Raw genomic sequence first — 55,731 nt, 5'->3', positions numbered from 1 at the left:
CGTGCGCGACGGGGACGCGTACGTCCTGGACGGCACCAAGATGTTCATCACCAACGGCACCTGGGCCGATGTGGTGCTGCTCTTCGCCCGCACCGGCGGCGAGCCCGGCCACCGCGGAGTCTCCGCCTTCCTCGTCCCCACCGGCACCCCGGGCCTGACCCGCCGCGAGATCCACGGCAAACTCGGCCTGCGCGGCCAGGCCACCGCCGAACTCGTCCTCGACGGAGTCCGCGTGCCCGCCTCCGCGATGCTGGGCCCGCAGGGCAAGGGCTTCTCGGTCGCCATGTCCGCCCTCGCCAAGGGCCGGATGTCGGTCGCCGCCGGCTGCGTCGGCATCGCACAGGCAGCCCTGGATGCGGCGCTCTCGTACGCTGCCCAGCGCGAGCAGTTCGGCAAGCCGATAGCCCACCACCAGCTGGTCCAGGAGCTCATTGCCGACATCTCGGTCGACGTGGACGCCGCCCGGCTGCTGACCTGGCGGGTCGCCGACCTGATCGACCGCGGGCAGCCCTTCGCCACCGAGTCCTCCACTGCCAAGCTCTTCGCCTCCGAGGCCGCCGTGCGCGCCGCGAGCAACGCCCTCCAGGTGCACGGCGGGTACGGCTACATCGACGAGTACCCGGCGGGCAAGCTGCTGCGCGATGCCCGCGTGATGACCTTGTACGAGGGCACCAGTCAGATCCAGAAGCTGCTCATCGGCCGCGCCCGCACCGGGGTTTCGGCCTTCTGAGACAGGCTGAGTACCCGCATGAGTATGTGTGCGGATGTGCTCCGCGGCGGTCCGCCCGATGCTCGAACCATGAACGAGACACCGGTCAAGCAGCAGAGCACGGGGGCGTACTACGGCCAGGCCGTCGCCTCCTTCGGCATCGCCATCGGCGCCGTGGCCGTGGGGATCTACAACCTGGAGGTGGACGGCTGGGTCCGGGCCTTTCTCGGCATCGCGGTCCTCTACCTCACCACCTCGGCCTTCACCCTCGCCAAGGTCGTCCGCGACCGCCAGGAGGTCACCCAGATCGTCAGCCGGGTGGATCAGGCCCGGATGGAGAAGATCATGGCTGAGTACGACCCCTTCGCGCCGAAGTAGCCGGGTCGACGGGTGCGCGTGTCGGGCGCGCCCGTCGCGCGCCTCGCGCCCGACAGTGCTAAGCGCTTGCTCACCTTCCGGTAGGGTGTTCACTTCCACACGGTGAAGGGTGAGTGAGCGATGGGCAGCGCGGAGGATACGGTCGACGGCTACCGGCCGTGGTCCGAGGTCACCCCCGACGCCGCGCGGCGGCTGCTCGTCGCGGCCGTGGAAGCGTTCGCCGAGCGTGGGTACCACGCCACCACCACACGTGACATCGCGGGCCGTGCCGGTATGAGCCCGGCCGCGCTGTACATCCACTACAAGACCAAGGAAGAGCTGCTCCACCGGATCAGCCGGATCGGCCACGACAAGGCGCTGGAGATCCTGACCACCGCCGCCGACGGCCCCGGCCGCCCCGCCGACCGGCTCGACGCCGCCGTGCGGTCCTTCGTGCGGTGGCACGCGGCGCACCACACCACCGCGCGCGTGGTCCAGTACGAGCTCGACGCCCTCGCGCCGGAGCACCGCTCCGAGATCGTGGCGCTGCGCCGGCTGAGCGATGCCGCCGTGCGCCGCATCCTCGCCGACGGGGTGGCCTCGGGGGAGTTCGACGTCCCCGACGTGCCGGGTACCACGCTCGCCGTACTGTCGCTGTGCATCGACGTGGCCCGCTGGTTCAGCGTCGCCGGGCAGCGCACGCCCGACGAGGTCGGCGGACTCTACGCCGACCTCGTGCTCCGCATGGTGGCCGCGCGGCCGACCCCCGCGCCGTAGCCCGTAGGGGCTTCAGAAGTAGTAACGCGACACCGACTCCGCCACGCACACCGGCTTGTCGCCGCCCTCCCGCTCGACCGTGACCACGGCCGTGACCTGTACGCCGCCGCCCGCCTCCGTGACCTCCGTGATCACCGCGGTGGCGCGCAGCCGTGAACCGACCGGGACCGGCGCCGGGAAACGCACCTTGTCCGTCCCGTAGTTGAGGCCCATCCGCATGCCCTCGACCCGCATGATCTGCGGTACCAGGCTGGGCAGCAGGGACAGCGTCAGATAGCCGTGCGCGATGGTGGAGCCGAAGGGTCCGCCCGCCGCGCGCTCCGGGTCCACATGGATCCACTGGTGATCGCCGGTGGCGTCGGCGAAGAGGTCGATCCGCTTCTGGTCCACCTCCAGCCACTCGCTGGGGCCGAGCGGTTCGCCGATCCCGGCGTGCAGCTCCTCGGCGGACGTGAAGACCTTCGGCTCGGCCATGCCCTGTTCCTGTCTCTCGCGGACGACTGACGGACGAATAAGCGCTTGCTCAGCATGCTGGGGCCCGCATGCGTATGTCAACGGACCTCCGACTACGCTCGACCGGGTGCCGCAGATTCCCGAGAAAATTCACGAACTCACCGTCGGCCAGCTGTCCGCCCGCAGCGGTGCGGCCGTCTCCGCGCTCCACTTCTACGAGGCCAAGGGCCTGATCAGCAGCCGCCGCACCTCCGGCAATCAGCGCCGCTACACCCGCGACGCCCTGCGCCGGGTGGCCTTCGTCCGCGCCGCCCAGCGCGTGGGCATCCCGCTCGCCAGCATCCGTGAGGCGCTGGCCCAACTGCCCGAGGAGCGCACCCCCAACCGCGAGGACTGGGCCCGCCTCTCCGAGGCCTGGCGCGCCGAACTCGACGAGCGCATCACCCGGCTCGGCCGCCTGCGCGACCACCTGACGGACTGCATCGGCTGCGGCTGCCTCTCGATGGAGACCTGCGCGCTGTCCAACCCGGACGACGTCTTCGGCGAGCGCCTCACCGGCTCGCGGCTGTAGCCGCCGTCCGCGCCACCAGGCCCCGGGCCGCCGCCACCAGTTCGGCGTTCGACCGCGCCGGTCGCCCGTCCGGCAGCCGCGTCACATCGCCCACGCCGGTGCGCGCGCCCGTGCCGCACCGAGCGGCCAGCCGCAGCACCGGCCAGGCGGCCGCGTCCCGCCCGTGGAGCAGCACCGGCACCGGCGGCAGCCCGCGCAGCCCCGCCACCAGGGCCGGATCGGCCGCAGCGAGCTCGGCCGAGAGCCGGACCCGCCCGGGCTCGCGCACCGGCCACGCCAGGAACCGGGCCAGCGGATCCGGCCCGGCCGCACCGCCCAACGCCACCACCGCGTCCACGGCGACGCCCCGCGCGAGCAGGGCGTCGGCCAGCTCGGCGGCTCCCGGCTGCCCGAAGTCCACCGCGGCCCGGTCCGGCAGCACCGTCCACGAGGCCACCCGCTCCAGCCGCCCCGCCGGATCGGGCTCGGCCGCGATGCTCGCCGACACCGAGAGTGCTACGCCGACCCCCGTGCGCCGCAGCACTTCCAGCACCGGCCCGACCACCCGCGGCGAGAGGCTTTCCCGCCCGCACGGGGTGCGCGGGTGCACCAGTACCTCCCCGGCTCCGGCGGCGACAGCGGCCAGGGCCGAATCCGCCAGCGCCTGCGGCGACAGCGGGACGGCCGGGCCGTCGGCGGCGCTCCGCGAGCCGTTCACCGACACCGACACCGACACGGACGTGGACGTGGACGTGGATTTCGACGCCTGGGCCCTCATGCGGCTCCCGCCGTCGGGACGTCCGCCAGGGCCGGTCTGGGCACCACGATCCCGCAGCCCGCACACACCGGCCCGTCCCAGGCCAGCGCACCCGCCCAGGGGCCGACCGGGGCCACCGCCGGCCAGTGCAGTTCGATGTCCCCGCAGACCGGGCACGCCGTCCCCGGCTCCGACTCCAGCGCCCGCACGAGCCTGCGCAGCACCTCGCCCAGCGTCCCCTCCGGGCGCACCCCCGGATCCGCGCACCGCACCACCGCGTCCCCGCTCCCTCCCCACGCCCACTCCGGGCGGCGCAGGCCGTGGTGCTTCTCGCGCCGGCGCCGTTCCGCGAACTGCCGTTCGTACTCGAGCCAGACCGCCCGCGCGTCCTCCAGCTCCTCCAGTGCGGCGACCAGCCGCAGCGGATCGGCTCCCCGGTCCTCGGGGGCGATCCCGTGCCGGTCGCACAGGTGCCACCACGTGGCCCGGTGCCCGTACGGCGCGAACCGCTCGAGGCAGCGGCGCAGCGAGTGGCGCCGCAAAGCCCGGTCATTGCGCGCGTCGCGCACCTGGTAGGCCAGACTCCGGAATCCCGCCATCACACCATCACCTCCGCCGATGTGCCCAACATGCCCGGTCGGAGGCGGGCGCATGCGGGGGCGGTCGAGGCGTGCGGGTGGCACATGGCCAGAAGTCAGCGCCCCATGCGCCCCGCGGACACCACCACCCGTGCCAGTTCCTCGTGGCAGATGTCGCTGTGCGCCCCCGACGGGGCACCGCCGCGCCGCACCACGGAGCCCGCGTCCACACTGACGCAACCGGTCGCCGGCACCCCCTGGCGCAGGACGGTGTCGAGGCTCAGCCGGGGCGCGCCCGGGACCGCCTGGACCCCGTCGTGACCGATGGCGCCCCACCGCTCGTCGAAACCCAGCAGTCCGGCCGAATCCCCTGCCATCCGGGAGGCCAGCGGGTAGAAGACCTTGAGGGCCGAGTCGTGCGGGGAATGGCAGGCGACCACCGGCCCGTCGACCCGGCGCTGGAGGCCGCGCAGGGAGCCGCCGCTGTTCTTGTCGTGCGGCAGCCGGTCGGCGAATGCGTAGTGGGAGAAGGCCCCCTGGAGCAGGGTCACGGACTTCACGTACCGGGCCCGGTCCGGCACCGCGCGCAGCGAGAAGGACACCACCCGCGCCCCGAAGCTGTGCCCGATGAGGTGGAACCGCAGCGCCGGGCGGGCGGCCGCCAGTTCCGTCAGCACCGGGCCGAGTCCGCGCTCGCCCACCACCCCCGCCCGCTTCTTCATCTTGTAGTAGGCCGCCTGCCGCAGCAGCTCCTTGGCCCCGCCCCACAGGCCGCGCAGCCCGCCGCCGATGCTGAGGCCCGGACCGCCGGTGTCCACCGGGGCCGGTGCGCCCGCCCGGATCAGGGCGACGGACAGGGCCCGGCACACCTCCAGCACATCGTCCGTGAAGATCGCCGGCACCGACGGGGCGATCACGGCCGGGACCGCGTCCACCCCCGCCAACTCGCGCACGAGGGCGCCGAACTCGATGAAGGCGGCCGCCGAGTCGGGCCGCTCCTCCAGCAGTTCCGCCACCCGGTCCAACTCGGACCGCCGATCGGGCCAGAACTCCCCGAGCGCCCGGCGGGTGATCGGGTCAAGCGCCGTACCGGGGCCGGGGCCGGGTGCCGTGAGTACGCCGGGTGCGTCGAAGTCGGGTATCGGCTCGTCGGAGAACCGCATCGCGGGCCAGACGACACCCACGTACCCCAGGCGCACCCCTGACCCCACCAGCCCCGGGAAGGGGGCGAAGAACCGGTCGTAGAGCCGCGTCGCCGTGGACCGGTCGCTGTTCCAGCCGTGCGCGAAGACGAGTATGTCCGTGGCCTCCATCCGGGCCACCGTCCCCTGCGTGGCCCGGTCGACGTCCCCTTCGGAGTCGAAGGTCAGCTCCGCGTACGGCCCGACCTCGATCCCGGCCCCGATCCCGGCCCCGAGCCGCATCCCGCCGCCGATGTCCGCCATGACGTCCCCCTCCACGCCGTGCCTCCGGTGCAGTCAGCATCCTGCGGCGGCGCCCGTGCGGCCAGCCCCCTGACGCGGTCGGCTCACGGGTAGAGCAGGTACTGCTCGCGCACCACCCCGAAGCGCGCCAGTCCAGCCGCCCAGTCGCCTACCACCTCGTCCACGTCCGCGCCCGCGTCCACGAGCGTCCGCACCCGGTCCGAGCCGGTCAGCCGGTCGATCCAGTGGTCCGCGCGCCAGCCGAAGCCGCTCCAGACCCGCCGCGCCGTGATCAGCAGCCCGATCCCGGTCCGTACCGGGTCGAAGGCCGCCCGGTCGTGCACGATCAGCCGGACCCCGCCGCACACCTTCCCCACGTGCTTGGAGAAGCTCGGTGTGAAGTACGCCTCCCGGAACCACACCCCGGGCAGCCCCAGTCCGTTCGCCGCCTCCGCCCACCGCCGGTCGATGCCCTCGGCCCCCAGCACTTCGAAGGGCGTGGTGGTCCCGCGCCCCTCGGACAGGTTCGTCCCCTCGAACAGGCAGGTACCGGCGTACGTGAGGGCCGTGTCCGGAGTCGGCATGTTCGGGCTCGGCGGCATCCACGGCAGCCCCGTCTCCCCGAAGAACGACTCGCGCCGCCACCCGGACAGGGGCACCGTCCGCAGCCGGACCGGCTTGTCCGCCAGGAACTCGCCGTTGAAGAGCCGGGCCAGTTCGGCCGCCGTCATCCCGTGCGCGAGCGCGATCGGCTCCCGGCCGACGAAGCTCGCGTACGGCCGCTCCAGTACGGGCCCCGCGGCCCGTCGGCCGCCCACCGGATTGGGCCGGTCCAGCACCACCACCGCCTTGCCGGCGAGCGCGGCCGCGCGCATGCAGTCGTAGAGGGTCCAGATGTAGGTGTAGAAGCGGGCCCCGACGTCCTGGATGTCGAAGACGACGGTGTCGATCCCGGCCGCCGTGAAGACGTCGGCGAGCTGCTGTCCGCTCCGGCCGTACGTGTCGTACACCGGCAGCCCGGTCGCCGGGTCCCGGGACGCCCCCTCGGACCCGCCCGCCTGCGCCGTCCCGCGGAACCCGTGCTCGGGTCCGAACACCGCGACCAGGTCGACCCGTTCGTCCGAGTGCAGTACGTCGACCAGGTGCCGCGCGTCCGCCGTGATCCCGGTGGGGTTGGTGACCACTGCGACCTTCTCCCCGGCCAGTGCCGCGTACCCGTCCGCGGCCAGCCGCTCGAAACCGGTACGCACCCGGCCGGCCGCTCCGGGGGCTTCACGGGCCCCGAGGGCCTCACGGGTCCCGGTGGCCCCGGCGCTCCCCGACGCCCCCAGGGCGCCCCCCGACCCGATGGCCCCCGCCAGCCCCAGCACCCCGCGTCGCGACAGCGTCATCCGGCCACGCTACGAGCCGCGCCCCTTTCCTCCGGACATACCGACTGGTTAGTCTGCCCACCATCCGGCATCCGGCCGCACGAGAGGTGGACCGCGTGAGCGCGTACCAGGACCAGCGAGTCGTCGTCACCGGCGCGGGCGGCGGCATCGGCGCCGCCCTCGCGCACCGCTTCGCGGCCGAGGGCGCCACGGTGGTGGTCAACGACCTCGACCCGGCCAAGGCCGCCGCCGTCGCGGGGAGCATCGGCGTGCGGGCGATCCCGGTGCCGGGCGACGCCTCGGCCGTCGTGGCCGAGGCCCGCGAGGCCCTCGGCGGGACGGTCGACGTCTACTGCGCCAACGCCGGGCTCGCCTCGGGCGGCGACGCCTTCGCCGACGAGGCCGTCTGGGAGGCGGCCTGGGACACCAACGTCATGGCTCACGTGCGCGCCGCCAGGCTGCTGCTGCCGGACTGGCTGGAGCGGGGGAGCGGCCGCTTCGTGTCCACGGTCTCGGCCGCCGGGCTGCTGACCATGATCGGAGCGGCCCCGTACAGTGTCACCAAGCACGGTGCGCTCGCCTTCGCCGAATGGCTCTCGCTGACCTACCGCCACCGCGGCGTCGAGGTCCACGCCATCTGCCCGCAAGGGGTGCGCACCGACATGCTGACCGCCGCGGGCTCGGCGGGCGAACTCGTTCTCGCGCCGACCGCGATCGAGCCGGAAGCGGTCGCGGACGCGCTGTTCGACGGTATGGAGAAGGGCCGATTCTTGATCCTGCCGCACCCCGAGGTCGCCGACTTCTACGCCGCCCGCGCCACCGAGCCGGACCGCTGGCTGAGCGGCATGAACCACCTCCAGCGGAAGTGGGAGACCCGGTGACCCGCTCCCGGGCCACCGGGATCGCGCAGGCCGCGCAGGCCGCGCAGGCCGCGCAGGCCGCGCAGGCCGCCCCGGCTTCCCGGTACGCCGCGAAGCCCTGGCTCGGGCGGCTCACCGAGACCCAGCGGGCGCCCGTCGACCCGGCGCCCACTGTGCTGCACGCCTTCCGGGAGGCCGTCGCCCGGGCCCCCGAGTGCACCGCGCTGGCCTACTTCGACGGCCGGATCGGCTACGCGGAGGCCGACGCACTCTCCGACTCCGTCGCCGCCCACCTCGCGGAGCACGGCGTGCGCCGCGGGGACCGGGTCGCGGTCATGCTGCAGAACACCCCGCACTTTGTGCTCGCCGTCCTCGCCGCCTGGAAGGCCGGGGCCGTCGTCGTCCCGCTCAACCCCATGTACAAGTCAGGCGAAGTCGGGCACATCCTGCGCGACTCCGGGGCCGTCGCGCTGGTCTGCGAAGGCCGCGCCTGGACGGCGTACCTGCGCGAGGCCGCGCGGGACAGCGCCGTGCGGACCGTACTGACCGCGTCGGACCTGGACTTCCAGACGCGCGACGACCCGCGCGTCTTCGGCCCGGTGCCAGGACCGGCGCAGGTGCCAGGGCCAGGGCCGGTGACGGTGCCCCGGACGGTGCCGGACCCTGCCGCGGCCCCCGCCCGCCCGTTCGTGCCCGCCCAGGCGCAAGCGCCGGACGCGGTGCCCGGCCCGAGGCTCTCTGCCGGCCCGGCCACCGCCGAAGCCGCCGCTGCCGGCCCGGGCGCCGCCGACTTCGTCACCGTGGCCCGCAGCGGGCGATCCGCGCCGGACGGCCCGCACCTCACCGCCGCCGACACCGCCCTGATCAGCTACACCTCCGGGACCAGCGGCACCCCCAAGGGCGCGATGAACCAGCACGGCGCGCTCACGTACAACGCCGTCCGGCAGGTCACCTCCCACCCCCTTCCGGAGGGCGCCGGCTACTTCGCCCTCGCACCCCTCTTCCACATCACCGGCATGGTCTGCGAGCTCGCCGCCTGCTTCACCAACGCCGGCACCCTGGTCCTCGCCCACCGCTTCGACGCGGGCGCCGTCCTCGACGCCTTCCTCGAGCACCGCCCCGCCCACACCGTCGGCCCGGCCACCGCCTTCATGGCCCTCGCCGCCCACCCCGGGGTCACGCCCGACCACTTCGCCTCGTTCCAGGTGATCTCCTCCGGTGGCGCCCCGCTCCCGCCCGCCCTCGTCGAGCGCCTGCGCACGGCTTTCGGCTTCTACCTCCGCAACGGCTACGGGCTCACCGAGTGCACCGCCCCCTGCGCCAGCGTGCCCGTGCACCTCGAAGCTCCCGTCGACCTCGCCTCCGGCACCCTCTCCGTGGGTCTGCCCGGCGCCGACACGACCGTCCGCATCCTCGACGAGCGGGGCGCCGAGGTGCCCTTCGGGGAGACCGGCGAGATAGCAGTCCGCGGCCCCCAGGTGGTGCCCGGCTACTGGGGCCTGCCCGCCGACACGGCCAAGGCCTTCCCGGACGGCGAACTGCGCACCGGGGACGTCGGATTCATGGACCCGGACGGCTGGCTCTACGTCGTCGACCGCAAGAAGGACATGATCAACGCCTCCGGCTTCAAGGTCTGGCCGCGGGAGGTCGAGGACGTGCTGTACACCCATCCCGCCGTCCGTGAGGCCGCCGTGGTCGGCGTCCCGGACGCGTACCGCGGGGAGAGCGTGAAGGCGTATGTGAGCCTGCGTCCCGGTGCCTCGGTGAAGCCGGAGGAACTGTCCGCGTACTGCGCCGAGCGCATCGCCGCGTACAAATACCCGCGCCAGGTCGAGATCCTGCCTGTTCTTCCGAAGACGACCAGTGGCAAGATCCTGCGACGGGAACTGCGCGATCGCGGCTGAAAACATTCGGACGGTCGTACAGCTGGTCCTCGTGACCAGGCAGGAATCAGGAAGGGAAGGTCAGCGCCATGGCGGCCAGGACCACGGAACCAGCAGGCACGCACGAAGCCCCGGTACCGCAGCGGCTGCTGGCCGTCGCCACCCGGCTCTTCGCCGAGCGCGGCTACGACCGCACCTCGGTCCAGGAGATCGTCGAGGCGGCCGGCGTCACGAAGGGCGCGCTCTACCACTACTTCGGGTCCAAGGACGACCTGCTGCACGAGGTGTACGCGCGGATGCTGCGGCTCCAGCAGCAGCGCCTGGACGCGGTGGCCGACTCCGACGCGCCCGTCGAGGAGCGGTTGCGCGCCGCGGCCGCCGACGTGGTCGTCACCACCATCGAGAACCTCGACGACGCGATGATCTTCTTTCGGTCGATGCACCAGCTCAGCCCGGAGAAGTTCAAGCAGGTACGGGCGGAGCGGCGGCGCTACCACGAGCGCTTCCGGGCGCTGGTCGAGGAGGGTCAGCGTACGGGGGTGTTCTCCAGTGCCACCCCCGCGGACCTGGTGGTGGACTACCACTTCGGGTCCGTCCACCACCTGTCCACCTGGTACCGGGAGGACGGCCCGCTCACGCCGCAGCAGGTCGCCGACCACCTCGCCGACCTGCTGCTGCGCGCACTGCGTCCGTAGCCCGCCCACCGCCGGGCCCTGGGCGGTCCGCCGCCCCGGCAGTCCCTCCGGGAGCCGTCGGCGCCCGCCTCGGAGCCGACGAGCGCGGAGTCATGCGAACGGGGCCCTCCCGTCGTACGGATCCCCCCAGGTCCGTACGACGAGAGGGCCCCTCGGGACGCCTCGGGAGCCGACCGCTACGGGGCGACCTTCAGCAGCTTGTTCGCCGTGCCCGCCGACGGGTTGGTGATGGCACCGGAGGTGGCGGCCCCCGTCAGCCCCGCGGCCGTCTGCGCCGGAGTCGAGTCCGGGTGCGCGGCCAGGTAGAGCGCCGCAGCGCCCACCACGTGCGGGGTGGCCATGGACGTGCCGGAGATGGTCTTCGTCCCCGTGTCACTGTCGTTCCAGGAGGACGTGATGTCCGAGCCCGGCGCGTACAGGTCCACCACGGAGCCGAAGTTGGAGAACGAGGACTGCTCGTCGTCGATCGTGCTGGACGCCACCGTGATGGCCTCCGGAACCCGGGACGGCGAGCCCTGACCGGCGTCGGCCGACTCGTTGCCCGCTGCCACGGCGAAGGTGACGCCGGAGGCGATGGCCCGGCGCACCGCTTCGTCGAGGGCCTCGTCGGCGCCGCCGCCCAGGCTCATGTTGGCCACCGAGGGGCCCTTGTGGTTCTGCGTGACCCAGTCGATGCCGGCGACGACCTGCTCGGTGGTGCCCGAGCCGTTGTCGTCGAGCACCCGCACCGCGACGATCTTCGCCTTCTTGGCGACGCCGTGCTCGGTGCCCGCGATGGTGCCGGCCACGTGGGTGCCGTGGCCGTTGCCGTCGTCGGCGCTCTCGTCGTTGTCGATGGCGTCGAAGCCGGACGTGGCGCGGCCGCCGAAGTCCTTGTGGGTGGTGCGGACGCCGGTGTCGATGACGTAGGCCGTCACCCCCTCGCCGCCGCCGTCGGGGTAGTTGTACTTCTTGTCGCCCGCCTGGGCGGTCTGGTCGATCCGGTCCAGCCCCCATGACGGCGGGTTGGGCTGGGAGGCCTTGATGGTGAACTTCTTGTTCTGCACGACCTTGCCGACGGCCGGGTCCGCGGCCAGCCGCTTGGCCTCGGTCTCGCTCAGGCCGTCGGCCGAGAAGCCGTTGACCCCGGAGCCGTAGGAGCGCTTCAGCTCGCCGCCGTACTTGCGGGCGAGCTGTTCCTTGTTCGCGGATGCGTCGAGTATGACGACGTAGCTACCGCTGATCGCGCCGGGTGCGCCGAGGCCGTACACGGTGCCTTCGGCCGGTGCAGCAGCCCCCGCGAAGGGGGAGGCGAGCAGGGTCACCGCAGCAGCTGCGGCTGCTCCCGTGCCGACTGCCGCGTACCGGAATCCGCGCGAGCGCTTGTGAGTTGCCATCTGGAGGGTACTCCTCGTGTTGACGTTGGGGGCGTCAGACCTTCTGGAGAACCCTGTTCCGATTGACAGGCGCAAATCAAGAACACCTTGGGGTTGAGGGCTTATTCAACAAGGTTTCTTAAAGGGTCCCCCGCATCGCCTTCACCCCGCACATTGGTTCTCGCGAACTCCTGCACGATTCCCACACGTTCACGGTCGACCGGCCGCGTACCGCTTCAACTCCCGCCGCGCCAAAGACCGCTGGTGCACCTCGTCGGGCCCGTCGGCCAGCCGCAGGGTCCGCGCCGCCGCCCACAGCTCGGCCAGCGGGAAGTCCTGGCTCACTCCGCCCGCGCCGTGCAACTGCACCGCGTCGTCGAGGATCCGCACCACCGCGCGCGGGGTCGCGATCTTGATGGCCTGGATCTCGGTGTGCGCGCCCCGGTTCCCGACCGTGTCCATCAGCCAGGCCGTCTTGAGCACCAGCAGCCGCAGCTGCTCCACCGTGACCCGGGCATCGGCGATCCAGTTCTGTACGACGCCCTGGGCGGCCAGCGGCTTACCGAAGGCGGTACGTTCCACCGCGCGCCGGCACATCAGCTCGATGGCCCGCTCCGCCATCCCGATCAGCCGCATGCAGTGGTGGATGCGGCCCGGGCCGAGCCGGGCCTGGGCGATGGCGAAGCCGCCGCCCTCCTCGCCGATCAGGTTCGCCGCCGGGACCCGGGCCCCGTCGAAGACGACCTCGGCGTGGCCGCCGTGGTCGTGGTCCTCGTACCCGTACACCGTCATCGCGCGGCGCACCTCGACACCCGGGGTGTCGCGCGGCACCAGGATCATCGACTGCTGACGGCGCGGATCGGCACCCTCCGGGTCGGTCTTGCCCATCACGATGAAGATCTTGCAGTCCGGGTTCATCGCTCCCGAGATGAACCACTTGCGGCCGGTGACCACGTACGCGTCGCCGTCCGCCGAGCGCTCGATCCGCGTCTCGATGTTCGTGGCGTCCGAGGAGGCCACCTCGGGCTCGGTCATCGCGAACGCGGACCGGATCTCCCCGGCCAGCAGGGGCTCCAGCCACTGCTTCTTCTGCTCTTCGTTCCCGAACTGGGCGAGCAGCTCCATGTTTCCGGTGTCCGGGGCGGCGCAGTTGGTGGCCATCGGAGCCAGGTGCGGGCTGCGGCCGGTGATCTCGGCGAGCGGCGCGTACTGGAGGTTGGTCAGCCCCGCGCCCTGCTCGGCGCCGGGAAGGCTGTGCTGGTCCACGTAGAAGAGGTTCCACAGGCCCTGGCGGCGCGCCTCGGCCTTCAGTTCGCCGAAGACGGCCGGAGTGTCCCAGGGCGAGGCCAGCCGTGCGCGCTGCTCGGCGGCGACGGGCTCCGCCGGGTAGACGTACTCCTGCATGAACGCGAGCAGCCGCTCGCGGAGTTCCTCGGTCCGGGGGTCGAATGCGAAATCCATGGGTGAGTGCCTCAGCCTTCCTGGTGGTCCTGGTCCTGGTCCTGGTCCTGGCGGTCCTGGAGCGTGGTCAGTCCGTGCTCGATGAAGACCGGGACCAGCTCGCCGATCCGGTCGAAGCCCGCCCCGACGGTCTGCCCCAGCGTGTAGCGGTAGTGGATGCCCTCGAGGATCACGGCGAGCTTGAACCAGGCGAAGGCCGTGTACCAGGCGATCGCGCCGGTGTCCCGGCCGGAACGGGCGGCGTACCGCTCGACGAGCTCGGCCGGCGTCGGATGGCCCGGAGCCCCGCTCGTCGTGCTGACCGGCGATCCGCTCAGACCCAGGTCCGAGCTGTACATCACGAGCAGTCCGAGGTCGGTCAGCGGATCCCCGAGCGTGGACATCTCCCAGTCCAGCACCGCCCGGATCGTGTCGTCAGGCCCGCCGATCAGCACGTTGTCGAGCCGGAAGTCCCCGTGCACCACGGTCGGGGCGGGGGATTCGGGCAGCCTGCGGCCGAGCGCGCCGTGCAGCTCGTCGATCCCGGCGAGCTCCCGGCCCCGGGAGGCGGCGAGCTGCTTGGCCCAGCGCCGCAGCTGCCGGTCGAGGAAGCCCTCCGGCCGGCCGAAGTCGCCCAGGCCCACCGCCTCCGGGTCCACCGCGTGCAGGTCGACCAGGGTGTCCACCAGGCCCAGCACCGCCCGCCGGGTCCGCTCCGGGCCGAGCGCGGCGAGCTGCTCGGCCGTCCGGTAAGGCACCCCGTCCACGTACTCCATGACGTAGAACGGCGAGCCGAGCACGGACTCGTCCTCGCACAGCAGCACCGGCTCCGGCACCGGAACGGCCGTGCCGTGCAACGCCTCGATCACCCGGTGCTCGCGCCGCATGTCGTGCGCGGTGGCCAGTACGTGGCCCAGGGGCGGTCGGCGGACCACCCAGCGGGCGGTCCCGTCCGTGATCTCGTACGTGAGATTGGACCGGCCGCCCTCGATGAGCCGGCCGCGCAGCGTTCCGGAGACGAGTCCCGGCCGGGCCCGGTCGAGATGACCGCGCAGTCGCTCCAGATCCAGGCCGCGTGGGTCGGCCGGGGCTGAGGTCATGGTGCGCACCTCCGTGCGAGTCGACGAGGGGAAGAGCGGCGGTGCGTCGGAGCACCGTCGCGAGCCATCATGCCGACCAGTCGGTATGTCGTCCAGAGTGCGGGCGGAAAGAAGCCCTTCCGGAGCCCTTCCGGCGCCCCTGCGGAGCCCTTGGGGCCCTTCCGCCCGGCCGCCTCAGGCGTGGCAGAGGATCGGTGTCCCGCCGTTCATGACCGTCATGTCCGTCAGGACCGCCAGGATGTCCAGGGGCGCCCCCTCGGGCTTCCCGGCCAGTTCCGCGTACGCCCGGTGCACGTTGGCGACGAGCCGCTCGCTCTCGCGCCAGGCGGCGAACTCGCCGAGATCGGCCTGCTGGGCCACCTCCAGCGGGGACAGCCCCTTCGTCCGCCCCTCCCGGGCGAGCTCGGCCACGTACCGCAAGTAGCGCTCGGTGGCGTCGTAGGCCGAGGGGTCGGTCAGTGGCCCGTGGCCCGGCACGACGGTCTCCGCGTCCAGCGAGCGCAGCAGTTCCAGCGCCCGCAGCGAGCCGGCGAGGGAGCCCATCGCCAGGAACGGGGTGCCGCCGGCGAAGACCAGGTCGCCGGTGAACACCACCCGCTGCGCGGGCAGCCACACCACCGAGTCGCCGGTGGTGTGCGCGACACCCGGGTGGACGACCCGTACCTCGATCGTGCCGACGTGCAGGGTCGCCCGGTCGCTGTAGGTGAGGTCCGGCGGGACGATGTCGATCGCGCCGAAGTCCGTGGCGGGCCAGATCATCTCCAGCTGGTGCCCGGCGGCGAGCTGCTCGGACCGCGCGTTGTCGTGCCCGAGGATCAGCGCCTCGGGGACGAAGACGCCGTTGCCGTAGGTGTGGTCGCCGTGGTGGTGGGTGTTGACCACGGTGCGGGGGAGCGGCACCCCGGCCGCCACGACCGCGTCGCGCAGCGCCAGGGCCCGCCGCTCGGTGGCGGCGGTGTCGACGAGCAGGGTGCGGCCCCCGTCGCTCACGAACCCCGCGTTGTTGAGGCACCAGCCGCCGTCCGGCTGGACGTAGGCGTGCACCCCCTGCGCGGGCTGGACGAGGTAGGGCTCTTCGACGGACATCTGCGCTCTCCCCGGGTCGCTGTGACGAACGGTCAGCATCCTGCCAGCCGTCGCAGCGCCGGGGGAGGGTGGGTGCCGCTCCCGGCCGGACCCTCAGTCAGTGGTCGTCGTAGTGCCCGTCGTGCTCCGCGTGCCGGTGTCCGTCGTGCAGGTAGTCCACGTGGTCGCCGTGCCGGACCGACTCGTGTCCGCAGCCCGTGCCGTGCGCGTGCGCGTGGCCGTCGTGCGCCGTGTGCCCGCCGGGCTCGCACTCGTCCCAGTGGCCCGAGTGCTCCCGGTGGAGATGGCCGTCGTGGGCGTAGTCGACGTGGTCGCCGTGCGAGACCGCCTGGTGGCCGCAGTCCGCGCCGTGCGTGTGCTGGTGCGTGGGATGTTCGTGGTGCAGGGTCGTCATGGCGCCGAGGTTAGTGTGGATTGTCGGGTATCGCCCGTTGTGTCGCAGTGGCGCGGCGAAGCGCGATCATCACACCGGCGGAGCGCGCCGAGCGCGCCCACCGGCGGATCAGAGGATGACCGCCATCGCGAACACCGCCAGCGCCGCCGTGCACGCCACCGTCGCCAGCGCGGCCCGCGGTGCCAGTTGCCGCGGCCGGCCGGCCGCCAGCTCCCGGATCCGCCGGTGCGCCACCCACAGGAAGGCCAGCCAGATCAGCGCGATGACCGCCGCCCCGGTGACCTCCACCGGCGAGCCGGACCCGCGCAGGGCCTGGCGCAGCGCCAGCACCGCCACGACCGAGCAGGCCAGCGTCGTACGCCGCCACGCGAGCCGCGTCCGCTCGGGCTGCAGTCCGGCGTCCCGATCCGGGGCCGCGGCGCTCACTTCCCCGTCGTCCAGCCGAGCAGTACGACCACCACCATCGCCACCGCGACCAGCCCCACGCCCAGGCTCAGCAGCACCGGGAACCGCGACAGAGGCAGATCCTCGCCCCGCCGCATCGCCCGCTCGCACCGCACCCAGTGGTTCACCGCCCGCAGCGCGCAGGCGGCGCCCACCGCGAGCAGCGTGAGGGCCATTCCGACCCGCACCCCCCAGCGCAGGTCCGGAAGGAACTGGTCGACGGCGAATCCGCCGCCCACCAGGGCCAGCGAGGTCCGGATCCAGGCGAGGAAGGTCCGTTCGTTGGCCAGCGAGAACCGGTAGTCGGGGGTCTCGCCCTCGTCCCTCAGCCGCGAGGGTGCGAACCAGAGGCGCACGTCCTTGACGAAGTCGATCACCCGACAAACCTACTGGCGGAACTCCGGACGCGCGCGCAGCCGCCGGTACGCTTCCAGCCCGTCCGGCACCCAGGCCCACTCCCCGCCCTCCACCCGCAGCTCCAGTTCCTCCTGCGTGAGGTAGGTGTGCCAGTCGACCTCCGAGACCTGCGGGTTCACCGGCAGGTCGCAGCGCACCTCGTGCACGTACGACCACCAGGCCCCGCCCGGACCCTCGTACAGGAACTTGAACAGCGGCGTCGGCTGCGCCAGCCCCCGGACGCCCAGCTCCTCCTCGGCCTCGCGCAGCGCGGCCCCCGCGTAGCTCTCGCCGGCGCCCAGCACCCCGCCCACGAACATGTCGTAGTGCGAGGGGAACACCAGCTTCGAGGCGGTCCGCCGGTGCACGAAGACCCGCCCGCGCGCGTCCACGGCCCGCACGAACACGCAGCGGTGGATCAGCCCCCGCGCGTACACCTCGCCCCGCAGGGCCTGCCCGAGGACCCGGTCGTCCCGGTCCACCACGTCCAGTACTTCATCAGCGGCGCTCACACAGGTCATCCAACCACCGCTGTTGACTGGTTACCGCTCCGTAGCCAAGGATCTGCCCCACCATCGACGGAGGACGGGTAGCCGCATGACGTACGACGCAGACGTGATCGTGATCGGGGCCGGGCTCGCGGGGCTCGTGGCCACCGCCGAGCTCGTCGACGCGGGCCGCAAGGTCATCCTGCTCGACCAGGAGCCGGAGCAGTCGATCGGCGGCCAGGCGCACTGGTCCTTCGGCGGGCTGTTCTTCGTGGACTCGCCCGAGCAGCGCCGGATGCGGATCAAGGACAGTCACGAGCTCGCCCGCCAGGACTGGCGGGGCACCGCCGGATTCGACCGCGAGGAGGACGCCTGGCCGCGCCGCTGGGCCGAGGCCTACGTGGACTTCGCGGCCGGCGAGAAGCGCTCCTGGCTGCACGCGCAGGGCGTCCGCTTCTTCCCCGTCGTCGGCTGGGCCGAGCGCGGCGGCTACGACGCCAACGGCCACGGGAACTCCGTCCCCCGCTTCCACATCACCTGGGGCACCGGCCCCGGCCTGGTGGAGCCCTTCGAGCGGCGGGTGCGGGCCGGCGTGGCCCGCGGCCTGGTCCGGTTCGCGTTCCGCCACCGCGTCACCGGGCTCTCCGCCACGGCCGGCGCGCTGGACACCGTGACGGGCGAGATCCTGGAACCCTCCGACGCCGTACGGGGCTCCGCCAGCAGCCGCGAGGCCACCGGGACCTTCTCCCTGCGGGCCCAGGCCGTGATCGTCACCAGCGGCGGCATCGGCGGCAACCACGACCTCGTCCGCGCGCAGTGGCCCGACCGGCTCGGCACCCCGCCGCAGCGGATGCTGTCGGGGGTCCCGGCGCACGTGGACGGCCTGATGCTCGGCATCGCGGAGCGGGCGGGGGCCAGCCACATCAACAAGGACCGGATGTGGCACTACACCGAGGGCATCCAGAACTGGGATCCGATCTGGGCCGGGCACGGCATCCGCATCCTGCCCGGCCCCTCCCCGCTGTGGCTGGACGCGACGGGCAAGCGGCTGCCCGTGCCGCTCTTCCCGGGCTTCGACACCCTCGGCACCCTCGACCACATCATGAAGACCGGCCACGACCACACCTGGTTCGTGCTCAACGAACGCATCATCGGCAAGGAGTTCGCCCTCTCCGGCTCCGAGCAGAATCCGGACCTCACGGGCAAGTCGATCCGCGACGTCTTCACCCGCGCGCGCCAGGCGGTACCGGCCCCCGTCAGGGCCTTCATGGACAACGGTGCTGACTTCGTCGTCGAGCGCGACCTGTCGGCGCTGGTCCGCGGGATGAACGCGGTGACCAAGGAGGACCTCCTCGACGAGGCCACGGTCCGCGGCGAGATCGTGGCCCGCGACCGGGAGATCGCCAACCCCTTCACCAAGGACCTCCAGGTCACGGCCATCCACGGCGCCCGCAGGTACCTCGGTGACAAGCTGATCCGCACGGCCGCCCCGCACCGGATCCTCGACCCCAAGGCCGGGCCCCTGATCGCGGTACGGCTCTCGATCCTGACCCGCAAGTCCCTGGGCGGCCTGGAGACCGACCTCTCCTCCCGCGTCCTGGACGGCTCCGGCGAACCGCTGCCGGGCGTGTACGCGGCGGGCGAGGCGGCCGGGTTCGGCGGCGGCGGGGTGCACGGCTACCGGGCCCTGGAGGGCACCTTCCTCGGCGGGTGCATCTTCTCGGGCCGGGCGGCGGGCCGCGCCGCCGCGCGGGCCGTGGGCTGACGGAGCCGTCGGCCGGCGGGGCCGTGGATTGACGGGGCCGTCGGCCGGCCGGGTCGCGGCCCGGCGGGGCCCGCGTCCTCGTCGGGGCCCGCGTCCTCGACGGACCGTCAGGCCAGCCGTTCGGTGACCCGGAACCGCTCGGCGATGACGAGGGTGTCGTCGTCGACCGTGAACCCCGGGTCACCGATCACCCCGCGCACCGGATCGCTGTGCCAGAACCCCTCGTGTGCCGTACGCCATTCGGCCACCGACGCGTACCCCTCGCCCTCGTCGAGGGCGTGCTGCAGCCCGATGTCCCCGAGCCGCAGCACCTCCACGGCGGTCACCTCCACCACCGCCACCCCGCGCTCCGCGGAGTCGACCAGCAGCGACCGGGCGCCGGGCTCCGGCAGCGGCTCCCGCTCGGCCGCGTACTCCGCGAGCAGGCCGGTGGTGCTGGTCTTCGCCCCGCTCAGTACGGCCGCCACCAGCTGGTCGCGCAACGGCCCGGGGAAACCCAGCAGGTAGGGGGGAAGACCATCATGGGCAGTCATGCGGCCACCCTACGAGACGGCGCCGACACCTCCCGGAAGTAGCGCGTTCACCCAACTCGCACCATGGCTAAAGCAGTTGAAACCCGCCACGCAGTGGACTGGACCTTGACGCGGAGCTGGGCGTACCGCTTTGCTGTGCGTGATCACCGGCGCGCTCACCGTCGCGATCCCCCGAACCGCCCGGCCGAACCCCCGCGTGCGCACCGCGCGAGAACCGGCCACCGCTGACCACGTCCGCCCGCGCCCTGGAGGGAAACCCGCGGATGTCCCCGCCTCCGCCGCCCCTCGGCCGCGCCCGCAAGCGGGACGCCCAGCTCTTCGACCCGGCTCTGTGCGACGCCGAACTCGTCGACGTACGCTCCCAGTTCACCCAGGGCCGGTGGGCCCGGGCGCGCGCCCTGCTGGTCGGCACCGGCGATGACTGGGACCGCCGGGGCCACCGCGTCGTCGTCCTCGCCCAGACCCCGGCGGCCACCGCCTGGGCCCGCGAGTGGCTGCTCGCCGAACCGGACAGTGCCGACGCCGCGACCCTGCTCGCCTGTGCCACCGTCTTCACCGCCCTGCGTCACAAGGCCACCCCGGCGGTGGCCGAGGAAGCCTGCCGGAGGGCCGCCGCCCTGCTTCCGGCCGACCCCACGCCCTGGCTCGGGCTGCTCCTCCTCTCCCGCGCCTTCGGCGGCGAGGAGGAGTTCAGCCGCCACTTCGACCAGGTCCGGGCCCGCCACCGCGAGCACCACCACGCCCACCACCTGATGGTCGCGAAACTGGCCGAACGCGCCCTCGTCTGCGGTCAGGACCCGCTCCACGAGGTCTACGACTTCGCGTCCTGGGCCGCCGAGGAGTCCCCGGCCGACTCCCCGCTCGCCGTCCTCCCCGTCGTCGCGCACGCCGAGCGGTACCGGGTGCTGGCCGCCACCCACGGCCACTCGCCCGAGGCGGCCGCCGCCCACTGGGCCGGCCGCCGCGCCCGCCAGGTGCTGCGCTCCGCCTTCGACTGGTGGCTGGAGTGGGAGCGCGAGGACCACCCCCGCAACCGGGTCGACCTCAACTTCCTCGCCCACGCGAAACTCTGCGAGGGCCGCCCCGCCGAGGCCGCGGCGCTCTTCCACCGCATCGGCAGTCACGCCACCCGGGCCCCCTGGTCCTATCCGGACCGGGACCCGCAGAAGGCCTTCCTCGCCGCCCGCGGCGTCGCCCTCGGTACCGCCTGACCGCGCGCCGCCCCGAAAGCCCCCGCTCCGCGAACGAACCGCCCCCCCCGAAAGGACGCCGCCATGCCGACGGGCAGATCCTCCACGCTCCAAGAACCGGCCGAGATCCGTACGTACAAGGGCCAGGACCGGGCCCTGCGCGCGGGCCGCCTCGGCACCGCAGGCCTGCTCCTGTCGGTGCTCGCCGCCAGCGCGCCCCTGATGGTGGTCGCCGGTGTCATGCCCACGACATTCGGTGTCATGGGCATCGTCGGCCAGCCGCTGCTCTTCGTCATACTCGGCGCCGTCCTCGCGCTCTTCAGCGTCGGCTACGCCGAGATGAGCCGCCACGTCCACAACGCCGGCGCCTTCTACGCGTACATCGCCCGCGGCCTCGGCCCCACCGCCGGCGCGGCCGCCTCCCTCGTCGCCCTCGTCGCGTACAGCGCCATGCAGGTCGGCGTCTTCGGCATCCTCGGCTTCGAGATATCCGGCCTCTTCGCCACCTACCTGGACATCGAACTCGCCTGGTGGATACCGGCCCTGCTCGCCGTCGCCGCCACCGGCGCGCTGGGCTGGCTCAAGATCGACCTCAACGCCAAGGTCCTCGGGGTCCTCCTCCTCGTCGAGTGCCTGCTGGTCGTCGTCTTCGACATCGCCGCCCTCAGCAAGCCGGCCGCCGAAGGCCTCTCGCTCCACGCCTTCAACCCCGAGACCCTCGGCGGAGCCGGCTTCGGAACCGCCCTGTGCTTCTGCATCGCCGCGTTCGTCGGCTTCGAGCAGTCCCCGGTCTATGCCGAGGAGACCAGCAAGCCGCACATCGTCGTCTCGCGGGTGATGTTCCTCGCCGTGGGCTTCGTCGCCCTCTTCTTCGCCGTCAGCGCCTGGGCCCTCACCGTCGCCACCGGCCCCTCCGAAGTGGTGAAGGCCGCCGGCGAGGCCGGCCCCACCCTGCTCTTCCAGCTCACCGAGGCCCGCCTCGGCGCCACCTTCACCGACGTCCTGCACGTCCTCTTCGTGACCGGCATGTTCGCGGCGATGCTCAGCTTCCACAACGTGGTCGCCCGCTACGCCTTCGCCATGGGCCGCGAGGGCCTGCTCCCCGCCACCTTCGGCCGTACCAACCCCGGCACCGGCGCTCCCGCCACCGGCTCCCTCCTCCAGACCGGCGTCGCCGCCCTCGTCGTGATCGCCTTCGCCCTCAGCGAGGACAAGGCGCCCGCCGACCCCTCCCTCACGGTGCAGCTGCCCGACCCCACCACCCCCGTCCTGCACCTGTTCACCTGGATGGGCAGCGTCGGCGCGCTGGGCGTGACCCTCCTCATGGCCGCCGCATCCTTCGCCGTCATCGCTTTCTTCGTCCGCCGCGGCACCGCCGGCGCCCAGGTCTGGCGCCTCGTCGCCGCCGGCACCGCCGGTCTCGCCCTGCTCGCCATCGCCGTCTACACCGTCAAGGACTTCGGCGTCCTGGTCGGCGCCGAGAAGGGCTCCGTACTCAGTTGGGTGCTGCCCGGCATCATCGGCGCCGCCGTCGTGATCGGGCTGGTCTACGGAGCCGTGCTGCGCCGCAGCCGCCCCGAGGTGCACGCCCGTATCGGCCTGGGTAACGAGGCCTTCCGCCTCGATCAGGCGGCGGAGGGCACTCCGGGCGACTGACCTCGCTTTCCAGCTCCGACGAAGCCCCCGACACCCGTTTCCAAGGTCGTCGGGGGCTTCGGCGTGCAGGGGGTGCTTTTGGAGGGGAGTGGAGCCTCATGGTCTCCTGTTGCGACCAAACCACCCGGATCGCAGCACAGGGGACACCACGCGGCTCCCCTGCGCGGTGGTCCGGGCACTGCCTTGTCCCACCCACGAAGGCGAAGTCCTACATGAGTGACCTGAGTGACCGCACCTTGACCGAGGCCCCCGCCCCGGCGCCGACCCGCCATGTCGACGCCGGCGACGAGGGTTACAGCAAGGACCTCAAGTCCCGCCACATCAACATGATCGCGATCGGCGGGGCGATAGGCACCGGCCTGTTCCTCGGCGCCGGCGGCCGCCTCGCTGGAGCGGGTCCCTCCCTCGCCATCGCCTACGCGGTGTGCGGTGTCTTCGCCTTCTTCGTCGTGCGGGCGCTCGGTGAGCTCGTCCTGTACCGCCCGTCCTCCGGCGCCTTCGTTTCGTACGCGCGCGAGTTCATGGGGGAGAAGGGCGCCTACACGGCCGGCTGGCTGTACTTCCTGAACTGGTCCACGACCACCGTCGCCGACATCACGGCCGCCGCGACCTACGCCCACTTCTGGTCGATGTTCACCGACGTCCCCCAGTGGATCCTCGCCTTCATCGCCCTCGCCATCGTGCTCACCGCCAATCTGATCTCGGTGAAGTACTTCGGCGAGATGGAGTTCTGGTTCTCGCTCGTGAAGGTGGCCGCCCTCGTCGTCTTCCTGATCGTCGGCATCTGGCTCGTCGCCACCAGCCACGACATCGGCGGCAACACCCCGGGCCTCGCCAACATCACCGACAACGGCGGACTCTTCCCCTCCGGCGTCCTCCCGATGCTCCTGGTGATCCAGGGCGTGGTCTTCGCCTACGCCTCCGTCGAGCTCTGCGGCGTCGCCGCCGGCGAGACCGAGAACCCCGAGAAGATCATGCCGAAGGCGATCAACTCGATCATGTGGCGCGTGGGCCTCTTCTACGTCGGCTCGGTCGTCCTCCTCGCCCTCCTCCTGCCCTACACGGCGTACAGCTCGGACCAGAGCCCCTTCGTCACCGTCTTCGACAAGCTCGGCGTCCCCGGCGCCGCGGGCGTCATGAACCTCGTCGTCCTGACGGCCGCCCTCTCCAGCCTGAACTCCGGCCTCTACTCCACCGGCCGCATCCTGCGGTCGATGTCCCTGGCCGGCTCCGCCCCCAAGTTCACCGGCGTCATGAACAGGGGCAAGGTCCCCTACGGCGGCGTCCTGTTCACCGCCGCGTTCGGCATCGCGGGCGTCGGCCTGAACTACTTCATGCCCACGGACGCCTTCGAGATCGTCCTGAACTTCGCCTCGCTCGGCATCCTGGGCACCTGGGGCATGGTCATGCTCTGCTCGCTCTTCTTCTGGCGCCGCGCGCAGCAGGGCCGCCTGGAGCGTCCCTCCTACCGCCTCCCGTGGGCCCCGTACACCCAGCTGGTCACCCTCGCCTTCCTCCTCACCGTGCTGGTCCTGATGTGGTGCGACGGCGGCGTCGGCCGCACCACGGTCCAGTTCGTCCCGGTGATCGGCGCCGCCCTGGTCGGCGGCTGGTACCTGGTCCGCGGCCGCGTGGCCGAACTCGCGGCAGCCCGCCGCTGATCCAACCGGCCCGTCCTGGGCCGTCTCTCCCGCAGACGGCCCAGGAAGCCCGCCCGCCGGTCAGAACCGGCGGGCGGACGGGCCGCGGCCCAGCGCCAGCAGGCTGAGGGCGAACATCAGGACGCCGAGCGGGACGTGGACCGACGGGACGCGGGCGATGCCCAGGACCACCTGCACCGAGGCCAGCACGAGGAAGCCCGACGCGTACAGGATCGGCCGCGGCGAGCCGCCGCCCGGCCGCCACGCCAGGACCGCGGCGAGTACGTACAGCATCGACGCCCCGTACATCACGCGCGCTCCCACGCCGTGCAGCAGCTCGCCGTGGGACGAGGACAGCAGCAGCCCGGCGGTGACCGCCTGGAAGAAGATCGCCAGGGTCTGCGTACCGACCGCGATCTGCAGGAACGTGATGGTGCGCGGCTTCTCCGTCGTCAGTGCGGCCATGATTGCGGCCCCCTCTTCTGCCTCACGGCGTAGATCGATAAGGTCTCGGTAGTTCGACGACGTGGCCCCGCCGAATGTGAGGCGGGCCGGGGGGAGTGGTCGTGAGCACGAGTACGTCGTCCGACCTGAGCGTGATCGTCGGCGAGCGCGGACACCTCACCAACCTCGCCTACCGGCTGCTCGGTTCGCTGGCCGAGGCCGAGGACGCCGTGCAGGAGACCTACGCGCGCTGGTACGCGATGCCGAAGCACCGGCAGGAGGCGATCGAGTCGCCCGGCGCCTGGCTGACGACGGTCGCCGGCCGCATCTGCCTGGACCTGCTCGGCTCCGCGCGGGCCCGGCGTGAGCGCTACGTCGGCGCATGGGTCCCCGAGCCGCTGCCCGACCGTACGGAGTGGACCGGCGGGCCGACCGAGCTTGCTGATCCCGCCGACCGGATCACGCTCGACGAGTCGGTGAACATGGCCTTCCTCCTCGTACTGGAGTCGATGACGCCGGCCGAGCGCGTGGCGTTCGTCCTGCACGACGTCTTCCGCTACCCGTTCGCCGAGATCGCCGCGATCGTCGGCCGGACCCCGGCGGCCTGCCGGCAGCTGGCGACCTCGGCCCGCCGGCGCGTGCGCGCCGCGCGGATCCCCACGGCGGCGGCTCCCGGGCAGGCGGGTCTGGTCCGGGAGTTCAAGGAGGCCTGGGAGGCCAGGGACATCAAGGCCCTGGTCGGTCTGCTGGCCCCCGACGCCGCGATGATCGCCGACGGCGGCGGGCTGGTCGGCGCCGCCCTGCGCCCGGTCGAGGGCGCCGAGCGCATCGCTCAGTACCTGATCCACATCGCCGACAGGGCCCCTGGACTGACGCTCCTGGAGCGGTCGGTCAACGGCCGGCCCGGCCTGGTCGCCCAGCACACCGGGGCCACGGTGACGGTGGCGGCGTTCGAGCTCACCGACGAGCGCGTCACCCGCATCTGGGCGGTCCGCAACCCGGAGAAGCTCGGGCCGTGGTCGCAGGCGGGCCGGCACTGATCACCCGGGCTTCCGCCCCGCGCACCGGCGCGATCCGGCACCGCACGACGAAAGAGCCGGTCAGAACGACTTCACGTCGTTCTGACCGGCTCTTTCTGGTCCATGGACCATGGTGGTCAACCGACGGTATCCGTTGACCTGTGACTTTGTGATACCCCCCGTGCTCCAGCTCCCGTGTCCATCAAGATCAGTTCCCAGGTCGCTGGTCAGCAGCTTCTTCCGGGTTTCGGCAGGGCATACCCGCTGTGGCTTGAGCGTGCCAGCGGCCCCACTCGGTCGCCATCCCATCGAGGTCGCTCTGGAAGTCGGTAGCAGGATCTCCGGTGCAAAACCCCACGACGGCCATGCGTTCGAGCTGATGTCTTGCTGGGTAGCTTGGCTCGTTGTGGTCGACGGGCTCGGGGAAGCCGACCACGAGGGACCTGTCGCCGCCCTCTGGCCGCCCCACGGGGCCGACCGCAGCTGCCCCAAGAGCGCCACACCCTTCGCCCACCCAGACCGGATGGTCACCAGTACGCGGGGTCGCCTGACCGTCGGTGGCCGTGAGGTCCAGCCCGGGGCCGAAGGCGGTGGCCGTACCGTGACGGCGCCGCTTCGCCCGGCGGCTTCCCGGCGCACGCTCTCCCATCCCCATGCGAGGTCCAGACGAGCGGGGGATGACGCCTTTACGGCTGTTGACCAAGGCGGAGACGGCCCAGGAGCGCATCAGGAACGGCATCGCGGAGCCGGAGCCGCGCCCGCTGGCCCGCCCCCCGCTCCGGGCGCGGCCTCGACGACCTGCCGCGTTCGTTCCGATACGGTGAGTGACGATTTCGTTCGCGCCACATGTCACCTGCGGGTCACGCGATCCGCCGGGAGGTGCCGTCATGCCTTCATCGTTCTCCGCACCCGGATTCGCCGACGATCTGAACCCTGGCCTCCTCGACCGCTGGAACGCGGTGATCAATGCAGAGTTCAACCGCATTGAGGAGGAACAGGGGGCGAGCAGGTACTTCACCCTACGATCCATCGATCCCGCCGCCCCCCGGCACGCCGTGTCCTGGTTCGGCAACCCGGCCGAGCCGGAGTTCTGCTTCGACCAGGCCACCGCCCGCAAACTCTGCGACTGGGGTGTCCGCGGACGACGCGGCCTGCACAACGAGTACTGCGAGTACGCAGTCGTCACCGCCCCGGACAGCCAGGGTCGGATGCGGCCCAAACGGGTGCAGGTGACCACCGAACTGTCCGAGTATTACCAGGTACTCGCCGAAGAGGACCCGGACCTGCTTCGCGAGACGCTCACGGAGACCCTCGGCACCAAGCCCCCTCACTGGCAGGAACTGTACGGGCCCGCAGTCGCCAACCCACAGCTACTCTCGCCCGCCCAGCGGCGGGTGGCGTTCGCCCGCCAGATGACCGGCCACGGGAAGCACACCGACCTGGCCAAGGCCGGTGTCCCGAGGGACCCGGACGGTTCCCTCAACGCCGTCAACGCCCTGTTCATGGCCCACCCCATCAACGGGCTCGACGACCTGATCGGCATCGTGGCATTCGGAGCCAAGCCCTACGCGCGCCGCACCGCAACGGGTGAGCTCGAGGCCGCCGGACGCGACCAGATCTTCCGCCAGGAGCCCTACCAAGAACAGCTGGCCTGCCGCAACGCCGACCCCGCCGCCGCCCTGGCCGCCGCCGGCGCGGCCTTCAAAGGGCAGACGGTCTCCTTCGCCGACCCGCTCGGCGTCTACATCCACGGATTCACACCCGACGTCTTCCAGTTCGAGGGCGGCCCCGTCCCGGCCGAGTGGATCCGCACCGGGCGGGGCAGGCCGGGACTGCACCAGCGGCTGGAATTCGGCCCGGCGGACGACGATCCGCACTTCCTCGACGAGATCACCGTGGTCGAGGGCGATTCGGAGAAGCTCGTGACCGGCGGCTACCAGGTCGTACGGCGGGTGGAGGTCGGCCCGGTGGTCACACTCGGCGCACCGACGGCCGTACCGGCGCAGGACTTCGTGGTACTGCCCGACCCGCCGGGGCCGATCCTCTGCCGGGAAGCAAGCGTGTGCCTCTCCGTGAGTGCTCTGAAACGGGACTTCGACGCCGCGACCGGGGGTCCAGGGCCCGTGATCGGCCCGCGAGGTCGGCGATGACCACCCTCCAAGACGGTATCTACCACGCCAAGGGCTGCCGCCCGCCCGGCCATCTCGCGCTCGTGTTCCTGCGTGCCAACCCCAAGGCGGACGCCTCGGCCGTCCACGGGGCGCTGCGCGAGGTGACCGCGCTGCTGCGCGGCCTCGCCGAGGGCCGCGTTGCCGAACTTCCCGGCCACTCCGTACCCACGGGACAGCTGAAGTTCCTCCTCGGGTTCGGCCCCAAGGCCTTCAAGGTCCCCGGTGCCCGGCTGAAATGCCCCGCCGCACTCGGCCCGAGTTTCCGCTTCCGCTCGCCCGACCTCGAGAAGGGGGGCGGGCCGTTGCTGGTCGGCGGGGGCCTCCCGTACGCCTCGGACGTCTTCCGCAACGACTCCACGGAGGAGTTCTGCCTCCAGCTCACCGCAAAGACCCAGCTCGCGGTCTCCCGCGCCGTGGTGGAGCTGTGGAAGCTGTTCGACGCCGGCCAGGACGGCGGCACGCGGATGCCGGAGCTGCAGATCACCGGCATCCACACCGGCTTCCAGCGCGACGACCTGCGCAGCTGGATCGGCTTCCACGACGGCGTGTCCAATCTCGAAAGCAGCCAACGGGAAGAGGTCATCAGCATCGGGGCAGCCGAGGCGGGCCAGGACACCTGGACCGTCGGCGGCACTTACCTCGTCTTCCTCCGCCTCGCAGTCGACCTCGGCAGATGGCACCTCCTGCCGCGCGCCCAACAGGAGCTGCTCGTCGGCCGCGACAAGCTCACCGGAGCCCCGCTCACCGACACCGATGCCGAGGGGCGACCCGTCCCGGCGGCCGGCTGCCCTGTCGCCGGCACCACGGAGGTGACCCAAGCCGGCAACGAGGACTTCCTCCAACCTGGGCCCACCGACGACCCCGTGCTGCTGGCCGCCCATGTGCGCAGAGCAAACCTGGCCGGCACCGCCGCCCCCGAACTCGGCGGCTCGCTCAGGGTGTTCCGTCAGGGCCACGAGTTCTTCGAACCGATCCCGGCCCCACCAGGTCCCCCAGGCGCACCCAGCTTCCCGGCCGCACCCAGCTTCCGGGTCGGACTGAACTTCATCAGCTTCCAGGACAGCCCCGACCGGGTGCTGCGCATCCTCACCCAGCGCTCCTGGCTGGGCAGTGTCAACTTCGGCGGGCAGCCCGGCCAGGACGGACCCGCCGGCCAGCTGCTGACCGTACGGGCGGCCGGAACCTACCTTGTCCCGCCCCGGCACGACGACGCCCCCTACCCGGGGTCCGAGGTCTTCGCGTGACCGCGCCCCCGCTTTCCGATCATTCCGACGAGAACGGAGACTCACTCACGGTGATCGAGAAGATCTGGCTCTACCCGCCCCTGGCCTTCGCCCGGCTGGGCCCGTCCCCCGAACCCTGCGAGAACTACCGCTACGGCGACAGCGACCTCAGTCCGCGGGGCACTGGCAAGACCGTCGTCCTGCCCGAACCCTCGCTTCACGTGGCCGAGAACGGCACCCTGACGGAGACACGGCCGCAGGGAAACCGGGTTCGGTTCAAGGATCCCGAGGACCCCGAGGACCCCGAGAACTCCGCCAAGTTGTTCCGGCCCGTGTGCCCCTTCTTCGAGGTCCACGGCACCTGGACCATCGACGGGCAGCCTGATTCCGGGGCGATCACCACCGAGGTACTGGACGCCTTCAACCTGACACCCGGCAACGTGCGATGGACGGTGGAGGTCGCCAACCTCAAGGCACACCACTGCACCGGCGCACTCGGCGACCGGATCGAAGCCAAGGCCGAGATCCTGGGCAACCAGCACACCCGGCACCCCCTGCGAGGACGTTCCCCCCAGGGGGCCGCCCAGCGCCTCGTGCCGCAAGGGCAGCACGTGCCGCTGGGCTCCATCCAGATCCCGCGCCCGAGTGCGGCCTTCCCCCAGCTGCGACTGCGCTTCACCCCCGCCGCGGGCCTGGTCTACGGGCCCACGAACCTCCTGCAGCGCACCGACAGGTATCCCCTGCCCGCCGAAAGGCTGATCCTCTCGCCGAACTCCCCCTGGTGCTCCTTCACCGGCGCGGGCGATCCGCGGACCGTGCCCGGGGGCCTGTTCGCCGGGGCGAGCGAAGCCGTGGACGGCGGGGTCTCGTTCGGTCTCGTGGACGACGTCTGCGACGGCCTGGTCACCGTCGAGGTCGGCGGGCTGACCGCCCACGCGCGGGTCGTCGTCACCCCGCCCGATTTCGCACCCGACCGCAGACCCTTCACCTCACTGGCCGACGGTCTCACGGACCGGGTGCGGCGTGCGGAGGCCCAGGACCCCGCGTACGTCTCCGGGGATCCACAGATGACAGCGCTCGAGGTACGGGACCTGTTCGAACGGGTCCTGGAAGCCATGGACGCAGTCAACGTGGACGCCCAGAACGATCGCGCGGGCCTCATGAACATGGGCCGCAACCCTTCGGAGGCGCAGGCCGAGCAGGCCCGTGCCCGGATGTTCCCGGTGCCGGAAGCTCTCGAAGGCGTCACGCTCCCGCTGACCGAACGGGGCCGGCGCAAACACCGCCGTTTCGTGGCGCTGGAGGTCCTGGAAGACATGATCCGCGAACAGCCGGATCTCATCCGACGCTTCATCAGGAATCCGGACACGCAGCCAGGCCCGTTCGACCGGCGCATGCCGGTCGCGGTGCGCGGATCCGACGGCTTCCCCATGCACTTGACCCGCCGCCAGTACGACCTGCTGGTGGCCTGGGCCAACTCGCTGCAGGCCACGGTCGAGGAGGGGACATGAGCGTGCTGCTCCAGATCGGCCGCCGCCCGCCGGAACCCGAACCGCGGTCGGACGCCGGAGCCGGCCCGCTCGGGCTCGGAGCCGAGGCCAAGGTGTTCCGCAGCGCCCACGGCGCCCACCTGTTCGTCGCCGACGGCAGCCGGATCTACGACCTCCCGGACGCCACCGCCGCCCGCCTGGAGGCCTGGACGGCGGCCGCCCGGGACCCGGGACAGGACGCCGCCCTAGCCGCGGAACTCGGCCTGCCGATGTGGGGCGGGGAGGGCCTTCCGGGCCCCCGGATCGACGGCACGCCGGCCGAGATCCCGCCACTCGCCTCCCTCTCGCTCAATGTGATGCAGGCCTGCAACCTCAGCTGCGGCCACTGCTACGCCGACGAGGGCCGGTTCGGCGGAACCGCCCGCGCCATGCCCCGCGAGACCGCCTTCGCCGCCGTGGACCGGCTCCTCTCGGAGGCCGCCCCTGGAGCCGGCGTCGTTGTCGGTTTCATGGGTGGCGAGCCGCTCCTCGCCCGCGAACTGGTACACGAGGTGACCCGGTACGCGACCCGGGCCGGAGCCGACGCCGGGCACGTCGTCCGCTTCGCCCTCACCACCAACCTCACTACGGTCCGGCCCGAGGACGCCGAACTGTTCGCCGCCCACCCGTTCACCGTGGCCGTCAGTCTGGACGGCGACCGGGCGGGGCACGACGCCCTGCGACGGTCGCCCGGCGGAGGCAGCGCGTACGACCGGCTGCGGGCCGGTCTGGAGGTATTGGAGCGACACGGCCGGCCGCGCCACCTCTCGGCACGCGTCAGCGTGACCCCGTACACCGGGAGGCTGGTGGACATCCTGGAGCACGGCATCGGCCTGGGCTTCGACGAGGTCGGCTTCGCGGCGGTGGTCAGCGCGCCGACCCCGGAGTACGAGATCGACAGGGCCGCCTTCACCGGCTTCCTGGAGCAGATGATCGTGTGCGGGGAGGCGGCCTTGAGCGCGCTGTCGGCCGGACGCCCTTACCCGTTCGGCAACTTCCAGACCGCGATGTACGAGCTGCACGCGGGCGGGCACCGCCCCTACCCCTGTGGCGCGGGTGCCGGGTACCTCAGCGCCTCCGCCGAGGGCGGTCTGTACGCCTGCCACCGGCTCGTGGACGACCCCGCCTTCCGCATGGGTTCCGTGGCCGAAGGCCCCGACCAGGCCGCGCGGGCCGACCATCTGGCGGCCCGCCATGTGGACCGGGCCGAGCCCTGCCGGTCCTGCTGGGCCCGCTACCTGTGCGGCGGCGGCTGCTACCACGAGGTCAGCCGGCGCGGCCGGCCCGGCTGTGACTACATCCGCGGCTGGCTGGCCTTCTGCTTGCGTGCCTACGTCGAACTCGGGCAGGCCGCTCCGGAGTTCTTCCAGCAGACGGCGGTGTCCGACCTGCCGGCCGATCCGGCGGCCCTCGCCCGCTGACCAACCGCCCGCATCCGCCCGGCCGAAGGAGCCGACCATGAACAACCCGGTCCCCGAGAACCCCACTCGCTCCGTACCCCACGGGAAGATCTTCCCCCGCAACCTCACGGCCCGCGCCGACCACGTGGTGCGCGGAAACCCGGCCGGCTCCCGCCCGGAGAGCGGAGTCGACAACTGCTTCCCCGGGCTGGAATTCGACCAGCGCAACCTGGACAAGTGCTTCTTCCCCGGCCTGACCGTCGACTTCCACCACGACCGGGGCGCGCGGGTGATCGCCGTCGCCGACGGTGCCGCGAGCGTTCTAGACCTCACGAGCGACGACCTGCGGGTGACGGAGCAGGCGCCATGGCGGCTCCATCTCTGGGCGGTATGCGGACGGACCACCGTGGACCAGACGGAGGATCAGGCCCGCGTGCTCGCCGCCCGCGGCCTCGACGGCATGTCGATGTGGCGCTTCGTCCACGACTTGCTGCCGGGCCGGATCGCCATCCGCCTCGGGCCCATGCCGGGGAGCATTTCCCCGGCCGAGAGCGGAGGAAGCCTCAATGCCTCGCGGACGGCGAACAAGAGCGAGGTGGTGCGCGACCGGAACACCGGGGCAGTGATCAGTGCCGTCCTGGTCGCCGACCGGGCCGACTACCTCACCCCCGACGGTGTCATCGACCCTTCGGTGTACCTCCCGGGCGACCTCACCCGGAGCCTGTGCGCGCCCTGGCAGTACGACTTCCGCGAATGCGGCTGCTTCTACTGGGCCGCTTCCAAACCCGATATCTCCGCCAGCCCCGACGGGCGGTTCCATCCCCTCAACTTCCAGCGCAGCGACCGCACCTTCCCGCCGAAACTGGACGAAGCCGCCTACGGCCCGCGCAATGATCAGGAGCTCGACCATCCCGCGCTGATCACGAACTGGAACGTGCTGCCCGTCGTACTCAACGGCCGTGAGGACGACAGCGAGGGAATCCCGGACCCGCTCGGACTGGCTCCGCAGCCTCGCGAGGTAGTGGTCGAGAAACTGGAGCGGCTCGCCGTAGTCGAGCACGCACTGTGCCTGGAGTACCTCTACGCGCACTACTCGCTGAACGCCCCGCTCGTACTCGACCCGGGCACACCTGCGGACGCGCCCGTCCGGAAGTTCTTCGCGGCGGCCCAGGAGGTGTTCGCCGTCGCGCAGGACGAGATGCGTCATCTCCGGTGGGTCAACGAGATTCTCGGCGTACTGAAGCGGCCGATCATCCTCGACCCACCCACCAAAGACTTCAAAATCCAGGAAGAATCCGACACGACGTTCAAGTTGGAGCGGCTCGACCGGGCGCAGCTGGACTGGTTCATCAAGGTGGAGGAGACCAGCGACAAGCTCAATCCGGAGGGCATCGACGGGATGTACGTCCGGCTGCACGAAACCATCATGAATGAGCAGGAGGTTCCGTACCCTCAGGCCGACCGGCTCTCACACCTCATCAAACTGATCATCGACGAGGGAGTCGACCACTTCGAGCGGTTCAAGAAGGTCAAGGCACACCTCGCCGGATTCACCGAGGCCACCTACCTGAGGACGCTGACGCAGAACCCAACGGCTCCTCTGGACCAGCGGCTGCTCGAACTCGGCGACCAGAACTACGCAATGCTCCTGGGCATGCTGAAGGAGACCCTGGAGCGCGGAGACAGATCGGGCGGGGTCGTGATCGAACATTCCCGGCAGGTGATGACCGACTTCCACGAGGTCAACCACCTGCTCGCCTCGCGCGGGGTCGCCCCCCGGTTCAATGGGCCCGGGCCACTCGGCGGCCGTCAGGCCATCTTGGACGCCGCGCAGGCTGCCATGACGTTGCAGCAGACCATTAGCTCACTGGACGGACCCGCCCTCCGCGCCATGATGACCCGCCACCAGGCCAACACGCAGGCGCTGATCAACGCACTCACGCCGTGACCGTCGCCATCGCCATCGCCGGATCCGGACTGGCCGAACTCACCTGCGCCTGGCTGCTCGCCTCGCGCGGCCACCGGGTCCGGCTCCGGCCCCGCCCCGCGCACGGCCCCCGCCCGCTGCTGCTGGGCGAGGACACGCTCACCCTGATGCGCTCCCTCTGGGGCACCGGGCCGTCAGGCGAAAATCACCGACTGACCCACCGCCACGTCCGCTGGGCCCCCGGGCCGCCCGACCCACCGCTCGCGCAGCCGGCGACAGTCGTGGACGGCGCCCTGCTGTGCTGGCAGCTCCTCGACCGGCTCGCCAGGCACCACCCGCACACCGTCGGGCCTGACGGCCCCGATACGCCGCACTGGACGGTCACTGCCGACCCGCCGCCCGGACACGCCGGCGAGCACTGGACGGCTGGCCGTCGGCACCTCCTGGCAGGCGAGGCCCCGCTCGCCCCGGGGCAGGACGACACCACGGCACGCCTCGACCGCACCGACCTCGCCTGGCTCCACCTCACCCCGCTCGGCAACGGCCGCGCCCTGCTCCAGGCGATAGTCCCGGGCCCCGTCGCACGCCCCACTCACCTGCTGGGCCGGCTCTTCACCGCATCCGCGCTGGCCCCTCGCCTCCTGCACCCCCCGGAGACCGCGGTGGCGCTGCCCGCCGCCCCCCGTCTGCACCCCTTCCCGGCCGCCGCCCCGGCCGCCCGTACCCCAGGCACGCTCCTGGTCGGCGCGGGCGCCATCCGCTACGACCCGCTCAGCGGCACGGGCACCGCGCAGGCCCTGCGTACGGCCATCCTGGCAGCGGCCGTCATCGGATCCGCAGCGGCCGGCACAGACCCCGGCCCGCTGTGCGCGCACTACACCACCCGTCTAAGGACCGCGTTCCACGAGCACCTCGCCACATGCGCCCGCCTCTACCCCCAGGCGTTCCCGGACCCCTCCTGGCAACACGAGCTCAACGCCTGCGGATGGCGCGGCGCCCTGCTGCCGGGGTGACGGTCGGGCAGAGCCTGCGTCTCGGCGTGCCCTCGCGACGCGCCGGAAATCCCGGGCCAGTGGCCGGAACGGCGGCCATACCGCGCCGACATGCGGCCGCCCACTGGCCGTTAGCGCGACTGGACCCCCAAGGGTTACCTTCCCGCCCCCAGCCCCGAAAGCTGATCCCCCCGAGCCCCACCTGACCAGCAGAAACAGATTTGGCCCCCTGCGGACCGCAGGGGGCCAAATCACGTCTTTCCAACAACAGAGCCGGTCAAAGCGACATTGTGTCGCTTTGACCGGCTCTGTTTGGTCGATTGACCATGGTGTCCGAGGGGGGACTTGAACCCCCACGCCCGATAAAGGGCACTAGCACCTCAAGCTAGCGCGTCTGCCATTCCGCCACCCGGACAAGGTGTCTGTCTCGCGTCCCTCACGGGCCGTTCCGACGTGGAAAACATTACCAAACATTCCGGGGTCCTCGATCGCACCCCCCGGCGGCCGGGGATCGCCCTTGGGCGGAGCGGTCCTGAGCGGGAGGATGGGGATGTTCGGTACTGATCAGTGGGAGGAAGCAGCGTGAGCGAGTCGAGCGCGGGCAGGACCGTCTCCGGCGAGGACGAGGTAGTCGACCTCTGCCGGGACCTCATCCGGATCGACACCAGCAACTACGGAGACCACTCGGGTCCCGGAGAGCGCAAGGCGGCGGAATGGGTCGCCGAGAAGCTCGCCGAGGTCGGGCTGGAGCCGCAGATCTTCGAATCGCACAAGGGGCGTGCCTCGACCGTGGCGCGGATCGAGGGGGAGGACCCCTCGCGGCCGGCGCTGCTCATCCACGGGCACACCGACGTGGTTCCGGCCAACGCCGCCGACTGGACCTACGACCCGTTCGCGGGCGAGATCGCCGACGGCTGCGTGTGGGGCCGCGGCGCCGTCGACATGAAGGACATGGACGCGATGACGCTGGCCGTCGTACGCGACCGGATGCGCAGCGGCCGCAAGCCTCCGCGGGACATCGTGCTGGCCTTCCTCGCCGACGAGGAGGCGGGCGGCATCTACGGGGCCCGGCACCTCGTCGACAAGCACCCGGGCCTGTTCGAGGGCGTCACCGAGGCCATCGGCGAGGTCGGCGGCTTCTCCTTCACGGTGAACGAGAACCTGCGGCTCTACCTCGTGGAGACGGCCCAGAAGGGCATGCACTGGATGCGGCTCACCGTGGAGGGCACCGCGGGCCACGGATCCATGACCAACAGCGACAACGCCATCACGGAGCTCTGCGAGGCCGTCGGCAGGCTCGGCCGCCACCAGTGGCCGGTCCGCGTGACCAAGACGGTGCGCAGCTTCCTGGACGAGCTCTCGGACGCGCTCGGGACCCCCCTGGACCCGGACAACATGGACGCGACGCTCGCCAAGCTCGGCGGCATCGCCAAGATGGTCGGCGCGACCCTGCGCAACTCGGCCGCCCCGACGATGCTCGGCGCCGGCTACAAGGTCAACGTCATCCCCGGCCAGGCGACGGCCCACGTCGACGGCCGCTTCCTGCCGGGCTACGAAGACGAGTTCTTCGCCGACCTCGACCGCATCCTGGGCCCGCGCGTGAAGCGGGAGGACGTGCACGGTGACAAGGCGCTGGAGACGGACTTCGACGGCCGGCTGGTGGACGCCATGCAGGGCGCCCTCAAGGCCGAGGACCCGATCGCGCGGGCCGTCCCGTACATGCTCTCGGGCGGTACGGACGCCAAGTCCTTCGACGACCTCGGCATCCGCTGCTTCGGCTTCGCACCGCTGCAGCTGCCGCCGGAGCTGGACTTCGCCGGGATGTTCCACGGTGTGGACGAGCGGGTGCCGGTCGACGGACTGAAGTTCGGCGTGCGGGTGCTCGACCGATTCATCGACAACGCCTGAGATTCGCGAAGGTGTGCGCATTCCACTGAGAAGAGTGAATGCACTCATACGCTCGTAGCCCCGGTGATCCCTCCTCGTTACAGGTGTTGCGGTCCGCGGCTGGGACCGCAATTGCCTACTAGGAGGAACAATGATCAAGAAGGTTGTCGCCGCTGCGGCTGCCACTGGTGGCCTGGTTCTCGCGGGTGCGGGTCTGGCTGCCGCCGATGCGGGTGCGCAGGGTGCGGCCATCGGCTCGCCCGGTGTCCTGTCCGGCAACGTGCTCCAGGTCCCCGTCCACGTTCCCGTGAACGTCTGCGGCAACACGGTCTCGGTGATCGGCCTGCTGAACCCGGCCTTCGGCAACACCTGCGTCAACGCCTGACGCGTCTGAAGTCTTCGGCCCCGGAGCGCATCCCAGCGCTCCGGGGCCACCGGGCTTTCCGGCCCGGATTTCTCTCACTTTCGGCGTACCAGGCGGGGGAGCCAGGACGGCCGGGCCATCGAGCGATGGTCGAAACACGTACACACCAGGGGACGAGTACAGATGCGACGACCGGCACAGGTCACCAGGAAGACCCTGATCACCATGGCTGCCGCGGGGGGTGTCCTCGCATTGGGCGGGGGATACGCACACGCGGACTCCGGCGCCTCGGGGCACGCCGCGAACTCTCCGGGCCTGCTGTCCGGGAACAACCTGCAGGCGCCCGTGGACGCGCCGGTGAACGCCTGCGGGAACACGATCACGGTGGTGGGAGCCCTCAACCCGGCCTTCGGGAACCACTGCGTCAACGGATCCGGCCACGCCAAGCCGAAGCCGCCGAAGCCGAATCACCCCGGGCACCCGGGCGGCGGCGACGAACCGTGCGACGACCACCCGGGCAACCCCGGTAACCCGGGCAACCCCGGTACTCCAGGGAACCCCGGCACCCCCGGTATTCCAGGGAACCCGGGCACCCCCGGAACCCCTGGGAATCCCGGAACCCCGGGCACTCCCGGTAACCCCGGTACTCCTGGGAACCCGGGCACCCCCGGTACTCCTGGGAACCCGGGCACCCCCGGAACCCCTGGGAATCCCGGAACCCCGGGCAACCCCGGCACTCCCGGTACTCCTGGGAACCCCGGCACTCCCGGTAACCCGGGCACCCCCGGTACTCCTGGGAACCCCGGCACCCCTGGGAACCCCGGTACGCCCGCCAACCCCGGCGGCGGTGCCGTCACCCCGGTCACGCACCCCGGTCCGGGCAACGGGAACAACCCCGGGCAGGCGGGCGGGCTCGCCGTCACCGGGTCCGGTGACGTCCTCACCGCCGGGCTGCCGATCGCGGGCGGCCTGCTGCTCGCCGGCACCGTGCTCTACCGGCGTGCCCGCAACGCCGCCTGACGGACGGTCACGGCGCGGGCCCCGCCCCCGGGGCCCGCGTCACCAGGTCGCGCGGACCTGACGGATGATCCGGCGGCGCAGTCGCACGCGGCGGCTGCCGTCCCGGTACAGGCTCAGGCGGTCGAGCTCCCAGTTCCCGTACTCGGCATGGTCGGTCAACAGGCGGGTCGCCTCGCTGCGAGGGACCCCGCGGGGCACGTACACGTCGACAAATTCGTATTCCGGCATCGCATCTATTGTGCGGGCAGAGGCCTGCTACGGATAGCGTCTGCTCTATGTCTGATGCCGCTCTTCCCACTGTTGCCGAGGTACGCGCCGCCGCCGAGGCGGTCAAGGCCGCGCTCGACCGTCACCTCGCCGCGGTCGAGCGCAGGATCGGGGACGAGGACCCCGACGTCTACGCCGCGTTCAACGAACTCGCCGCCGCGGCCGAGGTGTACGACGAACTCCTCTACGACCGCCACGACGAGGTCACCCCCTTCGAGATCCCCACGCCCGAGGACGGCGTGCCGTACACCGGCCCCGCCGAGCCCGCCGCCTTCAGCGTGCTCATCCGCCGCGACTACGCCGTCGTCGAACCGGCCCGGCTGATCGCCCAGGCCGAGCGGGTCGCCGCACACGACCGGGACGCCGAATTCGTCAACGACGGCGGCAGCGCCGAGGCGCTGGGCGTGCTCTTCGGGGAGTACGAGCCCGACGAGATCGCCTCCCGGTACAAGGACTTCGGGCTGGAGGAGGGCGACTCCACCCTCTGGATCGCGGCCTCGGAGGAGGTGCCGGAACCGGGGGAGTGGCTGGGCTCGCCCTTCGGGCACATCGATCCGCAGGACGTGCTGCACCGCTTCGACGTCAGTTCCGTCTTCGACGAGGAGGCCGACGGCTTCGACGAGGACGAGGACGAGGAAGAGGTCGCGGAGCCCGGGCTGACCCCGGCCTGACCTCGGCCCGACCCCGGTCCACCGGTGGCCCCGCCCTCCGATCCGAGGGCGGGGCCACCGGCGTCTCACTCCGGTTGAGCGCCCGCCGTCGCGAGGGCCGTCAGCAGGCCCGTCAGCCGTGTCGTACGCGGCTTCGCCGGTACCTCGGCCACCGCGTGCGGCAGCGCCTGGTCGACCCCGTGCACCACGGACAGGTGCCGCTCGCCCCGCCCGAACGCCGTGTAGACCCAGTCCCGCGACAGCGCCTGCGCCGCGTCGCCCGGCAGTACGACGACCACCGCCGGCCAGCGCGTCCCCACGGCCTGATGTGCGGTCACCGCCCAGCCGTGCCGCACCCGGGACTCGACGAGCTCCTTCGGAACGACGATCCGCGCGCCGGCGCGGTCCAGGTGCAGGCCCTCGGCGTCGGCCGACACCACCCGGGCCGGCAGGGCCCGGCCGGCGGACGGTACGTGGACGACCCGGTCGCCGGGGTCGAAGCCGCCGAACCGGCCCGGACCGGGGTTCAGCCGCTCCTTCAGGGCGGCGTTCAGCGCCCGGGTCCCGGCAGCGCCGCCGTGGCCCGGGGTGATCACCTGCACGCTGTCCGCCGGGATCCCGAAGGCCCGCGGCACGGATTCGGCCACCAGCTGCACGGTCCGGTGCACGGCCTCCCCGGCGTCCTGCACCGGGACGATGACGACCTCCTTGCCGGGGGCCTCGACCTGGTTCAGCTCCCCGATCCCGACCCCGGAGACGAGCTCGCCAAGGGGGCCCGGGTCGGGGGTGCGGGAGACCAGCTGCGGGCAGGTGCGGGCCGCCAGCACATCGGCGAACACCCGTCCGGCCCCGGCGGACCCGAGCACGCCGGGATCCCCGGACAGCACCAGCCGGGCCCCGTCCGGTACGGACTCCACCAGCGCGGCCGCGGTCTCCACGTCCAGCTGCGGTGCGTCCAGCACCACGAGCAGGTCCAGCGCGAACTGCCCGTCCGCGTCCCGCCCGGGACCCTCGGCCCCCGACAGCAGCTCGGCCACGGTCACCGCGTCCGGGCCGCCCGGCGCGTGCGCGGCCAGGCAGACGCGCAGGCCCAGCTCCCGGGCCGCCGAGGCCAGGGCGAACGGCTCGGCGCGGGCGGCCTCGCCGCCCGTGTGGGTGACCAGGCCGCGGCCCGCGACCGCGCGGATCAGTTCGGCGGCGGAGGGGCTCGGCGCGGCCCCGGCGGCCCGCTCCCAGTCCGCCCCGTCGTCGAAGGTGCCGGCGGCCAGTCGGGCCAGGCCGTCGGCCAGGCTCTCCTCGGCCATGGCGGCGCCCTCCAGGCCCACGAGCACCCGGACGGGCTGCTCTGTGTTCTCGGCGTCCATGGCGGCCTCGGCGTCCATGGCGGCCTCGGCGTCCATGGCGGCCTCGGCGTCCATGGCGGCCTCGGCGTCCACGGTGGCCGCGGTGGCCGCGGCCACCGGAGGCCCCAGCGGCTCGTGGAAGACGAGCACCGAGCCCTCGGCGACGGCCTGTTCCAGCGCTTCGGCGGAATCCGGCACGCCGTACTGGGCCAGCGCCTTCTCCAGCACCGGAGCCTCCAGCGCGGTGTGTCCCTTCAGGCCGGCCTGGGCCAGCAGCCAGCCCACCAGGACGGTGGTGCGGCGCTCGTCCCCGGGACCGGCCTCGGGGCCCAGCAGGGCCCGCGCGAAGCCGTCGGCCTGGGCCGGGCGCACGGTGGCGACGGACAGCAGCCGCCAGGGGTTCTCGGCGAGCTGTTCGGCGGCGCCCTCGCCGAGGGCCGCCGCGGCGGGGCCGGCCAGGGTCTCGGGGGCGCCGCCGCGGGCCAGTACGGCCCGTACGCCCTCGACCGCGTCGGCGGAGGGTGCGAGCGCTGGCGCGGTCACCGCGGCCGGGGCGGCGGGGCGCGGTGCCGAGGGCGCGGGCGCCCTGCGGGGCGCGGCCGGGGCCTCGTCGAAGTAGACGGGGGAGGGCTTCTCCCCGCTCTCCACGGCCCGTACGGCGGCCAGCAGGTCGGCGGCCTTCCCGCTGAGCTTCGTCCCGGCGTCTACGGGCGCCTCCCGCTCGGCCCTGCGCCGGGCGATCCGCTCGCGCTCGACCTTCTGGGCGGCCAACTCGGCCTGGGCCTCGGAGAGTGCGGGCGCCGCCTGGGCCCCGGCGGCCGGCTCTGCGGGCTCTGTGTCGTCGGCGGAGGCGTCGGAGCCCTCGGAGGTGTCGGCAGGGTCGGCCTCGGGGTCGGTTCCTGCGGAGCCCTCCCCCTCCCCGCCCCTTCCCGAAACCGGGGGCTCCGCCCCCGGCCCCCCGTCCTCGCCGACCGGCTCCGCCGTCGGCTGCTCGGCTCCGCCGGACCCGGGCTCGGCACCGGCTTCGGCCGACGGGGTGGCCGGGTTCTCCGCGGCAGCGGTATCGGCCTGAGGGTCCGTACTCACAGCGTGCTCCAGTCCTGATCGGGGTAGCGGTGCACCGGAACCGAAACATCGTCCAGCGCCCGGCAGATCTCCTCCGGAAGACTAAGGGCCTCCACCGACAGTGCCGACGCGAGCTGCGCCGACGTGCGCGCGCCGACGATCGGAGCCACCACCCCCGGCCGGTCCCGGATCCACGCCAGAGCCACCTGGAGCGGGGTCACGGCAAGCCCCTGGGCCGCCGTCACCACCGCGTCCACGATCCGCCCCGCGGGCTCGTCGAGGTACGGGTCCACCAGCGCGGCCAGGGACTCCGAGGCGCCCCGGGAGTCCGACGGGGTGCCGTCGCGGTACTTGCCCGTCAGCACCCCGCGCCCCAGCGGCGAGGAGGGCAGCAGGCCGATCCCGAGGTCCAGTGCGGCGGGCAGTACCTCCCGTTCCACCCCGCGCTGGAGCAGGGAGTACTCCATCTGCGTCGAGGCGATCCGGGTGCGCACCCCGGGGGCCGCCAGCTGCCAGGTCGCCGCCTTCGCCAGCTGCCAGCCGCAGAAGCCGGCCAGCCCCGCGTACCGGGCCCGGCCGCTGCTGACCGCAAGGTCCAGCGCCTGCAGGGTCTCCTCCAGCGGGGTCGCCGGGTCGAAGGCGTGCAGCTGCCACAGGTCGACGTAGTCGGTGCCCAGCCGGTCCAGCGAGGCGTCCAGGGCCGCGAGCAGGTGCCCGCGCGAGCCGTCGAAGCGCCGGTCGGGGTCCGGCACGCTGCCCGCCTTGGTCGCGATCACCAGGTCCCGGCGCGGCACGAGCCCGCCCACCAGCCGCCCGAGGAGGTACTCCGCCTCACCGCCGGCGTACACGTCGGCGGTGTCGACGAGCGTGCCGCCCGCCTCCCAGAAGGTCTTCACCTGCTCGGCGGCGGCTTCCTCGCCGGTGTCGTGGCCCCAGGTGAGGGTGCCGAGGCCGATCCGGGAGACGCGCAGTCCGGTGCGGCCGAGATGCCTCTGCTCCATGAGCGCTGAGACTACTGGGGCGCTGACGCGAAGCACCCTGGCGCGCTACAGTCCCCGCACACCAACGTTACTGATCGGTAAACCGGTAAGGGGACGAACATATGCGGCTCGGCATCAATCTTGGTTACTGGGGCGCGGGTATGGACGCCGACAACCTCGCCGTCGCCCAGGAGGCCGACCGCCTGGGATACGACGTCTGCTGGGCCGCCGAGGCCTACGGCTCCGACGCCCCGACCGTGCTCGCCTGGGTCGCCGCCCAGACCCAGCGCATCGATGTCGGATCGGCGATCCTGCAGATCCCGGCCCGCCAGCCCGCGATGACCGCGATGACCGCGGCCACCCTCGACTCGCTCACCAAGGGTCGCTTCCGCCTGGGCCTCGGGGTCTCCGGCCCGCAGGTCTCCGAGGGCTGGTACGGCGTCAAGTTCGACAAGCCGCTCGCCCGCACCCGCGAGTACGTGGAGATCGTCCGCAAGGCCATGACCCGCGAGCGGCTCTCCTACGAGGGCCAGCACTGGACGCTGCCGCTCCCGGACGGCCCGGGCAAGCCCCTGAAGCTGACCGTGCACCCCGAGCGCGAGCACATCCCGCTCTACATCGCCGCCATCGGGCCGAAGAACCTGGAGCAGACCGGCGAGATCGCCGACGGCGCGCTGCTGATCTTCCCGGCCGCCGAACACCTGGAGGCCACCGCGCTCACCCACATCCGGGCGGGCCGCGAGAAGGCCGGGCTGACCATGGAGGGCTTCGATGTCTGCCCGACCGTGCCGCTGGCCCTCGGCGAGGACGTGAACGCGCTCGCGGACATGTTCCGCCCCTACACCGCCCTGTACGTGGGCGGCATGGGCAGCCGGAAGCAGAACTTCTACAACCAGCTGGCCCAGCGCATGGGTTACGAGAAGGAAGCCGCCGAGATTCAGGACAAGTACCTGGCGGGCGACAAGAACGGCGCGGCCGAGGCCGTCCCGCACTCGCTGATCGACTCGACCACGCTCCTCGGCCCGGTCGCCCGGATCGCGGACGGCATGCGGGCCTACGCGGAGGCCGGGGTCACCACCCTCACGCTGGCCCCGGCCGGCTTCACCCTGGAGGAGCGGATCGCCGCCCTGCGCGCCGGTACCGAGGCCATGGAGCTCGCGGGCCTCGCCTGATCGGCCGTCGCGGGCGCCGACGGCGGAACGCCGGCGCCCGCGAGAAGCTTCTGCGGCCGTGGTGGGGGCTCGGGGGGTCTTCCCCGCCACGGCCGACACAGTGAACAACGCCGTGGACGCCCGCCGGGTTACGTGCGGCGGCCCAACCCCCGATTTCGTTCATTCGGACGAGTAGTGCGACCCATCGGTTGCCCGCCCCGCCGACCGGCGTTTGACTCGTTCCATGCTCTCTGCCCGCAGCCTGTTCCAGGAGATCGTCGACAATGACGACTCCTTCCAGCTGTTCTGCTCCATCGCCGCCAGCGGGGAGACCCAGGGCGGCTGGGAGAACGCCCGTATCGCGGCCCTGGTGCCGGACGGCATGCGCCACCTCGCGCCCAAGATCACCCGGCACGGCGCCGACGAGGACAAGCACGGCCGCATCTTCAACGCGCTGCTCCGCAAACGCGGACTGACGCCCGTCCCGGTACCCCCGGAGACCGACTACACGATGCTGCTGGAGCGCCGCGGCATCGGCCTCGCGCACGAGAAGCTGCGCCGCGAGGAAGCGCTGACCGAGGAGGACATCGTCGTCTACCTCGCGCACAGCCGCGTCACCGAACAGCGGGCGGCCGACCAGATGGACATGCTGGTCAAGTACTTCGGCGACCACCCCGAGGTGGGCAGGGCGATCCACATGATCAGCGACGACGAGGACAACCACCTCGCGTACTGCCACGAGGAACTGCTGAGCCTCGCCCGGGCGGGCTACGGCCGGACCATCCAGCGGGTGCTCCGCGAGAGCGCGCTCGCCGAGATCGGCGTCTACCGGGACGTGAGCCTCGCCGTCATGGCCCACATGGGGCGGCTGCTGCACTGGCCCGCCCCGAAGGCGGCCGCGCTCGCCGCCGGCATCCGCGCGATGTACGCGTACGAGCGGTTCAGCGGATGGCACCGGACGGTGGGCCTGCGGGTGCCGGAGCGGCTGGACGCCCTCGGCGGCGCACCGACCACCGCGGCCGGCTCCGCCCACGCCCCGCGCGAGCGGGAACTCAGAGCCAGCCCCGGCGCTTGAACATCCGGTGCAGGCCCAGACACGTGCCCGCCATGACCACCAGCACCGCCGGATAGCCCCAGGTGTGCCGCAGCTCCGGCATGTGGTCGAAGTTCATCCCGTAGATCCCCGCCACCATCGTGGGGACGGCCGCCATCGCCGCCCAGGCCGAGATCTTGCGCATGTCGTCGTTCTGCCGCAGGCCCATCTGCGCCAGGTGGGCGGAGAGCGCGTCCGACAGCAGCCGGTCCAGCCCCTCGATGTACTCGTTGGCCTTGGTCAGGTGGTCGGCGACGTCGCGGAAGAACGGCTGCGCGTGCTCGTGGACGAAGGGCACCTCACCGAAGGCGAGCCGGTCCATCGGCTGGAGCAGCGGGCTCGTCGCCCGCCGGAACTCCAGCACCTGCCGCTTGAAACCGTAGATCCGGGCCGCGGTGTTCTTGGTGTCCGAGGCGTTCGGGGCGAAGACCTCCGCCTCCAGCTCCTCGAGGTCTACCTGGAGCTCGGCCGCCACCTCGATGTAGTGGTCGACCACCGCGTCGGACACCGCGTACAGGACCGCCGTCGGGCCGTGCCGCAGGACGTCCGGATCCTGCTCCAGCCGGTGGCGCACGGCGGCCAGCGGGGCACCCTCGCCGTGCCGGACCGTGACGACGAACGAGTCCCCTATGAAGACCATCAGCTCGCCCGCGGTCACCGTGTCCGTGCCCTCGTCGTACCGCACCGGCTTGAGGACGACGAACAGCGAATCGTCGTACACCTCCAGCTTCGGGCGCTGGTGTGCCGTCAGCGCGTCCTCCACCGCCAGCGGGTGCAGGCCGAACTCTTGGCGGACATGCTCGAACTCCTTCTCCGTCGGCTCGTGCATGCCGATCCAGAGAAAGGCGTCACCGGTCGCCCGGGCCTGGTCGAGGGCGTCCGAGAAGTCGTCCGGCCCCTCGGTGCGGCGGCCGTCCCGGTAAATAGCGCAGTCCACAATCACGCGGGGCATTCTTCCCTGCCCACGGCCCGCCCGCACGCCCCCGGCAGCGCATACGCTGGCCCCATGGCCACGCTGATCCTCGTACGACACGGGCGGTCCACCGCCAACACCGCCGGGCTGCTCGCCGGATGGACCCCCGGAGTGGCGCTCGACGAGCGCGGCGCCGAGCAGGCCGCCGCACTCCCCGGCCGGCTGGCGGGGGTGCCCCTGGCCGCCGCCGTCACCAGCCCGCTGCAGCGCTGCCGGGAGACTCTGGCGCCCCTGCTGGCCGCACGTCCGGAGCTGGAACTGCACACCGACGAGCGGATCGGCGAGTGTCACTACGGCGACTGGTCCGGCCGCAAGCTCTCCGAGCTCTCCGACGAACCGCTGATGAAGATCGTCCAGCAGCACCCCTCGGCCGCCGCCTTCCCCGGAGGCGAGTCCATGCGCGCCATGCAGGCGCGCGCCGTGGAGGCCGTACGGGACTGGGACGCGCGGATCGAGCAGGAGCACGGGAGCGACGCCGTCTTCCTGATGTGCTCGCACGGCGACATCATCAAGTCCCTTGTCGCGGACGCCCTCGGCATGCACCTCGACCTCTTCCAGCGCATCCATGTGGACCCCTGCTCGGTGACTGCCATCCGCTACACCACCACCCGGCCCTTCGTGTTCCGCCTGGGTGACACCGGGGACTTCGGCTCGCTCGTACGGCGCCCCGCCGCACCGGAGGCCGTCGCATCGGACAAAGACACCGAAGACGCCGGGAACGCCGTCGTGGGAGGCGGCGCGGGCGCGGCTTGATCGCGCGGCGCAGTAGGGTGGACGGGCTCACACAGGGCGCGGATCTGCCCCTGCCGCCGAGACTTGGAGACTGGACGTGCCCCGTCAGGTGTTCCTCTACGACCCCCCGGACCGCTTCGTGGCCGGCACGGTCGGTCTGCCGGGACGCCGTACGTTCTTCCTGCAGGCCTCCGTCGGCCCCCGTGTCACCAGCGTCTCCCTGGAGAAGGCCCAGGTCGCGGCGCTGGCCGAGCGGATGGACGAGCTGCTGGACGAGGTCGTACGGCGCACCGGGGGCAATGCCCCGGTCCCGGCCGTCGCCCCTGCCGAGGCCGCCGACACCGCGCCGCTGGACGTCCCGGTCGACGAGGAGTTCCGCGTCGGCACCATGGCCCTGGCCTGGGACGGCGAGGATCAGCGCATGATCGTCGAGGCCCAGGCGCTCGTCGAACTCGACGCCGACTCCGACGAGGACCTCGCCGAGGCCGAGGAGCGGCTGCTCCAGGACGAGGAGAACGGCCCGCCGATGCTGCGGGTCCGCCTCAGCGGCGCCCAGGCCCGCGCCTTCGCCAAGCGGGCCCTGGACGTGGTCAACGCCGGCCGGCCGCCGTGCCCGCTGTGCAGCCTGCCGCTGGACCCGGAAGGGCACGTCTGCCCGCGCCAGAACGGCTACCGGCGCCAGGCGTGACCGACACGGGGGAGCTGGAGGAACTGCTCGCCAAGGGCGAGCTCACCGTCATCGGCCGGATCCGGGAGGCGTCCAACGCCGTCCTGCTGTGCAACGTCACGTACGAGGGCGTCAGCGCCGACTGCGTGTACAAGCCGGTCAAAGGGGAGCGGCCGCTGTGGGACTTCCCCGACGGGAACCTCGCCCAGCGCGAGGTCGCCTCGTACGTGGTCTCCGAGGCCACCGGGTGGGGCCTGGTACCGGCGACCGTGCTGCGCGACGGACCGTACGGCGAGGGCATGGTCCAGCAGTGGATCGAGGCGGAGCAGCCCGACGAGGACTCCCCGCTGGGCGGACTCCTCGGGCTCGTCGACGGAGAGGAGGCGGGGGAGGGCTGGAAGCCCGTCGCCCTCGCCGAAGTCGGTGAGGGCCGCACCGCCCTCCTCGTACACGCCGACGACCCGCGGCTGCGCCGGCTCTCCGTCCTCGACGCAGTGATCAACAACGGCGACCGCAAGGGCGGCCACCTGCTGCCCGCACCCGACGGACGGCTCTACGGCATCGACCACGGGGTGACCTTCCACGCCGAGGACAAGCTGCGCACCCTGCTGTGGGGCTGGGCGGGGGAGCCTCTGACCGACGAGGCGCGCGAGGCGCTGGCCGGGCTGGCCGCCGGGCTGGCTCCGGGAGCCCCGCTCGCCACCCGGCTGGCCGAACTGATCACATCGGTCGAGCTGGCCGCCGTACGGGACCGGGTGGAGCACCTGCTGCGCACCGGGACCCACCCCGAGCCCTCCGGGCAGTGGCCCGCGATCCCTTGGCCACCGGTCTGAACCAGCCACTGGCCTTACACACAGAACCAGCCAGACCGCAAGAGGGCCGATCAAGACAACAGTGCAGGTCCGGTTCGTTTCCGGAACACCCGTCCGGTTAGTCTCGAGACATGCATGCCTGGCCCGCTTCTGAGGTCCCCGCCCTTCCTGGCAAGGGCCGCGACCTCCAGATCCACGACACCGCGACCCAGGGGACGATCACCCTCGCCCCCGGTCCCGTCGCCCGTATCTACGTCTGCGGCATCACTCCGTACGACGCGACCCACATCGGTCACGCGGCGACCTACAACGCGTTCGACCTCGTACAACGCGTGTGGCTCGACACCAAGCGGCAGATCCACTACGTCCAGAACGTCACGGATGTGGACGACCCGCTCCTGGAGCGGGCCCTGCGCGACGGCCAGGACTGGACCGAGCTGGCGGAGCGCGAGACCGCGCTCTTCCGCGAGGACATGACGGCCCTGCGGATGCTGCCGCCGCAGCACTACATCGGAGCCGTCGAGGCCATACCCGGCATCGTGCCGCTGGTCGAACGGCTGCGCGACGCCGGCGCCGCCTACGAGCTCGAGGGCGACACCTACTTCTCGGTCGAGGCCGACCCGCACTTCGGCGGGGTCTCGAACCTCGACGCCGAGGCCATGCGGCTGCTCTCGGCGGAGCGGGGCGGCGACCCCGACCGGCCCGGCAAGAAGAACCCGCTGGACCCGATGCTGTGGATGGCCGCACGTCCGGGCGAGCCGAGCTGGGACGGCGGCTCGCTGGGCCGCGGCCGGCCGGGCTGGCACATCGAGTGCGTGGCGATCGCCCTCGACCACCTGGGCATGGGCTTCGACATCCAGGGCGGCGGCTCCGACCTGGCGTTCCCGCACCACGAGATGGGCGCGTCGCACGCGCAGGCGCTGACGGGCGAGTTCCCGATGGCCAAGGCGTACGTGCACGCCGGCATGGTGGCGCTGCACGGAGCGAAGATGTCGAAGTCGAAGGGCAACCTCGTCTTCGTATCGGCGCTGCGGCGCTCCGGGGTGGACCCGGCGGCGATCCGCCTGGCGCTGCTCTCGCACCACTACCGGGCCGACTGGGAGTGGACGGACGGGATCCTCGCCGAGGCCGTGGCCCGCCTGGAGCGCTGGCGCGCGGCCGTGTCCCGCCCCGACGGGATCCCGGCCGACGCCCTGGTCGAGGAGGTCCGGGAAGCCCTGGCGAACGATCTGGACGCGCCCGCGGCCCTGGCGGCCGTGGACCGCTGGGTCGAGCGGCAGATCGCCACGGACGGGGACGACGAGTCGGCTCCCGGCCTGGTCTCCCGCACGGTCGACGCGCTGCTGGGCGTGGCTCTGTAGCCCGCAGCCGCACCTGCGACGCCCCCTGGCCCACCCGGGCCCGGGGGCGTCGCCCTGTCCGGGCGGGCACGGGCGCGGCACCCCCCCCCGCGGTCAGGACTCCGGTGGGGTGTCGCCCTCGTCCGGGGGCGGGGTCTCCGCCTCCGGCTCGGGGTCCGGCTTGCGCTTCGGCCGCGGGGAGAGGCCCCCGCTCGTGTCGCGGAGGTACGAGCCGTCGCCCGGCTCGGCCGAAGGGGCCGCCGGGTCACGCCGCCGCAGGTACCGCTCGAACTCGCGGGCGATCGCGTCGCCCGAGGCCTCCGGGAGATCGGCCGTGTCGCGGGCCTCTTCCAGCGTCTGGACGTACTCCGCCACCTCGCTGTCCTCGGCGGCCAGTTGGTCCACCCCCAGCTGCCACGCCCGCGCGTCCTCGGGGAGTTCGCCCAGCGGGATCCGGATGTCGATCAGATCCTCCAGACGGTTCAGCAGTGCCAGCGTCGCCTTCGGGTTGGGCGGCTGCGACACGTAGTGCGGCACCGCCGCCCACAGGGACACCGCCGGCACCCCGGCATGGGTACAGGCCTCCTGGAGGATGCCCACGATCCCCGTCGGGCCCTCGTACTTCGTCTCCTCCAGGTCCATCGTCCGCGCCAGATCGGCGTCCGAGGTCACCCCGCTGACCGGCACCGGCCGGGTGTGCGGGGTGTCACCCAGCAGCGCGCCCAGGATGACGACCATCTCGACGCCCAGCTCGTGGGCGAAGCCGAGGATCTCGTTGCAGAACGACCGCCACCGCATGGACGGTTCGATGCCGCGGACGAGCACCAGGTCGCGCGGCTTGGCACCACCGATCCGGACCACCGACAGCCGTGTCGTCGGCCATGTGATCTTCCGTACCCCGTTGTCCAGCCACACCGTCGGCCGGTTGACCTGGAAGTCGTAATAGTCCTCGGCGTCGAGTGCCGCGAAGACCTCGCCCTTCCACTCCCGGTCCAGGTGTGCGACCGCACCGGAGGCCGCGTCACCCGCGTCGTTCCAGCCCTCGAACGCGGCCACCATGACCGGGTCGATCAGCTCGGGCACGCCCTCAAGCTCGATCACCCAGGTCTCCTTCCGAAGTTCCCTTGCGTACGTGGGTCAGCCTAAGCCTTGATGAGGCACCGGCCACAGCCCACGACAGAGGGGCGGTTCCCCTCGGAACCGCCCCTCTTCCCCACCTGAGCGGGAGCTATGCCTTGTCGCCCAGCATCTCCTCGACACGGGAACGTACCGACTCGTCGTCCAGGCCGCGGATCGTCACCGTCGTGCGGCGGCGCAGCACGTCGTCGACCGTCTCGGCCCACTCGTTGTCACGGGCGTAGGCGACCTGCGCCCAGATCTCCGGACCGTCCGGGTGGATCCGCTCGGCCAGCGCCGGGTCCTCGTTCGCCAGGCGCGCGATGTCGAAGGCCAGCGAGCCGTAGTGCGAAGCCAGGTGGCGGGCGGTCAGGGGGTCCATCCGCGTGCCGGGCTCCCGGTCCACCAGCAGCCGGTGCGCGACCGCGTTCGGGTTGGCGACACCGGGCAGCGCGATCCGGCGCACCAGCGATTTCACCGGCTCCATGTCCTCGGTCAGCGGGCTGCCCGGGAGCTTGGCCAGCTTGTCCATGACCACACGGCCGATGTGGCGGTACGTCGTCCACTTGCCGCCGGCCACCGACAGCATGCCGCCGGCGCCCTCGGAGACGACCGTCTCGCGCTTGGCCTTCTCGACCCCGCCGGGGCCGCCGGGCAGCACCCGCAGGCCCGCGAAGGCGTACGTCATCAGCGAGCGGTCCAGGTCGGCGTCCTTCACCGAGAAGGCCGCCTCGTCCAGGATCTGCTGGATGTCGGACTCGGTGGCGCGCACGTCCGCCGGGTCGCCCTCGTACACCTCGTCGGTGGTGCCGAGCAGCAGCTGGTCCTCCCACGGGAGGGCGAAGGTGATGCGGTACTTGTCGATCGGGGTGGCCATGGCGGCCTTCCACGGCGACTTGCGCTTCATGACGATGTGCGCGCCCTTGGAGAGGCGGATCGACGGCAGGGAGTGCTTGTCTTCCATGCGCCGCAGGTGGTCCACCCACGGGCCGGTGGCGTTGAGCACGACGCGCGCGTCGACCCCGAACTCGGTGCCGTCGAGACGGTCCTTGAGGTCGGCGCCGGTGACCCGGCCGTGCGTCTTGCGCAGGCCGGTGACCTCGGCGTGGTTCAGGACGACCGCGCCCGACTCGACGGCCGCGCGGACCGTCATGACGGCGACGCGGGAGTCGTTCATCTGGTGGTCGTAGTAGACCGCGACGGCCTTGAGGTTCTCCGTCTTCAGGCCGGGGTTGTCGGCGACGGCACGGGCCGGGGATATGACCTTGCCCATGCCGTCCCCGAAGGCCGAGAGGGCGGAGTAGGCGAAGACGCCCGCGCCCAGCTTGGCCGCACCCACCGGACCGCCCTTGTAGACCGGCAGGTAGAAGGTGAGCGGGTTGACCAGGTGCGGGGCCACGTCCTTGGCCAGCACCCGGCGCTCGTGGTGGTTCTCCGCCACCAGCTTGACCGCGCCGGTCTGCAGGTAGCGCAGACCGCCGTGGACGAGCTTGGAGGAGGCCGAGGAGGTGGCGCCGGCGAAGTCGCCGGCGTCCACCATGGCAACCCGCAGGCCCGACTGCGCGGCGTGCCACGCCACGGAGGTGCCCAGGATTCCACCGCCGATGACCAGCAGGTCGTACGTGGCCTTCGACAGCTGCTCGCGGGTCTGCGCGCGGCTGACGTTGGCACCGGCGGTCGGGTGCGTGCCCAGTGCGGGAACGCTCTGCAGGCTGCTCATATCTCTCTTAGCTCCTCGTCGATTGACTCAGCTGAGTGCGGTCAGCTGGCGTCTTCGTCGTCGACCCAGCCCATGGAACGCTCCACGGCCTTGAGCCAGCTCTTGTACTCGCGGTCCCGCTGCTCGGCGGGCATCCGCGGGGTCCACTCCGCCGCGCGGCGCCAGTTGGCGCGCAGGGCGTCGGTGTCGGGCCAGAAGCCGACGGCCAGGCCGGCGGCGTAGGCGGCGCCGAGGCAGGTGGTCTCGGCGACCATCGGGCGCACCACGGGGGCGTCCAGGAAGTCCGAGAGCGTCTGCATCAGCAGGTTGTTGGAGGTCATGCCGCCGTCGACCTTGAGGGCGGCGAGCTCGACGCCCGAGTCCTTGGTCATGGCGTCGGTGATCTCGCGGGTCTGCCAGGCGGTGGCCTCCAGGACGGCACGGGCGATGTGCGCCTTGGTGACGTACCGGGTGAGGCCGGCGATCACACCGCGGGCGTCGGAGCGCCAGTACGGGGCGAAGAGGCCGGAGAAGGCCGGCACGAAGTAGGCGCCGCCGTTGTCTTCGACCGAGGAGGCCAGCGTCTCGATCTCGGCCGCGGACTTGATCAGGCCCATCTGGTCGCGCATCCACTGGACGAGCGAGCCGGTGACGGCGATGGAGCCTTCCAGCGCATAGACCGGCTTCTGGTCGCCGATCTTGTAGCCGACCGTGGTCAGCAGGCCGCTGTAGGAGTTGATGATCTTGTCGCCGGTGTTCATCAGCATGAACGTGCCGGTGCCGTACGTGGACTTGGCCTCGCCCTCGGCGAAACAGGTCTGGCCGAAGAGGGCGGCCTGCTGGTCACCGAGCGCCGAGGCGACCGGGACACCGGCGAGGACGCCGTCCTTGACGTGGCCGTAGACCTCGGCGGAGGACTTGATCTCCGGGAGGATGGTGAGCGGCACCTCCATGGACTTCGCGATGCTGTCGTCCCACTCCAGCGTGTGGAGGTTCATCAGCATGGTGCGCGAGGCGTTGGTGACGTCGGTGACGTGCACACCGCCCTGGGCGCCGCCGGTGAGGTTCCAGATGACCCAGGAGTCCATGGTGCCGAAGAGGATGTCGCCGGCGGCGGCGCGCTCACGCAGGCCCTCGACGTTGTCCAGCAGCCAGCGGGCCTTCGGACCGGCGAAGTAGCTTGCCAGCGGCAGGCCGGTCTCGCGGCGGAAGCGGTCCTGGCCGACGTTGCGGCCGAGCTCCTTGCACAGGGCGTCGGTGCGGGTGTCCTGCCAGACCAGCGCGTTGTGGACCGGCTCGCCGGTGTGGCGGTCCCACAGGACGGTGGTCTCGCGCTGGTTGGTGATGCCGACGGCCTTGACGTCCGCGGCGGTGATCTCGGCCTTGGCGATGGCCCCGGCGACGACCTCCTGGACGTTGGTCCAGATCTCGTTGGCGTCGTGCTCGACCCAGCCCGGCTTCGGGAAGATCTGCTCGTGCTCCTTCTGGTCGACGGCGACGATGCGGCCGTCGCGGTCGAAGACGATGCAGCGGGAGGAGGTGGTGCCCTGGTCGATCGCGGCGATGAAGGGGCCGGTGCTGGTGGTCATGTTGGCTGCTCCTGGCAGGTCTGGTGAGTAGGCGGAATCAGGAGGGCGGTGCGGATCTTACGATCTTGCCGGTACTGCTGATCAGGCGAACGCGATGTTGTAGAGACCACCGGCGAGCGCGGCACCGACGAGCGGGCCGACCACCGGGATCCAGGAGTAACCCCAGTCGGAGCCGCCCTTGTTGGGCAGCGGCAGCAGGGCGTGCACGATGCGCGGACCGAGGTCGCGCACCGGGTTGATGGCGTAGCCGGTCGGGCCACCGAGCGAGAGACCGATGCCGACGACCACGAAGGAGGTGATCAGGACGCCGATCACACCGAGGCCCTTGCCGTCGTCCTGGAGGCCCTGGGTCAAGATCGCCAGGACCAGGACGGCGGTACCGATGATCTCGGTCGTGAGGTTCTGTACGACATTACGGATCTCGGGGCCCGTGGAGAAGATGCCGAGCACCGGACCGGCCATGTCGTGCGGGTGCGGGTCCTCGGGGCCGAGCTTGGCGTCGCGGATGTGCTCCGGGTCGGCCAGGTGGACCCGGAACTGTCCGTAGTAGGTCACCCACATCAGGACCGCGCCGAGCATCGCGCCCAGCAGCTGGCCCGCGAAGTAGACCGGAACGTCGCCCCACTCGCCGCTCTTGATGGCGAGGCCGACGGTGACCGCCGGGTTGAGGTGCGCACCGGAGAGCGGCGCGGAGACGTAGGCGGCGATCAGAACGGCGAATCCCCAGCCGAATGTGATCGCGAGCCAGCCCGCATTGCGGGCCTTGGAGCTCTTGAGTGTCACTGCGGCGCAGACGCCACCGCCGAGCAGTGTGAGCAGGGCGGTACCGATGGTCTCGCCGATGAAGATGTCGGAGCTGGACACCCGCGACTCCTTTGTACGTCCAGGGGTGAGCGGACACCGGGTCCCTCCGGTGGTTCCGCGCACTCGGTGAGTGCTGCACCGGTCCGTGGCCTTGTCGCATCCTAGCGCGTATTGCCGGTAGGTGTTCGACAATGCCGACCGATGAACGGCAGTTTTCCGCCCAAGTGAAGAATGCGTCAAGGGTCGGCCAGGCCAAAGTGTCGGATCGTTACCACTAGGTGCGATCACCCAAAACCAGCCAACCTGTGGCCGGGATATGGCGAAAAGTGGGCAGAAAGGGGCCCAGGAGTGGCTACAGCCTGTTAAAGGAAGCTCAGAACCGGCCTGCGCCGAGATCGCGTGAAACCGCACGCGCACAGTCCCGCACCGACGCGACGAGGGCCGCACGGGGCTCACCCGACTCGCCGCAGACCCGTTCCACGGCGCCCGCGACCGCCACGGCGCCCACCGGCATCCTGCGCCGGTCGTGGATCGGCGCCGCCACCGAGGCGATGCCCTCCCAGGTCTCCTCGACGTCGGAGGCCCAGCCGCGGGCCCGGGTCAGGCCCAGGATCTCCTCGAAGCCGGTGCCGTCCGTGACCGTGCGGGGGGTGAACGCCTCGCGGTCCACCTCGTGCGCCTGGGTGTGCGCCACGGGGTCGTAGGCCGACAGCACCTTGCCCAGGGCGGTGGAGTGCAGCGGCTGCATGGCCCCCACCTCCAGCACCTGGCGGCTGTCGTCGGGCCGGAACACGTGGTGCATGATCAGCACCCCGCTCTGGTGCAGCACGCCCACGTACACGCTCTCGCCGCTCGCCCGGGCCAGATCGTCCGTCCAGACCAGGGCGCGGGCGCGCAGCTCGTGCACGTCGAGGTAGCTGTTGCCCAGGCGCAGCAGCTCCGCGCCCAGCTGGTACCGGCCGGAGGCCGGGTCCTGCTCGACGAAGCCCTCGGCCTGCAGGGTGCGCAGGATGCCGTGGGCCGTGCCCTTGGCCAGGCCCAGCGAGGACGCCACGTCCGAGAGTCCCAGCCGGCGCTCGCCGCCCGCCAGGAGTCGCAGCATCGCAGCGGCTCGTTCGAGCGACTGGATGTTCCGTGCCATCGCGCAGCCTCCTGCAGACCTTCGGTATTACTGACCATCTTGACGCGGTTCGACAATGCTGAACAGTATCGGTCGATGCCGACCTTGCGCACCGTCGGAGATCTGTTCGCCGTACCGCCGCCGGGACACCTCTGGCAAGTCCCCGCCACAGAATGCAGTCCGCCACGTGGGACACCCACACCGGGGCCGGTGCCTCGCGGTTACCCTGGCCGCGTGCACCCTTGACGCCGAAGGGGTGCAAAGCCGACAGCCGTCGCAACCCAGGGAGCACAAGCATGGCTTCGTTGCCGAACCCGCCCGCGGACACCCAGACCCGGGCCGATGCCCTCCGTGAGGCGCTCGCGACCCGCGTGGTCGTCGCCGACGGGGCCATGGGGACGATGCTCCAGGCGCAGGACCCCACGATGGAGGACTTCCAGCAGCTCGAGGGCTG

General features: G+C 71.9%; 52 protein-coding genes and 1 tRNA gene (1 of these 53 only partly in view). 28 read left to right on the top strand and 25 right to left on the bottom strand.

Annotation, left to right across the window (positions count from 1 at the left end; translation table 11 throughout):
• From ACIQZO_RS29280 to ACIQZO_RS29270, 3 genes are all read left to right on the top strand, one after another.
• Window positions 1-730: the 3' portion of an acyl-CoA dehydrogenase family protein gene (locus ACIQZO_RS29280; protein WP_403631602.1), read on the top strand. 422 nt of this gene lie to the left of the window's left edge; the window shows 730 of its 1,152 coding nt (coding positions 423-1,152); its start codon lies off the left edge, out of view; it ends in the stop codon at window positions 728-730.
• 69 nt (window positions 731-799) lie between these two features.
• Window positions 800-1,087, top strand: a complete 288-nt coding sequence (locus tag ACIQZO_RS29275) for a YiaA/YiaB family inner membrane protein (RefSeq protein ID WP_189973689.1) — start codon at window positions 800-802, stop codon at window positions 1,085-1,087.
• Between the two features lie 120 nt (window positions 1,088-1,207).
• Window positions 1,208-1,843: a TetR/AcrR family transcriptional regulator gene (locus ACIQZO_RS29270; RefSeq protein ID WP_403631601.1), complete on the top strand. Its 636-nt coding sequence runs from the start codon at window positions 1,208-1,210 to the stop codon at window positions 1,841-1,843.
• A 12-nt stretch (window positions 1,844-1,855) separates the two neighbouring features.
• Here the strand turns inward: ACIQZO_RS29270 and ACIQZO_RS29265 are convergent, their stop codons facing one another.
• The gene (locus ACIQZO_RS29265; RefSeq protein WP_403631600.1) at window positions 1,856-2,317 is read right to left on the bottom strand and encodes a MaoC family dehydratase; all 462 of its coding nucleotides are present in this window, start codon (window positions 2,315-2,317) and stop codon (window positions 1,856-1,858) included.
• Window positions 2,318-2,423: 106 nt separating this feature from the next.
• Here ACIQZO_RS29265 and soxR point away from each other — a divergent pair, with 106 nt between their 5' ends.
• Window positions 2,424-2,867 carry a redox-sensitive transcriptional activator SoxR gene (gene soxR / locus ACIQZO_RS29260; protein WP_403631599.1) on the top strand — a complete coding sequence of 148 codons (444 nt, stop codon included), beginning with the start codon at window positions 2,424-2,426 and terminating at the stop codon, window positions 2,865-2,867.
• Here soxR and ACIQZO_RS29255 read toward each other — a convergent pair.
• The 4 genes from ACIQZO_RS29255 to ACIQZO_RS29240 form a co-directional block, all read right to left on the bottom strand.
• Window positions 2,848-3,624, bottom strand: a complete 777-nt coding sequence (locus ACIQZO_RS29255) for a 3-keto-5-aminohexanoate cleavage protein (RefSeq protein WP_403631598.1) — start codon at window positions 3,622-3,624, stop codon at window positions 2,848-2,850. The two genes, soxR and ACIQZO_RS29255, sit on opposite strands and share 20 nt — an antisense overlap.
• Window positions 3,621-4,202 carry a hypothetical protein gene (locus ACIQZO_RS29250; RefSeq protein WP_403631597.1) on the bottom strand — a complete coding sequence of 194 codons (582 nt, stop codon included), beginning with the start codon at window positions 4,200-4,202 and terminating at the stop codon, window positions 3,621-3,623. Before ACIQZO_RS29250 ends, ACIQZO_RS29255 begins: the two co-directional genes overlap by 4 nt.
• Window positions 4,203-4,297: 95 nt before the next feature.
• Window positions 4,298-5,626, bottom strand: coding sequence for a serine-threonine protein kinase (locus ACIQZO_RS29245; RefSeq protein WP_403631596.1), 1,329 nt, complete (start codon window positions 5,624-5,626; stop codon window positions 4,298-4,300).
• A gap of 83 nt (window positions 5,627-5,709) precedes the next feature.
• Window positions 5,710-6,996, bottom strand: a complete 1,287-nt coding sequence (locus tag ACIQZO_RS29240; protein WP_403631595.1) for an exo-beta-N-acetylmuramidase NamZ domain-containing protein — start codon at window positions 6,994-6,996, stop codon at window positions 5,710-5,712.
• Window positions 6,997-7,091: 95 nt separating this feature from the next.
• Between ACIQZO_RS29240 and ACIQZO_RS29235 the strand changes: the two genes are divergently transcribed.
• The 3 genes from ACIQZO_RS29235 (at window position 7,092) to ACIQZO_RS29225 (ending at window position 10,413) form a co-directional block, all read left to right on the top strand.
• A complete protein-coding gene (locus ACIQZO_RS29235; protein ID WP_403631594.1) occupies window positions 7,092-7,856 on the top strand; it encodes an SDR family oxidoreductase in 765 nt (254 codons plus the stop codon).
• Window positions 7,857-7,876: 20 nt separating this feature from the next.
• Window positions 7,877-9,739: a class I adenylate-forming enzyme family protein gene (locus ACIQZO_RS29230; RefSeq protein WP_403631788.1), complete on the top strand. Its 1,863-nt coding sequence runs from the start codon at window positions 7,877-7,879 to the stop codon at window positions 9,737-9,739.
• A gap of 68 nt (window positions 9,740-9,807) precedes the next feature.
• On the top strand, window positions 9,808-10,413 hold the full coding sequence (locus ACIQZO_RS29225; RefSeq protein ID WP_403631593.1) for a TetR/AcrR family transcriptional regulator: 606 nt from the start codon (window positions 9,808-9,810) through the stop codon (window positions 10,411-10,413).
• A gap of 176 nt (window positions 10,414-10,589) precedes the next feature.
• Here ACIQZO_RS29225 and ACIQZO_RS29220 read toward each other — a convergent pair whose 3' ends face one another.
• The 8 genes from ACIQZO_RS29220 to ACIQZO_RS29185 form a co-directional block, all read right to left on the bottom strand.
• Entirely contained in the window at window positions 10,590-11,789 is a 1,200-nt protein-coding gene (locus ACIQZO_RS29220) for a S8 family serine peptidase (protein ID WP_403631592.1), read from the bottom strand.
• 189 nt (window positions 11,790-11,978) lie between these two features.
• The gene (locus tag ACIQZO_RS29215) at window positions 11,979-13,229 is read right to left on the bottom strand and encodes an acyl-CoA dehydrogenase family protein (RefSeq protein WP_403631591.1); all 1,251 of its coding nucleotides are present in this window, start codon (window positions 13,227-13,229) and stop codon (window positions 11,979-11,981) included.
• Window positions 13,230-13,240: 11 nt separating this feature from the next.
• Window positions 13,241-14,308, bottom strand: coding sequence for a phosphotransferase family protein (locus ACIQZO_RS29210; RefSeq protein WP_403631590.1), 1,068 nt, complete (start codon window positions 14,306-14,308; stop codon window positions 13,241-13,243).
• A gap of 174 nt (window positions 14,309-14,482) precedes the next feature.
• On the bottom strand, window positions 14,483-15,394 hold the full coding sequence (locus ACIQZO_RS29205; protein WP_403631589.1) for an MBL fold metallo-hydrolase: 912 nt from the start codon (window positions 15,392-15,394) through the stop codon (window positions 14,483-14,485).
• A 97-nt stretch (window positions 15,395-15,491) separates the two neighbouring features.
• Complete coding sequence (locus ACIQZO_RS29200; RefSeq protein ID WP_403631588.1) at window positions 15,492-15,788, bottom strand: hypothetical protein; 297 nt, start codon at window positions 15,786-15,788, stop codon at window positions 15,492-15,494.
• A gap of 108 nt (window positions 15,789-15,896) precedes the next feature.
• Window positions 15,897-16,214 carry a DUF202 domain-containing protein gene (locus tag ACIQZO_RS29195; RefSeq protein WP_403631587.1) on the bottom strand — a complete coding sequence of 106 codons (318 nt, stop codon included), beginning with the start codon at window positions 16,212-16,214 and terminating at the stop codon, window positions 15,897-15,899.
• Complete coding sequence (locus tag ACIQZO_RS29190; RefSeq protein ID WP_403631586.1) at window positions 16,211-16,609, bottom strand: YidH family protein; 399 nt, start codon at window positions 16,607-16,609, stop codon at window positions 16,211-16,213. Before ACIQZO_RS29190 ends, ACIQZO_RS29195 begins: the two co-directional genes overlap by 4 nt.
• Before the next feature lie 9 nt (window positions 16,610-16,618).
• A complete protein-coding gene (locus ACIQZO_RS29185) occupies window positions 16,619-17,149 on the bottom strand; it encodes an NUDIX hydrolase (RefSeq protein WP_403631585.1) in 531 nt (176 codons plus the stop codon).
• A 76-nt stretch (window positions 17,150-17,225) separates the two neighbouring features.
• Between ACIQZO_RS29185 and ACIQZO_RS29180 the strand changes: the two genes are divergently transcribed.
• Entirely contained in the window at window positions 17,226-18,881 is a 1,656-nt protein-coding gene (locus tag ACIQZO_RS29180; RefSeq protein ID WP_403631584.1) for an FAD-binding dehydrogenase, read from the top strand.
• A gap of 107 nt (window positions 18,882-18,988) precedes the next feature.
• Here ACIQZO_RS29180 and ACIQZO_RS29175 read toward each other — a convergent pair whose 3' ends face one another.
• The gene (locus ACIQZO_RS29175) at window positions 18,989-19,414 is read right to left on the bottom strand and encodes an ASCH domain-containing protein (protein WP_403631583.1); all 426 of its coding nucleotides are present in this window, start codon (window positions 19,412-19,414) and stop codon (window positions 18,989-18,991) included.
• A 263-nt stretch (window positions 19,415-19,677) separates the two neighbouring features.
• Between ACIQZO_RS29175 and ACIQZO_RS29170 the strand changes: the two genes are divergently transcribed.
• From ACIQZO_RS29170 to ACIQZO_RS29160, 3 genes are all read left to right on the top strand, one after another.
• A complete protein-coding gene (locus tag ACIQZO_RS29170) occupies window positions 19,678-20,625 on the top strand; it encodes a hypothetical protein (RefSeq protein WP_403631582.1) in 948 nt (315 codons plus the stop codon).
• A 63-nt stretch (window positions 20,626-20,688) separates the two neighbouring features.
• Window positions 20,689-22,260, top strand: a complete 1,572-nt coding sequence (locus ACIQZO_RS29165) for an APC family permease (protein WP_403631581.1) — start codon at window positions 20,689-20,691, stop codon at window positions 22,258-22,260.
• Between the two features lie 221 nt (window positions 22,261-22,481).
• Window positions 22,482-23,921 carry an amino acid permease gene (locus ACIQZO_RS29160; protein WP_403631785.1) on the top strand — a complete coding sequence of 480 codons (1,440 nt, stop codon included), beginning with the start codon at window positions 22,482-22,484 and terminating at the stop codon, window positions 23,919-23,921.
• 60 nt (window positions 23,922-23,981) lie between these two features.
• Here the strand turns inward: ACIQZO_RS29160 and ACIQZO_RS29155 are convergent, their stop codons facing one another.
• Window positions 23,982-24,365: a hypothetical protein gene (locus ACIQZO_RS29155; RefSeq protein ID WP_403631580.1), complete on the bottom strand. Its 384-nt coding sequence runs from the start codon at window positions 24,363-24,365 to the stop codon at window positions 23,982-23,984.
• Window positions 24,366-24,466: 101 nt separating this feature from the next.
• Here ACIQZO_RS29155 and sigJ point away from each other — a divergent pair, with 101 nt between their 5' ends.
• From sigJ to ACIQZO_RS29120, 7 genes are all read left to right on the top strand, one after another.
• Window positions 24,467-25,384, top strand: a complete 918-nt coding sequence (gene sigJ, locus ACIQZO_RS29150; protein WP_403631579.1) for an RNA polymerase sigma factor SigJ — start codon at window positions 24,467-24,469, stop codon at window positions 25,382-25,384.
• Window positions 25,385-26,250: 866 nt separating this feature from the next.
• Window positions 26,251-27,513, top strand: coding sequence for a hypothetical protein (locus ACIQZO_RS29145; protein WP_403631578.1), 1,263 nt, complete (start codon window positions 26,251-26,253; stop codon window positions 27,511-27,513).
• Window positions 27,510-28,778: a Dyp-type peroxidase gene (locus ACIQZO_RS29140; RefSeq protein WP_403631577.1), complete on the top strand. Its 1,269-nt coding sequence runs from the start codon at window positions 27,510-27,512 to the stop codon at window positions 28,776-28,778. Before ACIQZO_RS29145 ends, ACIQZO_RS29140 begins: the two co-directional genes overlap by 4 nt.
• A 50-nt stretch (window positions 28,779-28,828) precedes the next feature.
• A complete protein-coding gene (locus ACIQZO_RS29135) occupies window positions 28,829-30,268 on the top strand; it encodes a hypothetical protein (RefSeq protein ID WP_403631576.1) in 1,440 nt (479 codons plus the stop codon).
• Window positions 30,265-31,707 carry a radical SAM protein gene (locus ACIQZO_RS29130; RefSeq protein WP_403631575.1) on the top strand — a complete coding sequence of 481 codons (1,443 nt, stop codon included), beginning with the start codon at window positions 30,265-30,267 and terminating at the stop codon, window positions 31,705-31,707. The genes ACIQZO_RS29135 and ACIQZO_RS29130 overlap by 4 nt, the downstream gene beginning before the upstream one ends.
• Window positions 31,708-31,744: 37 nt before the next feature.
• On the top strand, window positions 31,745-33,634 hold the full coding sequence (locus tag ACIQZO_RS29125; protein WP_403631574.1) for a ferritin-like domain-containing protein: 1,890 nt from the start codon (window positions 31,745-31,747) through the stop codon (window positions 33,632-33,634).
• The gene (locus ACIQZO_RS29120; RefSeq protein ID WP_403631573.1) at window positions 33,631-34,626 is read left to right on the top strand and encodes a hypothetical protein; all 996 of its coding nucleotides are present in this window, start codon (window positions 33,631-33,633) and stop codon (window positions 34,624-34,626) included. Before ACIQZO_RS29125 ends, ACIQZO_RS29120 begins: the two co-directional genes overlap by 4 nt.
• Window positions 34,627-34,932: 306 nt before the next feature.
• On the opposite strand, the gene ACIQZO_RS29115 is transcribed toward ACIQZO_RS29120, so the two are convergent.
• Window positions 34,933-35,020: transfer RNA gene (locus ACIQZO_RS29115), tRNA-Leu, on the bottom strand.
• A gap of 167 nt (window positions 35,021-35,187) precedes the next feature.
• Between ACIQZO_RS29115 and ACIQZO_RS29110 the strand changes: the two genes are divergently transcribed.
• The 3 genes from ACIQZO_RS29110 (at window position 35,188) to ACIQZO_RS29100 (ending at window position 37,876) form a co-directional block, all read left to right on the top strand.
• Complete coding sequence (locus ACIQZO_RS29110; RefSeq protein ID WP_393851007.1) at window positions 35,188-36,513, top strand: M20/M25/M40 family metallo-hydrolase; 1,326 nt, start codon at window positions 35,188-35,190, stop codon at window positions 36,511-36,513.
• Between the two features lie 130 nt (window positions 36,514-36,643).
• The gene (chpH, locus tag ACIQZO_RS29105; RefSeq protein WP_030723300.1) at window positions 36,644-36,877 is read left to right on the top strand and encodes a chaplin ChpH; all 234 of its coding nucleotides are present in this window, start codon (window positions 36,644-36,646) and stop codon (window positions 36,875-36,877) included.
• Between the two features lie 162 nt (window positions 36,878-37,039).
• Window positions 37,040-37,876, top strand: a complete 837-nt coding sequence (locus tag ACIQZO_RS29100; RefSeq protein WP_403631572.1) for a chaplin family protein — start codon at window positions 37,040-37,042, stop codon at window positions 37,874-37,876.
• A gap of 39 nt (window positions 37,877-37,915) precedes the next feature.
• Here the strand turns inward: ACIQZO_RS29100 and ACIQZO_RS29095 are convergent, their stop codons facing one another.
• On the bottom strand, window positions 37,916-38,104 hold the full coding sequence (locus ACIQZO_RS29095) for a DUF5703 family protein (RefSeq protein ID WP_030388705.1): 189 nt from the start codon (window positions 38,102-38,104) through the stop codon (window positions 37,916-37,918).
• A 47-nt stretch (window positions 38,105-38,151) separates the two neighbouring features.
• Between ACIQZO_RS29095 and ACIQZO_RS29090 the strand changes: the two genes are divergently transcribed.
• Window positions 38,152-38,814 (top strand): hypothetical protein, encoded by a 663-nt coding sequence (locus tag ACIQZO_RS29090; protein WP_403631571.1) that lies wholly within the window; start codon window positions 38,152-38,154, stop codon window positions 38,812-38,814.
• Window positions 38,815-38,879: 65 nt separating this feature from the next.
• On the opposite strand, the gene ACIQZO_RS29085 is transcribed toward ACIQZO_RS29090, so the two are convergent.
• Window positions 38,880-41,222, bottom strand: a complete 2,343-nt coding sequence (locus ACIQZO_RS29085) for an ATP-binding domain-containing protein (RefSeq protein WP_403631570.1) — start codon at window positions 41,220-41,222, stop codon at window positions 38,880-38,882.
• On the bottom strand, window positions 41,219-42,202 hold the full coding sequence (locus ACIQZO_RS29080) for an aldo/keto reductase (RefSeq protein WP_403631569.1): 984 nt from the start codon (window positions 42,200-42,202) through the stop codon (window positions 41,219-41,221). The genes ACIQZO_RS29085 and ACIQZO_RS29080 overlap by 4 nt, the downstream gene beginning before the upstream one ends.
• A gap of 101 nt (window positions 42,203-42,303) precedes the next feature.
• On the opposite strand from ACIQZO_RS29080, the gene ACIQZO_RS29075 reads away from it, so the two are divergent.
• Together ACIQZO_RS29075 and ACIQZO_RS29070 are read left to right on the top strand one after the other, a co-directional pair.
• Complete coding sequence (locus ACIQZO_RS29075) at window positions 42,304-43,353, top strand: LLM class F420-dependent oxidoreductase (RefSeq protein WP_403631568.1); 1,050 nt, start codon at window positions 42,304-42,306, stop codon at window positions 43,351-43,353.
• A 223-nt stretch (window positions 43,354-43,576) separates the two neighbouring features.
• Window positions 43,577-44,407 (top strand): ferritin-like domain-containing protein, encoded by an 831-nt coding sequence (locus ACIQZO_RS29070; protein ID WP_403631567.1) that lies wholly within the window; start codon window positions 43,577-43,579, stop codon window positions 44,405-44,407.
• Here ACIQZO_RS29070 and corA read toward each other — a convergent pair.
• On the bottom strand, window positions 44,385-45,377 hold the full coding sequence (gene corA, locus ACIQZO_RS29065) for a magnesium/cobalt transporter CorA (protein ID WP_403631566.1): 993 nt from the start codon (window positions 45,375-45,377) through the stop codon (window positions 44,385-44,387). The two genes, ACIQZO_RS29070 and corA, sit on opposite strands and share 23 nt — an antisense overlap.
• A 54-nt stretch (window positions 45,378-45,431) precedes the next feature.
• On the opposite strand from corA, the gene ACIQZO_RS29060 reads away from it, so the two are divergent.
• The 4 genes from ACIQZO_RS29060 (at window position 45,432) to mshC (ending at window position 48,970) form a co-directional block, all read left to right on the top strand.
• On the top strand, window positions 45,432-46,151 hold the full coding sequence (locus tag ACIQZO_RS29060; RefSeq protein WP_403631565.1) for a histidine phosphatase family protein: 720 nt from the start codon (window positions 45,432-45,434) through the stop codon (window positions 46,149-46,151).
• Between the two features lie 76 nt (window positions 46,152-46,227).
• Entirely contained in the window at window positions 46,228-46,818 is a 591-nt protein-coding gene (locus tag ACIQZO_RS29055) for a DUF3090 domain-containing protein (protein WP_403631564.1), read from the top strand.
• On the top strand, window positions 46,782-47,630 hold the full coding sequence (locus ACIQZO_RS29050) for an SCO1664 family protein (protein ID WP_403631782.1): 849 nt from the start codon (window positions 46,782-46,784) through the stop codon (window positions 47,628-47,630). The genes ACIQZO_RS29055 and ACIQZO_RS29050 overlap by 37 nt, the downstream gene beginning before the upstream one ends.
• Window positions 47,631-47,740: 110 nt before the next feature.
• On the top strand, window positions 47,741-48,970 hold the full coding sequence (gene mshC / locus ACIQZO_RS29045; RefSeq protein ID WP_403631563.1) for a cysteine--1-D-myo-inosityl 2-amino-2-deoxy-alpha-D-glucopyranoside ligase: 1,230 nt from the start codon (window positions 47,741-47,743) through the stop codon (window positions 48,968-48,970).
• Between the two features lie 93 nt (window positions 48,971-49,063).
• Here mshC and ACIQZO_RS29040 read toward each other — a convergent pair whose 3' ends face one another.
• The 5 genes from ACIQZO_RS29040 to ACIQZO_RS29020 all read right to left on the bottom strand — a co-directional run bounded on the left by ACIQZO_RS29040 (window position 49,064) and on the right by ACIQZO_RS29020 (window position 55,298).
• Entirely contained in the window at window positions 49,064-50,050 is a 987-nt protein-coding gene (locus ACIQZO_RS29040; RefSeq protein ID WP_403631562.1) for a PAC2 family protein, read from the bottom strand.
• Between the two features lie 127 nt (window positions 50,051-50,177).
• Window positions 50,178-51,785: an FAD-dependent oxidoreductase gene (locus tag ACIQZO_RS29035; protein ID WP_403631561.1), complete on the bottom strand. Its 1,608-nt coding sequence runs from the start codon at window positions 51,783-51,785 to the stop codon at window positions 50,178-50,180.
• 41 nt (window positions 51,786-51,826) lie between these two features.
• Window positions 51,827-53,353 (bottom strand): glycerol kinase GlpK, encoded by a 1,527-nt coding sequence (glpK, locus tag ACIQZO_RS29030; protein ID WP_403631560.1) that lies wholly within the window; start codon window positions 53,351-53,353, stop codon window positions 51,827-51,829.
• An 81-nt stretch (window positions 53,354-53,434) separates the two neighbouring features.
• On the bottom strand, window positions 53,435-54,217 hold the full coding sequence (locus ACIQZO_RS29025) for an MIP/aquaporin family protein (RefSeq protein ID WP_403631559.1): 783 nt from the start codon (window positions 54,215-54,217) through the stop codon (window positions 53,435-53,437).
• 313 nt (window positions 54,218-54,530) lie between these two features.
• Window positions 54,531-55,298, bottom strand: coding sequence for an IclR family transcriptional regulator (locus ACIQZO_RS29020; RefSeq protein ID WP_403631558.1), 768 nt, complete (start codon window positions 55,296-55,298; stop codon window positions 54,531-54,533).
• Between the last annotated feature and the right edge of the window lie 433 nt (window positions 55,299-55,731).

It is taken from the genome of Streptomyces sp. NPDC097617 (assembly GCF_044761485.1).
GTDB lineage: Bacteria > Actinomycetota > Actinomycetes > Streptomycetales > Streptomycetaceae > Streptomyces.
Note: the sequence above shows the minus strand (reverse complement) of the source record. Positions and strands in the feature narration are given on the sequence as shown.

What these genes read in the sequence shown, in the direction of transcription:
- ACIQZO_RS29275 (WP_189973689.1), top strand. Translation starts at nt 800, where the DNA reads ATGAACGAGACACCGGTCAAGCAGCAGAGCACGGGGGCGTACTACGGC.
- ACIQZO_RS29270 (WP_403631601.1), top strand. Translation starts at nt 1,208, where the DNA reads ATGGGCAGCGCGGAGGATACGGTCGACGGCTACCGGCCGTGGTCCGAG.
- ACIQZO_RS29265 (WP_403631600.1), bottom strand. Translation starts at nt 2,317, where the DNA reads ATGGCCGAGCCGAAGGTCTTCACGTCCGCCGAGGAGCTGCACGCCGGG.
- ACIQZO_RS29255 (WP_403631598.1), bottom strand. Translation starts at nt 3,624, where the DNA reads ATGAGGGCCCAGGCGTCGAAATCCACGTCCACGTCCACGTCCGTGTCG.
- ACIQZO_RS29250 (WP_403631597.1), bottom strand. Translation starts at nt 4,202, where the DNA reads ATGGCGGGATTCCGGAGTCTGGCCTACCAGGTGCGCGACGCGCGCAAT.
- ACIQZO_RS29245 (WP_403631596.1), bottom strand. Translation starts at nt 5,626, where the DNA reads ATGGCGGACATCGGCGGCGGGATGCGGCTCGGGGCCGGGATCGGGGCC.
- ACIQZO_RS29240 (WP_403631595.1), bottom strand. Translation starts at nt 6,996, where the DNA reads ATGACGCTGTCGCGACGCGGGGTGCTGGGGCTGGCGGGGGCCATCGGG.
- ACIQZO_RS29225 (WP_403631593.1), top strand. Translation starts at nt 9,808, where the DNA reads ATGGCGGCCAGGACCACGGAACCAGCAGGCACGCACGAAGCCCCGGTA.
- ACIQZO_RS29220 (WP_403631592.1), bottom strand. Translation starts at nt 11,789, where the DNA reads ATGGCAACTCACAAGCGCTCGCGCGGATTCCGGTACGCGGCAGTCGGC.
- ACIQZO_RS29215 (WP_403631591.1), bottom strand. Translation starts at nt 13,229, where the DNA reads ATGGATTTCGCATTCGACCCCCGGACCGAGGAACTCCGCGAGCGGCTG.
- ACIQZO_RS29210 (WP_403631590.1), bottom strand. Translation starts at nt 14,308, where the DNA reads ATGACCTCAGCCCCGGCCGACCCACGCGGCCTGGATCTGGAGCGACTG.
- ACIQZO_RS29205 (WP_403631589.1), bottom strand. Translation starts at nt 15,394, where the DNA reads ATGTCCGTCGAAGAGCCCTACCTCGTCCAGCCCGCGCAGGGGGTGCAC.
- ACIQZO_RS29200 (WP_403631588.1), bottom strand. Translation starts at nt 15,788, where the DNA reads ATGACGACCCTGCACCACGAACATCCCACGCACCAGCACACGCACGGC.
- ACIQZO_RS29185 (WP_403631585.1), bottom strand. Translation starts at nt 17,149, where the DNA reads ATGACCTGTGTGAGCGCCGCTGATGAAGTACTGGACGTGGTGGACCGG.
- ACIQZO_RS29180 (WP_403631584.1), top strand. Translation starts at nt 17,226, where the DNA reads ATGACGTACGACGCAGACGTGATCGTGATCGGGGCCGGGCTCGCGGGG.
- ACIQZO_RS29175 (WP_403631583.1), bottom strand. Translation starts at nt 19,414, where the DNA reads ATGACTGCCCATGATGGTCTTCCCCCCTACCTGCTGGGTTTCCCCGGG.
- ACIQZO_RS29170 (WP_403631582.1), top strand. Translation starts at nt 19,678, where the DNA reads ATGTCCCCGCCTCCGCCGCCCCTCGGCCGCGCCCGCAAGCGGGACGCC.
- ACIQZO_RS29165 (WP_403631581.1), top strand. Translation starts at nt 20,689, where the DNA reads ATGCCGACGGGCAGATCCTCCACGCTCCAAGAACCGGCCGAGATCCGT.
- ACIQZO_RS29155 (WP_403631580.1), bottom strand. Translation starts at nt 24,365, where the DNA reads ATGGCCGCACTGACGACGGAGAAGCCGCGCACCATCACGTTCCTGCAG.
- ACIQZO_RS29145 (WP_403631578.1), top strand. Translation starts at nt 26,251, where the DNA reads ATGCCTTCATCGTTCTCCGCACCCGGATTCGCCGACGATCTGAACCCT.
- ACIQZO_RS29140 (WP_403631577.1), top strand. Translation starts at nt 27,510, where the DNA reads ATGACCACCCTCCAAGACGGTATCTACCACGCCAAGGGCTGCCGCCCG.
- ACIQZO_RS29130 (WP_403631575.1), top strand. Translation starts at nt 30,265, where the DNA reads ATGAGCGTGCTGCTCCAGATCGGCCGCCGCCCGCCGGAACCCGAACCG.
- ACIQZO_RS29125 (WP_403631574.1), top strand. Translation starts at nt 31,745, where the DNA reads ATGAACAACCCGGTCCCCGAGAACCCCACTCGCTCCGTACCCCACGGG.
- chpH (WP_030723300.1), top strand. Translation starts at nt 36,644, where the DNA reads ATGATCAAGAAGGTTGTCGCCGCTGCGGCTGCCACTGGTGGCCTGGTT.
- ACIQZO_RS29100 (WP_403631572.1), top strand. Translation starts at nt 37,040, where the DNA reads ATGCGACGACCGGCACAGGTCACCAGGAAGACCCTGATCACCATGGCT.
- ACIQZO_RS29095 (WP_030388705.1), bottom strand. Translation starts at nt 38,104, where the DNA reads ATGCCGGAATACGAATTTGTCGACGTGTACGTGCCCCGCGGGGTCCCT.
- ACIQZO_RS29090 (WP_403631571.1), top strand. Translation starts at nt 38,152, where the DNA reads ATGTCTGATGCCGCTCTTCCCACTGTTGCCGAGGTACGCGCCGCCGCC.
- ACIQZO_RS29080 (WP_403631569.1), bottom strand. Translation starts at nt 42,202, where the DNA reads ATGGAGCAGAGGCATCTCGGCCGCACCGGACTGCGCGTCTCCCGGATC.
- ACIQZO_RS29075 (WP_403631568.1), top strand. Translation starts at nt 42,304, where the DNA reads ATGCGGCTCGGCATCAATCTTGGTTACTGGGGCGCGGGTATGGACGCC.
- ACIQZO_RS29070 (WP_403631567.1), top strand. Translation starts at nt 43,577, where the DNA reads ATGCTCTCTGCCCGCAGCCTGTTCCAGGAGATCGTCGACAATGACGAC.
- corA (WP_403631566.1), bottom strand. Translation starts at nt 45,377, where the DNA reads ATGCCCCGCGTGATTGTGGACTGCGCTATTTACCGGGACGGCCGCCGC.
- ACIQZO_RS29060 (WP_403631565.1), top strand. Translation starts at nt 45,432, where the DNA reads ATGGCCACGCTGATCCTCGTACGACACGGGCGGTCCACCGCCAACACC.
- mshC (WP_403631563.1), top strand. Translation starts at nt 47,741, where the DNA reads ATGCATGCCTGGCCCGCTTCTGAGGTCCCCGCCCTTCCTGGCAAGGGC.
- ACIQZO_RS29035 (WP_403631561.1), bottom strand. Translation starts at nt 51,785, where the DNA reads ATGAGCAGCCTGCAGAGCGTTCCCGCACTGGGCACGCACCCGACCGCC.
- glpK (WP_403631560.1), bottom strand. Translation starts at nt 53,353, where the DNA reads ATGACCACCAGCACCGGCCCCTTCATCGCCGCGATCGACCAGGGCACC.
- ACIQZO_RS29020 (WP_403631558.1), bottom strand. Translation starts at nt 55,298, where the DNA reads ATGGCACGGAACATCCAGTCGCTCGAACGAGCCGCTGCGATGCTGCGA.